Origin of the sequence: Novosphingobium umbonatum (assembly GCF_004005905.1) — a bacterium.
Classification (GTDB): Bacteria; Pseudomonadota; Alphaproteobacteria; order Sphingomonadales; family Sphingomonadaceae; genus Novosphingobium; species Novosphingobium umbonatum.
This window is the reverse complement of the sequence record NZ_SACO01000012.1, coordinates 57,672-114,762: the sequence shown is the minus strand read 5'-3', so window position 1 is coordinate 114,762 and position 57,091 is coordinate 57,672. Positions and strand designations below refer to the sequence as shown.

The following is a 57,091-nucleotide window of genomic DNA, read 5'->3' as shown; positions in this document are numbered from 1 at the left end:
CATTACATTATGGAACTGGGCGCCGAGGTGGAAGTGGTGCGCAATGACGCGCTGACGCCTGCGCAGGCGCTGGACAGCGGCGCTGCCGGCTTCCTGCTCAGCCCCGGCCCCTGCACACCCAACGAGGCGGGCATCAGCCTTGATCTGGTGGGCGCAGCGGCCGATGCCGAACGCCCACTGCTGGGCGTATGCCTTGGTCACCAATCGATCGGCCAATATTTCGGCGGCAGCGTGGTGCGCGGCGGCTTGATGCATGGCAAGACCAGCCCTGTCACCCATGACAATAGCGGCGTTTTCCAAGGCATCCCCTCGCCATTTACCGCCACGCGCTATCACTCGCTGATCGTGACCGATATTCCCGATTGCCTGATCGTCAACGCGCGCAGCGATGACGGCCATGTGATGGGTTTCCGCCATGCCACCAAGCCGATCCATGGGGTGCAATTCCACCCCGAAAGCATCGCCACGCAATATGGCCATGCCATGATTGCCAATTTCCTGAAGACTTGCGGCATCGAAACCACTTTGCCCGCCCATGCGACGCAATTGGCATGAACAGCCTGCCGCAAGTCGGGCCCCAGCCCTTTGCGCAGGATGAGGCCGAAGCGATCTTTGCCGCCATTCTCGACCGTAAGGTTGACGATGAGGCGATTGCGCAATTTCTGGTCGCACTGTCCGACCGTGGCGAAACGGCCAGCGAGATAGCGGGGGCTGCCATGGCCATGCGGGCGCGGATGATCCCTGTGTCCGCACCAGATAATGCGATTGACGTGTGCGGCACGGGCGGAGACGGGCATCACACGCTCAATGTCTCCACCGCCGTCAGTCTGGTGGTGGCCGCTTGCGGCGTGCCGGTGGCCAAGCATGGCAATCGCGCCGCCTCGTCCAAATCGGGCGCGGCCGATACGCTGGAGGCTTTAGGGCTGGATCTGGCCAAGGCGGGCGAACGCGCCGAGGAAACGCTGCAAGACATCGGCATCGCTTTCCTGTTTGCGCAGGCCCATCACCCGTGCCTCAAACATATTGCCCCCATCCGCAAAGCCTTGGGCCGCCGCACCATCTTCAACCTGATGGGGCCGCTGGCCAATCCGGCGGGGGTGCAAAGGCAATTGGTGGGTATCGCCCGCCCCGCCTATGTGCCCATCTATGCCGAAGCTTTGCGCCGTCTGGGCACGGCGCGCAGCTTTGTGGTTTCAGGAGATGAAGGTTTGGACGAGCTGAGCCTTGCGGGCGGCAATGAATGGGCCGATGTGCGCGAGGATGCCGTGGCGATGAAGCGGGTTGGCCCGCAGGATGCCGGTCTGCCGGTGACGCCGGTGGATGCCATCAAGGGCGGTGATGCGGCCTATAATGCCCGCGCCCTGCAAGACCTGCTGATGGGCGAACATGGCCCCTATCGCGATGCGGTGCTTTTTAACGCCGCTGGCGCGCTGATGGTGGCGGGCGAAGTGGACAATTGGCACGACGGCGTGGAAGAAGCCGCCGAAGCGCTGGACAAGGGGCTGGCCAAGGCCTTGCTCGACTGCTGGATTAAGGCAACCATATGACCGACAAGCTGACCGAAATTTGCAACACCAAGCGCGGTGAAGTGGCGCAGCGCAAGGCGCTGACCTCGCTGGCCGACTTGCAGGCCCGCGCCGCGCAGCAAAGCGCGCCCCGTGGTTTCGAGGCCGCCTTGCGCGCCCGCGCCGCCACGGGCTTTGCCCTGATCGCCGAAATCAAGAAGGCCTCGCCATCCAAGGGCCTGATCCGCCCTGATTTCGATCCGCCCGCCCATGCCCGCGCCTATCAGGCGGGCGGAGCGGCCTGCCTGTCGATCCTGACCGATGCACCCTATTTTCAGGGGCATGAGGATTACCTGATCGCCGCCCGCGCAGCCTGTGATCTGCCGGTGCTGCGCAAGGATTTCATGGTCGACCCGTGGCAGGTGCATGAGGCCCGCGCGATTGGCGCGGACGCCATCCTGATTATCGTGGCGGCTCTGTCCGACGCGCAGATGCAGGAGATCGAGCAAGCCGCCATCGAGCATGGCATGTCGGTGCTGGTTGAGGTCCATGACGAGGAAGAGATGGCACGCGCCCATGCGCTGCAATCGCGGTTGATCGGGGTGAACAACCGCGACCTCAAAACCTTCAAGACCGATATTGCCAACACCGAGCGTCTGGCCAAGCTGGCGCCGGAGGGCACATTATTGGTGGCCGAAAGCGGCATCAACACCCATGCCGACCTGCTCCGCCTTGCCCCCTGCGCACGCACTTTTCTGGTGGGGGAAAGCCTGATGCGGCAGGCCGATGTCACCGCCGCAACCAAGGCTCTGCTCGAAGGTTAAGCCCACAATTCCGGATGGCGCAGCATCAAGGCCTGCGCCAGCGCCAGAGTTTTCACATCCTGCACCTCGCCCTGCTCCACCATCTGGCGCAGGGCGTCGAGCGGGACTTCATGCACGGTAATATGCTCCTGCTCGGCGGCCAGACCGCCGCCTTCGGCAATGCGGTCCGACGCGCTATAGGGGGAAAGGTAGAGCGTCACCCTTTCGGTTGAAACCGCCGGAATTTTCCAGACACGCCCGACGAATTCCAGCGCGCCTAGCTGAATCCCGCCTTCCTCCATCGCCTCGGCACGGATGCGCTCTTCCGGCCCTGCTCCATCGGCCACGCCCGCGATGGCTTCCAGAACCGGCGCCTCGCCCGCATTCATCACCGCCGAGCGAGGCTGGCTGACCAACATCGCTACCCGCCGCGCCGGATCATAGGCCAGCACCGCCGCGCCCTCATCCTGCATCAACAGGTGCCTTTCGGCCAATTGGCCATCGGGCATTTCCACCCGCAAGCGGTAAAAGGGAAACCAGCCATCATAAACCAATTCGCGCCCGACGATGCGGGCCGAGGCGCCATCCATATGAAGTCCCTTTTGCCAATGGTTTAGCCAATGCTTCGGGAATAGTCGTTGCGCAAGCGCTCCGCTTTGGCAAGAAGGAAGAATGACCGAATTGACCCATCTAGACGAGAATGGCGCCGCCCGCATGGTGGATGTTGGCGCCAAAGCGGACACCTCCCGCGTGGCCATTGCCTCTGGCCGGATCCGCATGGGGGCCGCGGCCCTATTGGCCATCCGCGATGGCGCGGTGCCCAAGGGCGATGTCATCGCCACGGCCCGCATTGCCGGCATTATGGCCGCCAAGAAAACCTCGGAACTCATACCCCTATGCCATCCCCTGCCCCTGCATAGCGTGAGCGTGGACTTTGCCTTCGAGGAAGACGGGCTGCGCGCCACCGCCATGGCCAGCCTGACCGGCAAAACCGGCGTGGAAATGGAAGCGCTAACCGCCGTCTCGCTGGCCTTGCTGACTATTTACGATATGGCCAAGGCGATCGACAAAGGCATGGTGATCGAAAATATCCGCCTGATCGAAAAGCGCGGCGGCAAATCGGGCATCTGGAAGGCCGAGCTATGAGCAAATTGCTCGATCTGGCCGAGGCACAGGCGCGTTTGCTGGCCATGGCAGTGCCTTTGCCCGTCGAACAGGTGCCGATCGAGGCCGCGATGGGGCGCTATCTGGCGCAAGACCTGCCCGCCCTGCGCCAGCAACCGGCGGTCGATCTATCCGCCATGGATGGCTATGCCTTGAGCGGAGAGGACACCTCTGGCCCGTGGCGGTTGCGCGGCGAAAGCGCGGCAGGCCATCCCTATCAAGGCGTGGTGCAAAAGGGCGAGGCTTGCCGCATCTCGACCGGCGCGGTTTTGCCAGAGGGCGCGGACTGGGTGTTGTTACAGGAGGACACGCGGCGCGAGGGCGACAGGCTACACCTGACCGGCACTCTGCCCCATCCCCTGCCCCGCCATATCCGCCGCGCGGGTTTCGACTTTGCCCAAGGCCAAACCTTGCTGCGCGCAGGGCAACGCATCACCCCTGCCTCGCTGGCGCTGGCGATCAGCGGCGGCCATGCCAGCCTGCCCATGCGGCAACGCCCACGCATCGCCATTCTGGACAGCGGCGACGAATTGGCCCCCATCGGCGCCCCCACCGCAGCCCATCAAATCCCCGCCAGCAATGGCGCCATGCTGGCCGCGCAGTTGCAACCCGAAGCGGGGCGCATCGACCGGCTAGGCCCCGTCTCCGACCGGATGGACGCTTTGCTGGCCGCGCTGGATGCTGCAAGCGAGGCCGACGTGATCATCACCAGCGGCGGCGCTTCTGTGGGCGACCATGACCTGATCCGCCCCGCACTGGAGCAATGGGGCGCCGATCTGGCGTTCTGGCGCGTGGCCTTGCGTCCGGGCAAGCCCTTGATGGTGGCGCAAAAGGGGCGGCAAATCATCATTGGCCTGCCCGGCAATCCGGTATCCAGCCATGTCACCGCCTTCCTGTTTGTTCTCCCCCTGCTGCGCGCCTTGCAAGGCGCGGAACATCCCCTGCCCAAGCCCTTTTATGCCCCCGTTGCCAGTTCTCTGCCAGCGGGCGGCGAGCGCTGCGAGTTCCTGCGCGGGGCATGGGATGGGGCCGTTATCCAACCCAATCCTATGCGCGATTCCAGTGCCTTGGCCGCTTTGGCCAGCGCCAATTGCCTGATCGAACGCCCGATTGGCGCAGATGCGGTGCAGGCGGGGGGGCTGGTACGGGCCTATTTGCTCTAAAATGGCGGTGTTGCTTGACGGGTGCGGAATTGTTGCGTAATTGTTCCACATACGTTCACGCATGCCCCACGGGAGATTTCCCTATGCTCACCCGCAAGCAACATGAATTGCTGCGCTTCATTCAGGCCAGTCTGGAAACATCGGGCGTATCGCCCAGTTTCGAGGAAATGAAGGAAGCGCTGGATCTGAAGTCGAAATCGGGCGTGCATCGTTTGATCTCCGCATTGGAGGAACGCGGTTTCATCCGCCGCCTGCCCAACCGCGCCCGCGCGCTGGAAGTCTTGCGCCAGCCTGAAGATGTTACCCCGCCCGCCCCTGCGGCCAAGGCCCCGCGCAAAGTGCTGGAGCCCGCTCCTGTTGCGCCTGCGCCAGCCAATGATGTGGTGGAAATCCCCATGCATGGTCGGATTGCCGCAGGTGTCCCGATCGAGGCATTGGAAGGTCATTCCATGTTGCCCGTGCCCGCCGCCCTGCTGGGCGCTGGCGAACATTATGCGCTGGAAGTTTCGGGCGATTCCATGGTGGAAGCGGGTATTTTCGATGGCGATCTGGCGCTGATCCGCAAGACCGACATGGCCCGCGATGGCGAGATCATCGTCGCGCTGGTGCGTGGCGAGGAAGCGACGCTGAAATATCTGCGCCGTGAAAAGGGTATGATCAGGCTCGATCCGGCCAATGCCGCCTATGACCCGCAATTCTATCAGGCCAGCGAAGTGCAGGTGCAGGGTAAACTGGCGGGTTTGCTGCGCCGCTATCACTGATGGTTAGGGGATCGCGCCACTATCGGCTTGGCATGATCCCCGCACCACGCCACCCTTCCCCACGCCAAGTGGGCCTGCGCCACCATGGGTGTTGGCCCTGCTGCCCCCCCACCGCCTGCAATCGCCCATGGGCCAGATCCAGCGCCAAACCACCGCTGCGATAAAGCATCGCCTCATCGGCCCGTAGCAGGCGGGGTTGGCAAACGCCATCGATCCGCCCCTGCGCCACCACTACATCCGCCGCCGCGCAGGCCGCCTGCATGGCCGCGCCATCGCCCATGGCCTTGCCACGCGCCAGCAGCAGCCAATATATCCGCCCATCCCGCCGCACGCCCACGCGGCAAAAGGCATTATTGCACTGCGCCCCCGGCCAAGCCGCCAGCGGCACCACTACCCCCGGCGCCATCGGATCCAGCCCCAGATTTTCCGCCATGGCCGAGGTTGCAAAGTCCACGCGGTCTTGCTGGGGAGGGCGATAGCGCAGCATCACCAATTGCCGCCCACCTTGCTCCACCACACCAACGTCCCGCCCATCCGCGCTGATCAACACATCGGGCGGCGTGACAAAGGCCAAGGACAATATCGCCCCCATAGGCGGCACCAGCCCCAACAACCGCACCCGACCATGCCACAGCGCCAGCCACAAGAGGCCACCTATGCAAGCCGCATAGGCCACCCCACTCATAGCGGGCAGCATCGACACCGCCCCCGCCTGCCTCGCAACGAACCGTGCCAAGGCCAGCAAAGCGTCCAGACTCTGTCCGCACAACCACCATGCAGGCGCGCCCCAACCAAAGGCGTCCAGCAACAAGGCCAGCGCGATCAAGGGCATGGTCACCACCGTCGTCAACGGGATCGCCACCAGATTGGCCAGCGCACCATAGAGGCCCGCGCGGTGGAAATGGAACAGGCTGGCCGGCATCAGCGCCAGTTCGATCACCACGCCGGTCAACAACAACATCACCCCCTGCCGCAGCCAGCGCTGCCAGACAGGCTCCTCCCGCGCGGTCAAGAAAGCCCTGACCGGCCCCGCCTCATGCAGCGCGATAATCGCCAGCACAGAACCGAAACTCATCTGAAAACTGGGGCCTACCACCGCTTCGGGCCAGAGCAGCATCACCGCCACCGCCGCCACCGCCAGCAAGCGCATGGACAAAGGCTGCCGCCCCAGCGCCACGGCGGCCAGCACCAGCAAAGCGGCGATACAGGAACGCATCGCCGGCACTTCCGCGCCGGTCAACGCGGTATAGAATACCGCCGCCGCCCCGCCGCAACCACTCGCCAACAGGGGCAAGCGCAACCGCAGCACCAGCCAAGGCCACAGACCCAGCAGTCGCATCGCCAGCCAATAGGTCCCGCCCACCACCGCGCTGACATGCAGGCCCGATACCGAAAGCAAATGCGTCAGCCCCGAATCGCGCATCGCATCCTCATCCGCAGGCGCAATCCCGCCCCTGTCCCCGCTGGCAAAGGCGGCAGCCATCCCCCCCGCCGAGCCGCCCACCGATGCCCGCACATGATCGGCCAAAGCATGCCGCAACGCCGCCAAACCCTTCACGGCGGGCGCAGGCTGCTCTACTTCCAAAGGTCCATAGGCGCTGCCGCTGGCCGCAATGCCGCCGAACCAAGCGGCCCGCGCCGCATCATAGCCCCCCGGCACCAAAGGCGGCGAAGGCGGCATCAGGCGCAGCTTTGCCCGCAAAACAGCCCCCTCGACGGCACCGGAGGCATCAAATCCTGCCTTGACGCTGACCCGCACCTTGATCGCAGGCTCACCCTCGGCAGGACGGATCAACAGCAAAAAGCGCAAACGCTCTTGCGCGGGCTGCGCCTGCCGCTCCAGCACAAGCCCACGAAACTGGCCGGTCAAGGGCTGGGAAATGGGCCGCGTTCCGGCCAATTCACTCTTGGCCCAAGGCAGGGCACACCCCAGCGCCAACATCAGCCCCATCGAGATAAAGGCCTGCCGCAAATAGGGAAAGCGCCCTTCTCGTGCCATGGTCCAGCTGGACAGCGCCGCGACAGCCAAGGCTCCGCCAATCCACATCCACCAATACAGGCGCAAAGGCAGCGCAAACCAAGCCGTTACACCAGTGGCCAAACCCACCGCCAACCATGGCGCACGGTCAAATCCGGCATTTCCAAGAAATTGCTCTAAGACGAAAGCAAATCTTGCCAAGCGCTCGCCGCTGCGCCAAGGGCCATGTTGCATCGCAGCGCCCCCACCATAAGCAGAAGCACGGGGTTCGCACTCGCGATATATTTGTTTGGTCGCGTCAAATGGGCCCATGAGCCCATAGGACAGAAAGGATTCTGGGATGGCAAGTGCGGGTTTGGCAGGCGGATCGGCGGACGGCAAAAAAGTCGTCACACGCTTCGCGCCCTCTCCCACCGGCTATCTGCATATTGGCGGCGCGCGCACCGCGCTGTTCAATTGGCTCTATGCCCGTGCCAATGGCGGCACCTATCTGCTGCGCATCGAGGATACCGACCGCGCCCGTTCCACCGATGCGGCAATTGACGCTATTTTCGATGGTTTGCGCTGGCTTGGTCTGGACGGCGATGAAGCCGCCACCTTCCAGTTCGAACGTTCCCCGCGACATGCCGAGGTGGCCAACAAGCTGCTCGAAGCGGGCCATGCCTATCGCTGCTATCTGACTCAAGCCGAACTGACCGCCATGCGCGAGGCAGCGCAGGCCGAAAAGCGCCCCTTCCGCATCCAGTCGCCTTGGCGCGATGCCACGCCGGACCAGTTCCCTACCGACCTGCCCTATGTGATTCGCATCAAGGCGCCCACCAGCGGCGAGACCGTGATCGACGACTTGGTGCAGGGCAGCATCACCGTGCAGAACACCGAGTTGGATGATTTTATCATCCTGCGTTCGGACGGCACGCCGACTTATATGCTAGCCGTGGTGGTGGACGATCACGATATGGGCGTTACCCATGTGATCCGCGGCGATGACCATATTAACAACGCCTTCCGCCAATTGGTGATCATCCGCGCGATGAATGCCATCGAAGGTGGCTGGCCCGATCCGGCCTATGGCCATATCCCATTGATCCATGGGGCCGATGGCGCCAAATTGTCCAAGCGCCACGGTGCCTTGGGCGTGGACGCCTATCGCGACGAAATGGGTCTGCTGCCCGAGGCGGTCCTCAATTATCTGATGCGTCTGGGCTGGGGCCATGGCGACGAGGAGATTATCTCCATCGCGCAAGCCATTGAATGGTTTGACGTGAAGGACGTGAACAAGGGCGCATCGCGCTTTGACTTTGCCAAGCTGTCCAACCTCAACGGTCACTACATCCGCGAGAGCGATGATGCCCGTCTGGCCGCGCTGGTGGCCCCGCGCATCACCGATCTGAACGTGGACAGCGACCTTTTGACCCGCGCCATGCCCTTCCTGAAGGTGCGGGCAAAGGACCTCAACGAATTGGCCGCTGGCGCACGCTTCCTTTTCGTACAGCGCCCGCTGGTGCTGGAGGAAAAGGCCGCCGCCCTGCTGTCGGACGAGGCGCGCGAATTACTCTATCGCGTTTGCGAAACGTTATCAAAAGAAACAGACTGGACAAGTGAAGCGTTGGAGGCCACGCTGAAAAGCATGGCTGGCGAATTGGGATTGGGCCTTGGCAAACTGGCCCAGCCCCTGCGCGCGGCATTGACCGGACAAACGACCAGCCCCGGCATTTTCGACGTTCTGGTTTTGCTTGGGCGCGAGGAAAGTCTCGCACGCATCAGCGCTCAAGCCAAAGCAGCATAATAATTTAACAAGGAGGTATTGCGGTGGGTGATACGGCTAAAATCAACATCGGCGGGAAGGATATTGAATCCCCCGTTCTGAAGGGCACCATCGGGCCGGATGTGATCGACATCCGCAAGCTCTATGGTCAAACGGGTGCATTCACCTATGACCCCGGCTTCACCTCGACGGCTTCGTGCGAAAGCGCGATCACCTATATCGACGGTGACGAAGGCGTGCTGCTGCATCGCGGCTATCCCATCGGCCAGCTGGCCGAACAGTCTTCCTTCATGGAAGTGTGCTACCTGCTGCTGAACGGCGAGCTGCCCAATGCCGACGAACTGACCAAGTTCGAAAGCACGATCACGCGCCACACGATGGTGCATGAACAGCTGGCCAGCTTCTTCAACGGCTTCCGCCGTGACGCACACCCGATGGCGGTGATGACCGGCGTGGTCGGCGCCCTGTCGGCTTTCTATCACGACAGCACCGACATTTCGGACCCCGTGCAGCGCCGTATTTCGGCCCACCGCCTGATCGCCAAGATCCCCACGATCGCGGCCATGGCTTACAAATATTCGGTGGGTCAGCCCTTTGTCTATCCCGACAACAAGCTGTCCTATGCCGGTAACTTCCTGAAGATGACCTTTGGCGTTCCCGCCGAAGAATATCAGGTGATCCCCGCCGTTGAAAAGGCGATGGACCGCATCTTCATCCTGCACGCCGACCACGAGCAGAACGCTTCGACCTCGACCGTGCGTCTGGCCGGTTCTTCGGGCGCCAACCCGTTTGCCTGTATCGCTGCCGGCATCGCCTGTCTGTGGGGCCCTGCCCATGGCGGCGCGAACGAAGCTTGCCTCAATATGCTGCGCGAAATCGGCACGCCCGACAAGATCCCGCACTATATCGAACGCGCCAAGGACAAGAACGATCCGTTCCGTCTGATGGGCTTCGGCCACCGCGTGTACAAGAACTATGACCCGCGCGCGACCGTGATGCAGCAGACCCTGCGCGAAGTGTTCGAAGCGCTGAACGTGCAGGATCCGCTGTTCGAAACCGCGATCCGTCTGGAAGAACTGGCTTTGTCCGATCCTTACTTCAAGGAAAAGAAGCTGTTCCCCAACGTGGACTTCTATTCGGGCATCATCCTGTCGGCGATTGGCTTCCCGACCACGATGTTCACCGTGCTTTTCGCTCTGGCCCGCACCGTGGGCTGGGTGGCGCAGTGGAACGAAATGATCAGCGATCCAGGCCAGAAGATCGGTCGCCCCCGTCAGCTCTACACCGGTCCGGTGCAGCGCGACTACGTGCCGGTCGACAAGCGCTAAGAACACCAGAGGCAAGGACGCCTTCGCGGGCGTCCGAACCTTTGGCGGCGCTTTGCCCAACAAAAACGCGGCGAGAGTTTAGCCTCTTGCCGCGTTTTTGTTTATCCGACGATTTTTTGAAACCTTACCCGCCCTTGGGCAGATCCAGCGTGAAGCGGGTGCCATGGCCAAGGCGGCTTTCCACCGTCAATTCGCCGCCCATGGCGCGGGCCAGACGGCGCGAAATATAGAGGCCCAGCCCTGATCCACCATCGCCGCTACGGCCCAGACGTTCAAACTTGTTGAACACGCGGCTTGCCTCCTCGGCGCTCAACCCCGCGCCCTGATCCACCACTGCAATGCGGGCTCGATCCGCGCAGGAGGTGAGTTGCAAAGACACTGTCGAGTTTTCAGGCGTATAGCGGATGGCATTGCCGATCAGGTTGAGCAGCACCTGCAACACGCGGCGGAATTCGCCAATCGCAGGCAAATGCTCCTGCACATCGGGCAATTGCAGAGTGATGCCCTTTTCGCGCGCCCTCACCCCCAGAATACCTGCGGCCCGCCGCGCCAGATCGGCCAGATCGATCCGGTCCGCCGCCGGAGCAAAGCCCTCCGCCTCGATCACTTCCATGTCGGACAGATCATCGATCAGCGCCAGCAAATGCTGCCCCGCCGCGGCAATATCGCCCGCATAATCGGCATATTCCTCGGGCAAAGGCCCCACACGCCGCGTGCGGATCGTTTCGGCATTGGCAATGATGCGCGCAATAGGCAGCCGCAGGATGGGCGCCAGTTCACGCCCAATCAGCGCCGAACGCGCCTTGTCCCCCTTGGGCGGCCCGACGGTCTGATCGGCCTGATCCTCCGGCACTAGGTCAGACCCGCTCATCGGCACCTCGCTGGTCAAAAACAGTTCAAAGCCAAGGGTCTCCCCCTCCAGCCCCAGCTGTGGCAGCACACTGGCCCGCCATGGCCTCTGCGACCCCTTGATGATAACCTCTGCCCCATCCAGCAAGCGCCAATGCAACGGTTTCTGACTGCTTAGCGCGCCCAGCTCGACAAAATCGGTCCATGGCCGACCAATCCCCGCCTGCATCGCCTTGGCCACGGGCATCAGATCACTGGCCTCGCATTCCACGGTCAAGACATTCTGGCCAGCATCCAGCCTGGCGGTCAATTCGGCCAGAGCGCGGTCAATCTCCGCCTTGCGCCGCCCTGTCAGATCGCTGGGCTCGGGAGGCAAAGGTGTGGCGTGCCAATTGCGCAGGATAATCCGGCAGCCGCCATCCAGCGGGCTGACCTCGATCCATGCGCGGATCACTTCCACCCCGTCCTGAGCGGTGATCGGGCGGGCCAGTTTCAGCCCATAGCCCCGCGATTTGGCCACCAATTCGCGCAATTCGGGAATGGCAATCGCGCCGGGCAGCTTGCCCCCGCAGCGCGCCTGCAAAGTGGCCAGCGGTTCGTCGGCGCTGATCAGCCGGTCCTCGCTGTCGCTGCGCGCCTCGATCTGGATGCGGTCATACACGCTCACGCCCCGCCTCCGGCGCGATCCGCCTGCGTCAGAACATGCGCTGCGCCTTCAACAGTGATTCGGTCCAAAGCCGATGGCACCCGCGCCGCCCCTTCCATATGCCCATGGAGCGCCATCAGAGTCTCATGCACCGACTCAACCCGCGCCCCCGCTGCCCGCAAGGTTAGCGCAAGGCGCGTTTGCTGTCCTTCTTGCAGCAGCAAAACCGCCGGATCGCGGCGCTTATCCGCACAAGCTTGCGCCAAAGCGGTGATAAATACTGCCACACCGGCATGACCCAGCGCCAAACCGGCCACCGCACCCTGCCCCATGCCCGCGACGGCCTGTTGCAACAGCCCCTGCCGCGTGCCTGCTTCGTCATAGGCCGCGCGCAAATCGGCCTCGGCGCGCATGGCGCCGGCCTGAAGCGCACGATCCCCCTCGGTCAGCACATGCAAAGCCACCAGCACGCCATGCAGCAATTCGGGCGGCAATTCGGCCAAGGGCAATTGCATCCGCCGCTGCATCTGGGCGAAACGGGCCTGCGCGGCCAGCAAGCGCATGGCGCGGGCCGAAACCTCGCCATCGCTTGACCCGATCAGGGCCTGAATCAAAGGCGTCAGAACCGGATCCAACCCCGTCCTTGCGGCAAGCCTTTCGGTCACTTGCCATTCCAGCGCCACCGCATGCAGATGCGCAATCAAACCGGGCACTTCGGGCAGGATCGAGGTCAGCAATTGCGCGCCCTGCACCACCGGCGCACCGGCATGGTCCAAAGCCTCGGCCAATTGGCGGCCCAGATCGGCCAGCATCGCGCGCAAACGCGCCATCACATCGTCGGAAAACAACGCCTGATGACGATAGCTAAGCAGATGGCGCAAGACCGGCTCTACCGCATCCACCACCGCATCGCCCCGTGCAATCTGCAGGCGCAAACCCGATTCACTAGGATCGGTGGGCAAAGGCTCGGGCGGGCTCATCTCTTGAATATAGCTGACAAATGGTTAACGCGGCGTTAGCTGATTTTGGCGAGAAAGCGTAAACACTCCCGCCAGCAACAACGCCATAGCCGACAGGCATACCGCCAACGGCAACAAGCCAAACAATTCCGCCACGGCCAAAGCCAGCGCCCATAGCGCCCGATCCTCCAGCAGGGCCGCCCAACGAATATCGGGCAATCGCGGCACCAGACGCAACAGGCCCAGCAGCATCAAAGGCGCGAAAGCGGCTTGCAACAGGCCTTGCGATGGGCTGGCCAAGCCTGCAGTCAACAGCAGCAACAAAGCCCCATCCATAATGCCGGCATAGATCAGCACAGGCGCGGTACGCGGCCGCGGCAACAACAGGCAGCGCCGCTCGAACCGGCCCATCACACAGGCGCTGGAAAAGCCCAACCAAGCCAGCGCCGCAAGGCACAGGCCCAGCCCACCATGGCCAAACCACCCCGCCAACACGCCCAAAGCGGCAAACACACCGCCCGCAATTGCCACCGCCGTGCCCCCCGATCCGGCATGCATCAGGGCAGGACCAAAGCTGCGTACACAGCGCATGGCCAAGGCCTGCGTCGGCGTGGGTGATGCCTCGGCAATATGCTGGGCGATCCATGGCGCCTCTATCGCATGGGCATCATTTTCGGACCGCAACAGGTTCCACCGCGCCGTGCCCGCCACATCCTCAGGCAGGACACGCATCGGCACGCCCGCCTGCAGGGCCAAGCGTTGCAAAGTAGAGAAAATGTCGATGTCGCTGGGCCATTCTTCCAACTTGGCCACCAGACGGCCGGGGAAACGGATCGCACCGGCGGCGGCATGGCTGGCATCCAGACGCTCGAAACCAGCCTCGATCGCGCCCTCTGCCGGTTGGGCCAAAACGCCCGCGCTGCCCAGCAAGTCGATCGCGAGATCAGGCCAGGCCAACACGCCATCGGCCAAGGCAATCACCTCGTCCTGCGCCGTCACCAGAGAAAGCAGCGAATGCAGGCTGGAGGCCAGATGGAAAATCGCGCCGCCCGTTTCGGCGGCATGATGCAGGGCAATCACTTCGGGATCGGACTGGCGCGCGAAACACACCACCCTTTCGCAACCCAGCGCCAGAGCCAGCGCCAATTGATGCCGCGCCAACACATGCCCGCCCACGCGCAACAATCCGCGTGGCAGGCCAACAGCCTCACCAGCGGCATTTTCCAGCAGGAACAGCAAGGCTACGCGCAAAATATCTCCGACCGCCCACTATGCAGGCCTAATCCCCCAAGAGCGCCAGAGTGTAATGGAGAGGGCCACAACTGCCAAGCACCGATAGCGCCAGGATACCGGTTTCACGAAGCTATACGGTGTCAGTTGTCCGAAAGATTGTCCAGATAGGCCTGCAACTTGCGCAAGATCACCGGATCGCCGGGCGCGCTGGCCAACACTTCATCGGCCAATACCATCAAGGGCCATACCTGAAAACTGGCCGCCAGCCCCTTCACCCGCATGGCCGCCACGTGCCAATTGCCATCGCAACGCGAACGCCGCAGCAGGTCGATCTGACGGGCCAGACTGTCGCAAAACGCCATGCGCAACTCGGCCAGCAGCGCCGGATCATCACCCGCCGCCGCCGCCAGAGTCGAGTCCAGAGCGCTTGCTTCATAAACCATGCACAGAGGATTACGCCGCTGGGGTTAAGACCTTATTTCCTTAACGCCGCAATGTGGTAAGCATTTATGCATGATCAGTGGTTTTCGCAGCAGCAACTCCGATAATGTCCAAGAGTCCTCGCTTAGCAGCGACTCGGGATTAGGGGAGAACACCGGTTCGGGTGACGGTGCGTATGACAGCGCGCCCTATCAGGATGCCGGTTTTAGCGAAGCGGTTCCGGTTGTGGTGGAAGAAGAAGACCCCGCCGAGGCCTTGGCTCCTACCCTGCGTGAACGTCTGACGGCAGCGGCGGCGATTGCGGTGGTGCTGGGCTGGACAGGTTTGGTGGTGGCCGCCCATGCGCCACAAATGCAGGCCAATGTCCCCCTAGCGCAATGGTCGCAATGGGCGCTGGAATGGGCGGTGCCTTCGCTGCTGGTGCTTTGCGTCTATTTGATCGCCACGCAAACAAGCCGCCGCGCGGCCAGCCATTTTGTCGCCGCCAGCCAATTGCTGCGGCAGGAGGCCGAACAGCTTGAGGCGCGTCTGCACACCGTGAACCGCGAGCTTAGCCTTGCCCGCGAGTTTCTCTCCTCGCAAAGCCGTGATCTGGATGCGCTGGGGCGACTGGCGGTGGAGCGGATCAGCGCCCATGGTGACCATCTGGCCGCTTTGGTGCGCGACAATGCCGAGCAAGTGGAAAGCATCGGCAGCGTCAGCCAAGTGGCCGTGGGCAATATGGAGCAATTGCGCGACCAATTGCCGGTAATTGCCGCCGCGACCAAGGATGTGACCAGCAATATCGCCCATGTCGGCCGCGTGGCGCAAACGCTGACGCAGGAACTGGCGCGCGAGGTCGACCGGATGGGCGAACATGCGCAAGCCACCGACAGCAAGGTGTCCAGCCTGCGCGATGATAGCGACACGGCGCTGGGCCTGCTGGAAATGCGGATGTTGCAACTGGAATCGACCATCCGTGCGCAATTTGACGCGCTGGACCAACGTTCGACCGGCTTTGCGCTGGATCTGGAACGGCATCATGCCGAAAGCCTGCAACAGATGCGCGACCGCGCCGCGCGTCTGGCCGAGGAGATTTCCGCCAACCGCCGCCAATTGGACCAGCAAGAGGCCGAGGCGATCACCTCGCTGCGCGCCCGCGTATCGGCCTTGCGCGACGAAGGGGCGACGATTGCCCGTTCCATGCGCGAAGTGGAAAACAGCGCGCTGGACGATTGGCGCAAGGCGATGAGCACGCTGGACGAGGAACTGAACCGTTTCGACGGTCTGGTCGGTGCGCGCCAGATGAAAGTGATCGAACGCGCCCAGCAATTGGGCGCCCTGTCCGAACAGACCAGTGTGCGTCTGGCACAGGCCGAGGCGCGGATCGAGGCAATCTCTATTGCCGACCACGTCACCTCCGCCAGCATGGAACAGCGCCTGACCTCGCTGGAGCGCCGCCTGTCGGAAACCGGTCAGACTTTGGAGCAATTGACCGAGGCCAGCGTGCGTCTGCTGGAACTGATCCAGTCCACCGCCCAGCACAGCCGCGACCAATTGCCCCCTGCCCTTGCCGAAAGCGAGGCGCGTCTGGTGGCTTTCTCGGAAAATATCCATCGCCTGCGCGAGGAAATCGAAGGCGCCGCGACCAGCGGCGAGGCTTTGGCTGCGCGCGTAGGAGCGGCGCAGGGCGCCTTGCTGACCACCAGCACCGACATCGACACGTTGCAGGCTAGTGTAGCGACCCGCATCGCCTCGCATGGCGAAGGGCTGGCCATGTTGCGCCATGCCCTCTCCGCGCTGGACAGCGATTGCGGGCGTCTGGCCGAACATGCGCAGGGTGAATTGAAGGAAGCGATCACGTCGCTGGCCACAGCTCTGCGCGCCTCGGTCGATACGATAGAAAGCGAGGGCGCGGCCCGCGTGGCGCAAATGGCCGAACGTCTGGCCGAGGAAAGCTGCGCCGCTGTGGAGCGCCAGATGCGCGCGCGTGTCGAAGAAATTGCGGTACAATTGGAGCAGGCCACCACCAAGGCCAGCGGTCTGGGCGCAGAAGCCGCCCGTGCGCTGCGTCAGGAGATTGCCGAGGTGGACGCGATGGCCGCCCATCTGGAACGCCGCGTGGCCGATGCGCGTGACCATGCTCAGGACAAGGCGGACAATGACTTTGCCCGCCGCATGGCCGTCATTGCCGATACGCTGCAATCCGAAGCGGTGGATATTGCCAAGGTGCTGGACAGCGATGTGGCCGACACGTCATGGGCGGCCTATTTGCGCGGGGATCGGGGTATTTTCACCCGCCGCGCGGTCAAGCTGCTGGATGCCACCGAAGCCAAGCAAATCCTGCAACTCTATGAAAATGACAGCCATTTTCAGGCCCATGTCAACCGCTATATCCATGATTTCGAAGCGATGCTGCGGATCATTCTGGCCACGCGCGACGGCCACGCCGTTTCGGTAACGCTGCTGTCCTCGGATATGGGCAAGCTCTATGTTGCCTTGGCGCAAGCGATCGAAAGGCTGCGCGGGTAACAAGAAAGGGAGAGGCTGTGGCGGCCTCTCCCTCTTTTATTGGCTTTCCGCCAAGGAGGCCGGAAGCTGGAACGGGGCGATATCTTCGATCGACACCCAATCCTCGACATAATTGGCATAGAATAGCGCAAAGGCCACCGCCGAAAGCAGCGTGGCACGCAGGGCGACCTTGGCGGGCCGGAAATTGACAGGGGCGCTGTTGGCCTGCCCCTGCACCAATTCCTCACCCGCCTCGTCCGGTGTGCGCAGGCCAAAAGGCAGCACCAGAAACGCCGAGATCACCCAGAACAACAGATAGATCGCGACGATCGAGGCTGGTTTCACGCCTCCAACCCTTCCACCATCAGCATCACCTTGACCTGCGGCTTCTTGCCGCACCAGCGCACCGCGGCACGGCGCGCGGCGAGACGGGCGGCCTCGCTCAAGGCATCAGCATCGCGGCGGTCAGCCCCTTTCAGCTTGCCCAGCGCGGTCAGCACATCAGCCTCGGCCTCAGCGACAAAGGCATCGTAATCCTCAACCAGAGGCAGGCCGAGACCCGCCACTTGCGCCTTGTAATCCTGCGAACGAGCGCGGCCAGAGACCGCCACCATGACCGCCCCCTGCCACGCCATACGGCGGCGCATGACAATCGCATCACCATCGGCGGGCGCGATAATATCGCCATCCAGCACAAGCCGGCCATTGGTCACTTCGGCAAATTTGCCCGGCTTACCCGGTGCCAGACGCACCAGATCGCCATTCTTCTGCACAACTTGGGCTGGGATGCCGAATTCCTTGCCCACCCGCGCCTGTTCGCGCATGTGGCGCATCTCGCCATGCACCGGCATCAGAATTTGCGGGCGCAGCCAGCCATAAAGCGCTTCGAGTTCCGGACGGCCCGGATGGCCCGACACGTGAATACCGGCCTGACGGTCGGTGACCACGGTGATGCCATCGGCGGCCAGTTGATTCTGGATGCGGCCAATGGGGATTTCATTGCCGGGGATCTGGCGACTGGAAAACAGCACCACATCGCCCTTTTCCAGCTTGATCGGATGGTTGCCATCGGCAATCCGCGCCAGAGCCGCACGAGGCTCGCCCTGCCCGCCGGTGGCCACGATCAGCACCTCACCACGCGGCAGGCCCATTGCAGTTTCCGGATCGATCAAATCGGGCAGACCACCCAGATAGCCGCAACCTTCCGCCGCCGTAATAATCCGGTCTAGCGAGCGGCCCGACACGCAAAGCCTGCGCCCCGTCGCCTTGGCCACTTCGCCCAGAGTATGCAAACGCGCCACGTTGGAAGCAAAGGTGGTGACCACCACCCTCTTGCCCTTATGCCGTTCCACTTCGGCCTGCATCGCGCGGGCCACAGCCCCTTCGCTGCCCGAAGGCTTGGAATTGAACACATTGGTACTGTCGCACACCAGTGCCAACACGCCTTCATCGCCAATCTGCGTCAATTCTTCCGGACTGGCGGGCGTGCCAATCAAAGGCTCGTCATCCAGCTTCCAATCGCCGGTGTGGAACACGCGGCCATAGGGCGTCTCGATCACCAGCGCATTGCCTTCGGCGATCGAATGGGCCAGCGGCACATAGCGCATGCTGAACGGGCCGAGGTCGAAATTGTCGAAATGGTCGATGACGTTGAGCGTCACCTCCTGATCGATCCCAGCCTCTTGCAATTTGGCCGCGACCAATTTCGCCGTGAAGGGCGTGGCATAAAGCGGCACGCCCAGATCAGCGGCGAAATAGGGAACCGCGCCAATGTGATCCTCATGGGCATGGGTCAACACGATACCCAACAGGTCATCGCGGCGGTCCTCGATAAAGGACAGATCCGCGAACACCAATTCCGTACCCGGATATTCGGTGCCGCTGAAAGTCATGCCCAGATCGACCATCAACCACTTGCCATGCGCGCCATAGAGATTGACATTCATGCCAATCTCGCCCGAACCGCCCAAAGCGCAGAACAGCAGTTCCTCGCCCGGAGTGAAGGGATCTTTCTTTTTAACTTCGCGCGCTATGGTCATTCTCCTAAAATCTTCATCGGTGCTCGGCCCGTTCGGCCAAAATGGCAAGACCGTTGAGCGTCAAATCAGGGTCGATCGCGTCGAACAGACCTTCTTGCCGGTTGAATAGAATAGCCAGACCTCCGGTGGCGACCACGGTCGCGGGACGCCCGATCTGGGCCCGCATACGCGTGATCAAACCTTCGATCATCGCCACATAGCCCCAATAGATGCCAATCAACATCTGGTCTTCGGTGTTGGTGCCGATAACGCTCTTGGTGGCCGGTTCGGCAATGGCAATGCGTGGCAATTTGGCGGTATTACCCACCAAGGCATCCAACGAGAGATTGAGGCCCGGCGCAATGATCCCGCCCTTATAGGCGCCGCGCCCATCAATATGGTCGATGGTGGTGGCGGTGCCGAAATCCACGATGATCAGATCTCCGGCGAAAATCTCATGCGCGCCAATGGCATTAACCGCGCGATCTGCGCCAAGGCTCTTGGGCGAATCCACATCAACATCAATGCCGTAATCGGCCTTGCCAACGCCAGCCACCAGCAATTCGACATTGAAATATTTGTTGGCCAACACCGTCAGATTATGCAGCGCACGCGGCACCACGGTGGAGCAAATGATCCGCTCGATCGCGCTTCGCTCGACACCCTCGATTGCCAACAATTGCATCAGCCATACGGCATATTCATCCGCCGTCCGACGCGGATCGGTGGCGATGCGCCAACGCGCCAGCCCCTTGCGCCCATCATAGAGCGCAAAAACAACATTGGTGTTCCCGACATCAACGGCCAGCAACATGCAGCGCCTCTCCTCAAATAACCGGCGTTACAGCAATTGCACATCGCCCGCGTGCACTATGTGCAGCCGCCCGTCGGGCAAAGCAAGCTGCAAGGCCCCGCTTTCATCCAAACCCGCGAAATGACCAGTGATTGTGCCGCTTACCCCCTTGACCGACATTGCGGTTCCCAAGGGGTAAGCCACCGCCAGCCACCTCTGCAACATGGCGGCGAGCCCATAATCGCGCCACAAACCCAATTCGCTGGCAAAGCTGGCAGCCAGACGCGAAGCAAACTCCTCCACATCAGGCACAGGGCCGAAGCGCGAGAGGGCAACGGTCGCGCGATCCGGCAAGTCTGGGGCCTGCGTCAGGTTAACACCCACGCCAATCACCAAAGCCTCACCGGCGCGTTCGAGCAAAATACCCGCCAGCTTCGCATCGCCCACCATCACGTCATTGGGCCATTTGAGCTGGGCCTGATGGGGCAAGGGCAAAATGTCAGCCACAACGCGTTGAACGGCCAGCCCAACGACCAAGGCCAAAGATGCCAAGGGTGGATCTTCTGCGCGAGGGAAATGCACGGTTGAGCCCATGAAATTGCCCGCTCCGTCATTCCAAACCCGCCCCAACCGACCACGGCCAGCGGTCTGGCGCAGGGCTACCAACCATGAACCAGCAAAAACCGGCTCCCCCGCCGCCAATCTGGAAACCAGATCGGCATTGGTGGAGCCGGTTATATCAATGCACTCAATCAAAACACCGACAACTTGAAGCTATCAGGCGCCATGAAAAAGAGCGGCAGCCGCCGAATGGGCCAGACCACCCAACCAACCGGTGAGCAGATAGCCCAAGGGCGAGATGAACAGTGCCGAAGCATAAAGCACCAAACCATGTACCGGATCGAGCGAACCAGCGACCTTGTCGGCGGGTTCGTCGAAATACATGACCTTGATCACCTTCAGATAATAGAAGGCGCCAATCACCGAGGCGGCAATACCGACAGTGGCCAAAGGCACCAGGCCAGCAGCCACAGCAGCCTGGAACACTACAAATTTGCCCCAGAAACCGAACAGCGGCGGGATACCGGCAAGGCTGAACATCACCATGGCCAGCACAAAAGCCAGACCGGGCTTGGTCCGCGACAGACCAGCCAGATCGCTGATGCTTTCGACCGACTGACCTTCGGCATCGCGCAGTTGCAGGATCACGGCAAAACCACCCAGCGACATCACGATATAAATGGCCAGATAAACCAGCACTGCCGAAGCGCCACCAGCGGTTGCCGCAGCAAGACCGATCAGCATGAAGCCAACGTTGTTGATCGACGAGTAAGCCAGCAGCCGCTTGATATTACCCTGACCGATTGCACCCAGCGCGCCAACGATGATCGACGCCAGCGCAAGGAAGGCAATGATCTGCTGCCAAGCGGCCATCTGGGCGCCAAAGGCCACCAGAGCCACGCGCATGGTCAGCGCCAGAGCGGCTACCTTGGGGGCCGTGGCGAAGAAGGTAGTCACCGGGGTCGGCGCGCCTTCATACACGTCGGGAGTCCACATGTGGAACGGAACCGCGCTGATTTTGAACGCCAGACCGGCCAGAATGAACACCAGACCGAACAGCGCGCCCGTGCTCATCGTGCCCTGCAGAGCATGGCTGATACCGGCGAAATTGGTCGTGCCAGCAAAGCCATAGGTCAAGCTGATACCGAAGAGCAGAATGCCAGAGGCCAGCGAACCCAGCACGAAATATTTCAGACCGGCTTCAGGCGAACGGTCATCGGTCTTGAGCATGGCCGCCAGCACATAGGCCGCCAGCGAGTTCATTTCGAGACCGATATAGAGCGTCAGCATGTCGGTAGCCGACACCATGATGCCCATACCCAGCGCGGCGAACAGGCCGAGGATCGGATATTCAGCGCGGAACTGGCCAAAGCGTTCAAAGAAGCCGGGAGCCAGCGCCAGCGACACCCCCGCCGCGCCATAGACCAGCAGCTTGGCAAAAGATGCAAAGCTGTCAGCGGCAAATTGACCAAAGAAGGCGCTGGTTTCAGCACCCATGGCACCATGGGTGAGAGCAGGCGCCACCAGCACTGCCGCCACCGCCAGCGCCGCAACGCTGAGCCAGGTGATGGCGCGTGCTGCCTTGTCACCGGCCCAACCGGCGATCAACAGCAGCACAAGGCCGGTGACACTGAGGAATTCCTCTGCCGCCACCAGGCGAAGGGAAACGGCCCAGTTCATTACTTCTCACTCCCTTCGGCGTGCTCGGCGCCTTCATGATGTTCAGCATGCTCAGCCGGAGCGGGATGACCCGCAGTCACCTGAGCATCGCCCTGCGGCTTGGCCGAGGCCAGACGCGCATCGAGATAGACGATATCATTGCGGATCGGCGCGATGAAGCTCTCGGGATAGATACCCATCCACAAGGTGGCGATCACCAAAGGCGCCAGCAACGCGAATTCACGGGCCGACAGATCGGGCATGGCCGCAGCGTCTGCGTTCTTCTGCTCACCAAACACCACGCGGCGATAGAGGTAGAGCATATAGGCAGCGCCCAGAATGATACCCGTACCCGACACCAGCGCCACCCAGCTCGAAGCCTGATAGATGCCGCCCAGCGCAAGGAATTCGCCGACGAAATTGGCCGTGGCGGGCAGGCCCACCGAAGCCATGGTGAAGAACATGAAGAACAGCGCATAACGCGGCATATTGATCGCCAGACCACCGTAACGGGTGATCTCACGCGTGTGCAGGCGGTCGTAAATCACGCCAACGCAAAGGAACAGCGCACCCGACACCAGACCGTGGGCCAGCATCACCACCACCGAGCCTTCAAGACCCTGACGGTTGAAAGCGAAGAGACCGATGGTCACGATCGCCATATGCGCCACCGACGAATAAGCGATCAGCTTCTTCATGTCGGTCTGAACCATAGCAACCAGCGAGGTATAGACCACTGCCACCATCGACAGACCCCACACCAGAGGTGCGAAATAGGCGCTGGCTTCGGGGAACATCGGCAGGCTGAAGCGGATGAAGCCATAGCCACCCATTTTCAGCAACACACCGGCCAGAATAACCGAACCGGCAGTCGGAGCCTGCACGTGTGCATCGGGCAACCAGGTATGCACCGGCCACATCGGCATCTTCACCGCAAAGGAAGCAAAGAAGGCCAGCCACAGCAGGTTCTGCACGCCACGCGGGAAATTATAGGCCATCAGCGTCGGGATATCGGCTGTGCCAGTTTCATTCACCATCCACAGCATCGCGATCAGCATCAGAACAGAGCCAAGCAGCGTGTAGAGGAAGAACTTGTAGCTGGCGTAAATACGCTCTGCGCCGCCCCAGATACCGATGATCAGATACATCGGGATCAGGCCCGCTTCGAACAGGATGTAGAACAGGAACAGATCCTGCGCCGAGAACACCCCGATCATCAGCGTTTCCATGAAAAGGAAGGCCGCCATATATTCGGGCACGCGCTTTTCGATCGCTTCCCAGCTGGCGCCGATGCAGATCGGCATCAGGAAAGTGGAAAGCACGACCAGCGTCAGCGCGATGCCGTCAATGCCAAGCGCCCAGCTGAAACCGCTGAACAATTGCGCGTGCTCGACGAACTGCCACTGCGGCCCGCCAATCTGGAAATTCTTCCAGAGCACAATGCCAAGCACCAAGTCGACCAGAGTGGCCGCCAGCGCCAGCATTCGGGCTGTGCTGGCCGAAACCGCGAGACAGCCCATGGCTGCCACCGCCGGCACGGCCAGCATCAGCGAAAGGATGGGAAAATCGGTCATTGCCATAAAACCTTATCGCTGCCCAAGCCCTTATCGAGTGAGAACCCAGCTCACCGCCGCGACCAGACCTGCCAGCATCCACAGCGCGTAGCTGGTGAGCAGACCGGACTGAATACGGCGTGCAAGGCCGGTGCCCTGCACCACCACCCAGGCCGCACCATTGGGGCCAAAGCGGTCGATGATACCAATATCGCCCTGCTTCCAGAACAGACGGCCCAGCGCAAAGGAAGGACGCACGAACAGGAAGTTATAGAGCTCGTCGAAGAACCACTTGTTGTACACGAAGGTGTGCAAGGGCTTGATCACGCGGACGAAAGCCGCGGGGAAGCCGGGGTTCAGAATGTAAGCATAGATAGCGCCGAGGAAGCCGGTGACCATTACGCCAAACGGCGCCCACTTCACCCACATCGGCACGCCATGCATCGCGTGGATCAGATGTTCGCTGAAGATCAAGCTACCCTTCCAGAATTCACCCTCACCTTCGGAAACGAAGGCATGGTTGAACACGAAACCGGCGGCCACCGCGCCAATGCTGAGAATGATCAGCGGCAGCAGCATAACCAGCGGGCTTTCATGCGGGTGATAGCCAGCGGTGCCGTCATCATGCCCGTGACCATGGTGACGGTCATGCGCGTGATCGTGGCCATGGCCGTGATCGTCATGCACGGCATGCTGGATATGCTCCGACTGCGACCACCGAGCCTTGCCGAAGAAGGTCAGGAACACCAGACGCCACGAGTAGAACGAGGTCAGCAGAGCAGCCGTGATGCCAGCGAAGAAGGCAAAATGGCCAACGCCGGTGCCCGAACCATAAGCAGCTTCAAGGATCGAGTCCTTCGAATAGAAGCCGGCGAAGCCGATCACGTCCACGATACCCACGCCAGTGATCGCCAGCGTACCGGCCATCATAGCATAGAAAGTCAGCGGGATCTTCTTACGCAACGCGCCATAATAGCGCATGTCCTGCTCGTGATGCATCGCATGGATCACCGAACCGGCGCCCAGGAACAGCAGAGCCTTGAAGAAAGCGTGCGTGAACAGGTGGAACATGGCCGCGCCAAACGCACCTGAACCGGCAGCAAAGAACATATAGCCCAGCTGCGAACAGGTCGAGTAAGCGATAACGCGCTTGATGTCCCACTGCGTGGTGCCGATGGTCGCTGCAAAGAAGCAGGTGCAAGCGCCGACGATGGTCACAAATTCCATCGCTGCGGGGCTGGCGGCGAACAAGGGCGACAAGCGGCACGTCATGAACACGCCCGCGGTCACCATGGTGGCGGCGTGGATCAGCGCCGACACCGGGGTCGGGCCTTCCATCGCGTCAGGAAGCCAGGTGTGCAGACCGAGCTGCGCCGACTTACCCATCGCGCCGATGAACAGCAGGATGGCCAGAACCGTCAGCGTATCAAAGCGATAGCCGAGGAAACCGATCGTGCTGCCGGCATGGTTGCCAACATCCGCCAGAATGGCGGGGATCGAAACCGTGCCAAACACCAGATAGACGCCGAAGATGCCCAGCATGAAGCCCAAGTCACCCACGCGGTTGACCACGAAAGCCTTGATGGCAGCTGCCCCAGCGGACGGCTTGCGGAACCAGAAGCCGATCAGCAGGTAGGAGGCCAGACCCACGCCTTCCCAGCCGAAGAACATCTGCACGAGGTTGTTGGCCGTAACCAGCATCAACATCGCAAAGGTGAACAACGACAGGTAAGCGAAGAAGCGCGGCTGATCGGGTTCCTCGCTCATATAGCCCCAGCTATAAAGGTGAACCAGAGCCGACACGCTGGTGATCACCACCAGCATAACAGCCGTCAGCGTATCGACGCGCAGTTCCCAGTCAAAGCTGAGATTGCCCGACTGCACCCACTTGAGCACAGGGACGACAGCCGCCTCGGCATTGCCGCCAAGGAAGCTGATGAAGATCGGCCACGACAGCGCGCAGGAAATGAACAGCGCGCCGGTGGTCAGCACCTTGGCGGGAATGGCGCCAAGGCTTTTGTTACCAAGACCGGCGATCACCGAAGCGATCAGCGGCAGGAAGACAATGAACAGGATGGATTGCACGAGGCTTACCCCTTCATCCGGTTGACGTCGTCCACCGCGATCGAACCACGTGCGCGGAAGTAGATGACGAGGATGGCCAGGCCCACCGCTGCTTCACCGGCGGCCACAGTCAACACGAACATCGCGAAGATCTGACCGACCAGGTCATGCAGGAAGGCGCTGAAGGCCACGAAATTGATGTTCACCGAGAGCAGAATGAGCTCGATAGCCATCAAGATGACGATGATATTCTTCCGGTTGAGGAAGATACCCAGAACGCCAAGCACGAAAAGAATCGAGCTGACGACGATATAATGTTCGATGCCGATCATCAGCGCCCCCTTTACAGCGACACGCCCTTGCCCACTTCGGGCTGGGTGTTGACGGTGGCTTCCTCAGGCCGACGGGCGACCTGCTTCGAAATATTCTGCGGCTTGATCCCGCCACGTTCGCGATGCGTCAGCACAATGGCACCGATCATGGCAACCAACAGCACCACACCGGCAGCTTCGAACAGGAAGAGATAGCGGCTGTAGAGTACAGCGCCGATCGCTTCGATGTTGGGAGCACCAGCCAGCGGCGCGGCGTTGCCATCAGCAACGCCCAGATGCAGCACACCGGCCGAATTCGCGCCAAGGCCCAGCACCAGTTCTGCCAGCAGGATCAGAGCGATGCTCAGACCCAGCGGGAAGTTCTTGACCAGCCCCGCCCGCAAAGTGGCGAAGTCGATGTCGAGCATCATCACCACAAAGAGGAACAGCACGGCGACCGCGCCGACATAAACGATGACCAGCAACATGGCGATGAATTCGGCGCCAATCAGGATCATCAGACCCGCCGCATTAAAGAAGGCGAGGATGAGCCAAAGGACCGAATGCACCGGGTTGCGGGCCAGAATGACCAGCAAACCCGACGCCACCACCAGCGCGGCGAAGAGATAAAAGGCGAGCAGTTGAATCATGATTTCCGTCCCCTGCTGCCTGCCTTAGCGGTAGGGCGCGTCGGCTTCAAGGTTCGCGGCGATAGCACGCTCCCACTTGTCCCCGTTCGCCAACAGTTTAGCCTTGTCATAGAGCAGTTCTTCGCGCGTTTCGGTCGCATATTCGAAGTTCGGCCCTTCAACGACGGCGTCGACCGGGCATGCTTCCTGGCAAAAACCGCAGAAGATGCACTTGGTCATGTCGATGTCATAGCGCGTGGTGCGGCGCGAACCATCGTCACGAGGTTCAGCCTCGATCGTGATAGCCTGCGCCGGACAAATCGCCTCGCACAATTTGCACGCAATGCAACGCTCTTCCCCGTTGGGATAGCGGCGCAGCGCATGTTCCCCGCGGAATCGCGGGCTGAGCGGGTTCTTCTCGTAGGGATAGTTAACCGTCGCCTTTTCCTTGAAGAAATACTTCAGGGTCAAGGCGTGGGCCTTCACAAATTCCCAGAGAGTAAAGCTCTTGATGAGATGCGCGACACTCATGCGCCATACCTCGTAAGCATAAGATAGCCACTGACCATAAAGACGAACAGCAGCGACATGGGAAGGAACACTTTCCAGCCCAGACGCATCAACTGGTCATAGCGGTAACGGGGCACCGTTGCCTTGACCCAGCTGAACACGAAGAAGAAGAAGGCGGTCTTGAGCAGGAACCAGATGATGCCGGGCACGACATAAAGCGGCGCCCAATCCAGCGGCGGCAAGTAACCACCCCAGAACAGCGTCGCATTCAGCGCACACATCAGCAACACATTGCCATATTCACCCAGCCAGAACAGGGCGAAGCTCATCGACGAATATTCGGTCTGATAACCAGCAACCAGTTCCGATTCCGCTTCGGTCAAGTCGAAAGGCGCACGCTGCGTTTCGGCCAGACCGGAAATCAGGAACAACACCCACATCGGGAACAGCAGCGGGTTGAAACCAAAGCCGTTCAAAATGCCGAACACATGCCCCTTCTGCGCCTCGACAATCGTGCCGAGGTTGAACGAGTCCGCCCAGAGCACAACGCAGAGCAGAATGAAGCCGATCGAGACTTCATAACTGATCATCTGTGCCGATGCGCGCATCGCCGAGAAGAAGGGATATTTCGAGTTCGAAGCCCAACCGGCCATGATCGTGCCGTAAACGCCCAGCGACGAAATCGCCAGAACATAGAGGAGGCCCACATTGATGTCGGCCAGAATGGCGCCCGAGTTGAAAGGCACCACCGCCCAGGCCAGCAAGGTCACCGTGAAGGTAACGATGGGGCCGATCAGGAAGATGCCCTTGTTCGCGGCGGTGGGAACGATGGTTTCCTGCAGGAACACCTTCAAACCGTCGGCGAAGGACTGCAACAGACCCAGCGGGCCCACCACGTTGGGACCACGACGCAGCGCCATGGCGGCCCAGATCTTGCGGTCGACATAAATGACCATCGCCACGCTGAGCATCAGCGGCAGCGCGATCAGCAGAATGCCTGCAATAGTAGCGATCAGCCAGGCCGCCTCGAAAGGCAGGCCCAGCGACTGGAAGAAGGCGGTCATTCCGCAGCCTCCGCGAGTTTTTCACCATGCAACAGCTCGGCCGAGCAACGCGCAAGCGTGTCGCTGGAACGGGCGATCGGGTTGGTGAGATAGAAGTCCTTGATCGGATAGGTGATCTGGCCGGAGGCCGAACCGGTAACACCGGCGGGCAGCGCGCCATAATCGACCAGACCTTCCTGCGCGAAAGCAGGAACCTGAGCAAACAGCGCAGCGCGCAATTCGTCAAAGCTGTCGAAACCGACGTTCACGCCCAGCACTTCGGCCAGAGCACGCAAGATCGCCCAATCCTCACGGGCATCACCCGGAGCAAAGACGGCCTTTTCCGCAAACTGCACGCGGCCTTCGGTGTTGACGTAAATGCCGGCCTTTTCGGTGAAGGCCGAAGCAGGCAGGATCACGTCCGCAGCATGCGCACCCTTGTCGCCATGGTGGCCGACATAAACGATCATGCTGTCGGCGAACTTGGTGTAATCCACCTCGTCAGCGCCCAACGAGAGCAGCATCTTGGGCTTGGCAGCGGCCAGATCGGCGATACCGCCAGCCTGAGCATAGCCCAGCATCAGACCGCCCATACGCGAAGCCGCCATGTGCAGAACGTTGAAGCCATTCCACCCCGAACCGTCTTCCAAGGTGCGCACCAGACCCAGCTGATCGCTCACGCCCAAAGCCGCTTCCAGAGCGCCCTTGGCCAGAGCCGCACCGCCAAGGATCAGCGCCGGACGGGTTGCGCCCTGCAGAGCTGACCAAACATGGGCGGGAAGCTGGTTCAAAACCGCAGCATCTTCGCCAAGGAATTCGACCGGATAGGTCGCATCCCAGACGGGGCCAATCGCAAACACCTTGGCGCCGCGCTTCACCGCCTTACGCAGACGGGCGTTCAGCACAGCAGCTTCCCAACGGATGTGGCTGCCCACGATCAGGATGGCATCAGCGCTTTCAATACCGGCAAAGGTGGAATTGAAGTTCACGGCGGCCAGATTGGTCGCGGTATAAGCCAGACCGGTCTGACGGCCTTCCAGCAGCGAGGAGCCAAGGCCAGCCAGCAATTGCTTGGCGGCAAACATGGTTTCCACATCGACCAGATCACCGGCAACCGCCGCCACCGACGAACCCGGCGCGATCTTGGCCACAGCGGCCAAAGCCTCGTCCCAGCTCACAGCCTTCAGCTTGCCATCCAGACGGATGAAGGGCCGGTCAAGGCGACGCTTGGCCAGACCATCGACCATGTAGCGGCCCTTGTCGCTCAGCCATTCCTCGTTCACGTCATCATTGATGCGCGGCAGGATACGCAGAACTTCGCGGCCACGGGCATCCACGCGGATGTTCGACCCCACAGCGTCCGACACGTCGATCGACAACGTCTTCTTCAGCTCCCAAGGGCGAGCCTCGAAAGCATAGGGACGCGAGGTCAAGGCGCCAACCGGACACAGGTCGATCACATTGGCCGACAATTCGTGGGTCGCAGCCTTTTCCAGATAGGTGCTGATCTGCATGTTTTCGCCGCGATACAGCGCGCCGATTTCGTCCACGCCAGCGATTTCCTCGCTGAAACGCACGCAACGGGTGCACTGAATACAACGCGTCATCACCGTCTTGATCAACGGACCCATATATTTCTCGGTCACCGCGCGCTTATGCTCGTGGTAACGCGAAGTGCCGCGGCCATAGGCCACGCTCTGGTCCTGCAGGTCGCATTCGCCACCCTGATCGCAGATGGGGCAATCGAGCGGGTGGTTGATGAGGAGGAACTCCATCACCCCTTCCCGAGCCTTCTTCACCATCTCGCTATCGGTGCGGATTTCCTGACCTTCAGCCGCCGGAAGCGCACAGGAAGCCTGCGGCTTGGGCGGTCCGGGCTTCACTTCCACCAGACACATGCGGCAATTGCCCGCAATGCTCAGGCGTTCATGATAACAGAAGCGCGGAATTTCCTTCCCCGCCAGTTCGCAGGCTTGCAGAACGGTGGCGCCCTGCGGCACCTCGATCTCAACGCCGTCTACCTTGACCTTAGGCATTACTCAGCGGCCTCCTGCAACGCACCGCGCTCTGCGATACGACGCTCAATCTCGGGGCGGAAGTGGCGGATCAGGCCCTGAATAGGCCAGGCCGCCGCATCGCCCAGCGCGCAGATGGTGTGGCCTTCGACCTGCTTGGTCACGTTGAAGAGCATATCGATCTCTTCCACGCTGGCATCACCTTCGCGCAGACGTTCCATCACGCGCCACATCCAGCCCGTGCCTTCGCGGCAAGGGGTGCACTGACCGCAGCTCTCGTGCTTGTAGAAATACGAAAGGCGGCTGATGGCGCGCACGATGTCAGTGGACTTGTCCATCACGATCACGGCTGCGGTGCCAAGGCCCGAACCCAGAGCGCGCAGACCGTCAAAGTCCATTGGCGCGTCCCAGATCTGCTCGGCAGGCACCAGCGGCACCGACGAACCGCCGGGGATAACGGCCAGCAGATTGTCCTTGCCACCACGGATACCGCCGCAATGCTTCTCGATCAGCTCGCTGAACGGGATCGACATCTCTTCCTCGACCACGCAGGGCTTGTTCACATGGCCCGAGATCTGGAACAGCTTGGTGCCCTTGTTGTTCTCGCGCCCAAAGGAGGAGAACCAACCCGCGCCACGACGCAAGATGGTGGGGGCCACCGCGATCGATTCCACATTGTTCACCGTGGTGGGGCAGCCATACAGACCAGCGCCAGCAGGGAACGGAGGCTTCAGACGGGGCTGGCCCTTCTTGCCTTCGATGGATTCGATCATCGCGGTTTCTTCGCCGCAGATGTAGGCGCCCGCGCCGCGATGGACGAAGACGTCGAAATCATAGCCCGAACCGCTGGCATTCTTGCCCACCAGACCGGCGTCATAAGCCTCGGCCACAGCGGCAAACAGCGTTTCGGCTTCACGGATATATTCACCGCGAATGTAGATGTAGGCCGCGCGGGCCCCCATCGCAAAACCAGCCACCAGCGCGCCTTCGATCAGCTTATGCGGATCGTGGCGGATGATTTCGCGGTCCTTGCACGAGCCGGGCTCGGATTCGTCGGCGTTGATAACCAGAAAGCTGGGACGGCCATCGCGGCTTTCCTTGGGCATGAAGCTCCACTTCATGCCAGTGGGGAAGCCGGCGCCACCGCGCCCGCGCAGACCGGAATCCTTGATTTCCTGAATGATCGCGTCGCGACCGCGTTCCAGCAGCGCCTTGGTATTGTCCCAATCGCCACGCGCACGCGCCGCTGCCAGGTTCCACGGCTGGAAACCGTAGACATTGGTAAAGATGCGATCCTTGTCCTGAAGGGCCATGACTTACCACTCCCCCCGATAATCGTGATTTTCCGAAACCATTGCGGTCAGGTTCGACAAAGCTCCGGCCGGTTCCACCGTGTGGCGGCCCGGTTCCTGCGTGCCGGTCTTGGGGCTTTCGCCGCGAGCCAGCGCATCCAGAACAGCGTCCAGACGCTCGGCGGTCAGATCCTCGTAATTGTCATCGTTGATCTGGACCATAGGAGCCGAGGCGCAATTGCCCATGCATTCCACTTCGGTGAAGGTCCAAAGACCATCTTCCGAAACGCCGCCGGTGGGCATCTTGCGCTTCTTGCAAGCCGCGATCAGATCATCCGAACCGCGCAGCATGCAAGGCGTGGTGCCGCAAACCTGCACGTGGAACTTACCCACCGGCACGAGATTATACATCGTGTAGAAGGTAGCCACTTCGATCACGCGAATGATCGGCATGTCAAGATAGGCAGCCACATATTCCATCACGGGAATGGGCAGCCAGCCCTGCGTTTGCGTTTCCGCGCCGACCTGACGCTGGGCCAGATCGAGCAAAGGCATCACAGCCGAGCGCTGACGCCCTTCGGGATAGCGCGCGACAATGACCTTTGCCTTTTCGGCATTTTCCACCGTCCACGCGAAAGCGCCCCAGCGGGCGCGCAATTCCGGCGTGTCCGGATAAAGGTGACGATCAGCCATTAGCGGATGAACTCCACACGGGCGCACTTGTCGCCCTCGAAAGAATAAACGGCGATGACTTCAAACGGCTCGACCAGTTCCGAACCATCCGTTGCCGGACCGCGCGTGACATATTCGCGGAACAGAACATAATTGCCGATCGCCTGCTTCTCGCGGATTTCGGCATGGTTCTGCGGCCATTTGGCAAAGGCTGCGGCCAGACCCGTGCGGGTGCCTTCCTTGCCTTCGCGTACCACAGCACCGCGATAGCCCGCTTCGCAGGCATCATCGGTCATGTAGGACACGTAAAGGTCGGCATCCTGCGCGTTATAGGCCGCGATCATCGCCTCGGCAGTAGCTAGATGGCTCACCGGTCGCACTCCCCGAACACGATATCCATCGCGCCCAGAATGGCGGTGATGTCAGGCAGCATATGGCCACGGGTCATGAAGTCGATCGCCTGCAGATGGCTGAAAGCCGTCGGGCGGATCTTGCAACGATAAGGCTTGTTCGAACCGTCCGAGACCAGATAGACACCGAACTCGCCCTTGGGGCTTTCGGTGGCCACATAGACTTCGCCGGCGGGAACGTGGAAACCTTCGGTGTAGAGCTTGAAATGGTGGATCAAGCTTTCCATCGACTGCTTCATCTCGCCACGCTTGGGCGGAGCAACCTTGCGGTCCAGCGCCATCACGGGGCCCTGCGGCATGTCCTTGATGCACTGCTTCATGATGCGCATCGACTGGCGCACTTCTTCCACACGGCACATCATACGGTCATAGCAGTCGCCGCTCGTGCCCACGGGAACATCAAAGTCCACGCGGTCATAAACGTCGTAAGGCTGGCTCTTGCGGATGTCCCAGGCAATACCCGAACCGCGCAGCATCGGGCCGGAGAAGCCCCAGGCCAAAGCGTCTTCCTTGGTCACAATGCCGATATCGACATTGCGCTGTTTAAAGATGCGGTTGTCGGCAAACAGGGATATCGCGTCTTCGTACAATTCGGGCATGCGCTTATCCAGCCAGGCCGAAATGTCGTCGATCAACTTCTGCGGCACATCCTGATGCACGCCACCCGGACGGAAATAGGCCGAGTGCATACGGGCGCCCGAAGCGCGCTCGAAGAAGTTGAGGCAATCCTCGCGGATTTCGAACATCCACAGCATCGGGGTCATGGCGCCAACGTCCATCACGGCCGAGCCGATGTTCATCATGTGGTTGCAGATGCGGGTCAGTTCCGCAAACAGCACGCGCAGATATTGCGCACGAAGCGGCACTTCCACATTCAGCAGCTTTTCCACCGCCAGAACGTAGGAATGCTCCATGCCGAGCGGCGAACAATAGTCCAACCGGTCGAAATAGGGCAAAGCCTGCAGATAGGTCTTGTGCTCGATCAGCTTTTCGGTGCCGCGGTGCAGCAGGCCGATATGCGGATCCAGACGGGTCACAATTTCACCGTCCAGCTCGGTCACCATGCGCAACACGCCGTGGGCGGCGGGGTGCTGGGGGCCGAAGTTGATGGTGTAATTGGTGATGATTTCATCGCCAGTGGTCGGCGATTCCTCAAGAACGAGTCCGTTCACTTGGAAGCTCCTTCCGCCTTCTCGTCGCCGGGCAGGACATAATCAGACCCTTCCCACGGCGAGGTGAAATCGAACTGGCGCAGATCCTGCGCCAAACGCACCGGCTCATAAACCACGCGCTGTTCCTCAGTGGAATAGCGCAGTTCCTGATAGCCCGTGAGCGGGAAGTCCTTACGGAACGGATGACCTTCGAAACCATAGTCGGTCAGGATGCGGCGCAGGTCGGTATTGCCGGCGAAAATAACGCCATACATATCGAACACTTCGCGCTCCAGCCAACCGGCCACGGGCCACAGACCGGTGACGGTCGGCACGGGCTTGGCTTCGTCGGTCGAGGTCTTGACCAGCAGACGATGGTTTTTCGTCAGCGAGAGCAGCATATAGACCACCTCGAACCGCTCATCGCGATCGGGATAGTCGGCGCCCGCCATCTCCATCAATTGCTGATATTCATGCTCATCGCGCAGGATGCGCAAGGCATCGACCACGCTATCGCGCGCCACGGTGAGGATCACCTCGCCACGCGCCTCGACAGCAGAGACCAGCTTGTCACCCAAAGCGGCGGTCAGCGTATCAATGACGCCTTCGTTCGACGACCAAGTCGGGGCGGAATGCAAAATAGCCATGATGCCTCCCCTTAACGCTCGATCGTGCCGACGCGGCGGATCTTACGCTGCAACTGCATGATACCATACAGCAGCGCCTCGGCGGTCGGAGGACAGCCGGGCACGTAAATATCCACGGGCACGATGCGATCGCAACCGCGCACCACCGAATAGGAATAGTGGTAATAACCACCGCCATTGGCGCAGGAACCCATCGAAATCACCCATTTGGGGTTCGACATCTGGTCATAGACCTTGCGCAGCGCGGGGGCCATCTTGTTGCACAGCGTACCGGCAACAATCATCACGTCCGACTGGCGCGGGGAAGCGCGCGGAGCAGCACCGAAGCGCTCCATGTCATAACGCGGCATGTTGACGTGGATCATTTCCACAGCGCAGCAAGCCAGACCAAAGGTCATCCACCACAGCGAACCGGTACGCGCCCAATGAAAGAGCTCTTCCGTCGAGGTGACGAGAAAGCCCTTGTCGGACACTTCGGCCGAGAGGTCATTGAAGAACGCCTGATCCGGTGGGACCAGGCGACCATTTGCGGCCATGATAGGCTCAAGAGAGGTATTGTTGCTCATTCCCAGTCCAGAGCTCCCTTTTTCCAGGCATAGGCGTAACCGATGATCAGTTCCGCAAGGAACACAATCATGGTGAGCCAACCCGCCCAGCCGGTTTCCTTCAGGCTGACAGCCCAAGGGAACAGGAAGGCGGCTTCCAGATCGAAAATGATGAACAGGATCGCCACCAGATAGAAACGCACGTCAAACTGACTGCGCGGATCTTCAAAGGCGGGGAAACCGCATTCATATTCCGACAATTTGTCCGTTTCCGGCTTGTAAGAGCCGGTCAGACGCGAAACCAAGATGGGCAGGAAAACAAATGCCGACGAGAGCCCAAGGGCAACGCCCAGGAAAATCAGGATCGGCAGATATTGCGCCAGTGTATGCGAAAGGTCGACCAAGAGCTGACTCGCAGTGTTAAGTTGATCTTTTCCGGCCCTAGTCCGGCTTTCGCCCATGCGCAAGTGCCCGTTGGCCCCAATCTGTGCAGGAGCGAAGGCGCAAGGGCATTATCTTTGCGAACGCCTCGCAATAGCATGGATTGCAAGGAATTTTAGCAAGTGTTTCGACGCAGATTGCGTTTAGTGCATTGCAACACTATCTCTTAAATCGAGGTTGGGGCCGGCAGGTGTGCCCCAACATTTGGGAGCCTAAAAATGGCGCAAATTTCTGCCAATGATCCAATTGTTATCCTCTCTTATGCCCGTACCCCGATGGGCGCGATGCAGGGCGCATTGTCCGATGTGCCCGCCACCGAACTTGGCGCAACGGCTGTAAAGGCCGCTGTCGAGCGTGCTGGCGTAAACGGCGAAGATATTGAGCGGGCTTACATTGGCTGCGTGCTTCCCGCAGGTCTGGGTCAGGCTCCCGCGCGTCAGGCGGTGATCAAGGCCGGTCTGCCCAAGTCGGTGCAGGCCACCACGGTGAACAAGGTTTGCGGCTCGGGCATGCAGACGGTGATCATGGCTTCGGAAGCTCTGGCCGCCGGCAGCCTTGATTTCATCATCGCGGGCGGCATGGAAAGCATGACCAACGCACCCTATCTGCTCAAGAAGCACCGCTCGGGCGCGCGTATCGGTCATGACACCGCCTATGACCATATGTTCCTCGACGGTCTGGAAGACGCCTATGAAGGCGCAGCCATGGGCAGCTTCGCGCAGGTTACCGCCAATGATTATGGCCTGACCCGCGAGGAAATGGACGCCTATTCGATCGAATCCCTGACCCGCGCGCAGGCTGCGGTGAAGGAAGGCCGTTTCGCGGACGAAATCGTGCCGGTGGTCATCAAGACCCGCGCGGGCGAAACCATTGTCGATACCGACGAATCGCCTGCCAAGGGCCGTCCCGACAAGATCCCTACCCTGCGCCCTGCCTTTGCCAAGGATGGCACGATCACGGCGGCTTCCTCCTCCTCGATCTCGGATGGCGCCGCCGCCATGGTGCTCAGCCGCCAGAGCGTGGCCGAGGCCAAGGGTTTGAAGCCTGTCGCCGTGGTCAAGGCTGTCGCCGCCCATGCCCATGATCCCAAGCTGTTCACCACCGCTCCGGTGGGCGCCATTCAAAAGGCGCTGGATCAGGCTGGCTGGACCGTGGCCGATGTCGACCTGTTTGAAGTGAACGAAGCCTTTGCCTGCGTGGCCATGTTCGCCATGCGCGATCTGGGCCTTGACCATGCCAAGGTCAACGTCAATGGCGGCGGCACCGCGCTGGGCCACCCGATCGGCGCTTCGGGCGCGCGCATTCTGGTGACGCTGATCGCGGCGCTCAAGGCTCGCGGGCTGAAGAAGGGCGTGGCCGCGCTCTGCATCGGCGGCGGCGAAGGCACGGCGGTGGCGGTTGAACTCGTCTAACCTCTGCCCTGTTTGTTAAAGGAAACGCCCCGTCAGCCATGGCGGGGCGTTTTCGTATCAGCGACTGAAACGTTTGGGATCAAAGGGCGTAGGATCAACCTCCCCCGCCTCCATCCCCAGCAACAGCCGCGCCGCCATATGGGCGGCAGCCGGCGCGGTCTGGATGCCAAAACCGCCCTGCCCCGCGCACCAGAAGAAGTCCGGCACATGTGCGTCCCAGCCATAGGCGGGCACCCGATCCGGCGCGAAACTGCGCAGCCCTGCCCAGCTATGCTCGACACGCTCGACCTGCCAGTCCACCACCTGTTCAAACCGGTCGATGGCGATGGCCACATCCAGTTCCTCTGGCGCTGCATCGCAAGGCGGCACGGCGCGCTCGTCATGCGGGGTCAGCCATAGGCGGCCCGCCTCGGGCTTGAAGTAAAACGTGCCTGACACATCCATCACCAACGGCAGATCAGCCTGTGCCTGCGGCGTCACGCGGATCTGGGCCATGGTGCGCAACAGGGGCTGAATACCCAAAGGCTGCGCCCCTGCGGCCACGGCCACCTGATCGGCCCAAGCCCCCGCCGCATTGACCAGCACCCCGCAACGCAACTCGCGCCCATCGCGCAGGGTCAAAGCCCAAACACCGCACTCACGCCGCGCCGCCGCCAATTCGGCGCGACAGACCAATTCCACCCCGCCCTTGCGCGCCTGCGCCAGATAATGCTGGTGCAGCCCCGCCACATCAATATCGCGGCACGAAGCCTCCCAAGCGCCTGCCACCCATTGCGGATCAAGCCCCGGAACCAGCGCCGCCATCGCACCGCGATCCAGCGGTTCCAGCGCCACACCGCAAGCGGCAAATTCGGCGACAAAGGACTCTAAAGCCGCCACCTCACCTTCCCGCGCCAGATGCAGCCCGCCCCGCTGCCGCAAAAAGCCAAGCCGTTCCAGCTCCGGCCCCGATGCGCTGGTCAAAGGCTGGACCACCGGCCCGCCATAGGTTTCCTGCCAGAAAGCCGCGCTGCGTCCCGTGGCGTGGTAGCCTGCACGGTCCTCCGCCTCCAGCATCACCACGCTGCCCGTGCCCAAACGCGAAAGTTCCGCCGCCAGCGAAGCGCCCGCCATGCCTGCGCCGATAATCGCAATATCGTAATGCTCTTTCATCGCGCGCGACCCAAGCCTTATCCGTCAGCGCGGTCAAGACCATCGCGCGGGCAAAAACCGAATCGGGCGCGAAACTATCACAAAGACATCCCGCCCAATCAGCTACGCGAATATACAGAAGTGATCGGAAAGGCCCTTTCGCGCCATTTTACGGCAATTGGGGGCATCCAAGCCAAAACTTGGTTACTTTTTGCTAATCCCTTGTCGCTAACAATGGCCCTCAGACGGAACATGAGGGTTTCCATGCAAGGTGTATCATTGGTTTACGGATTGCTCGGCGCTTTGGCGCTGGCGCTGCTCGTGGCCGCCTATACCGACATTCGCCGCCGCCAGATCGACAATGCGCTCAATCTGGCCATTGCCGCAGCGGCGCCTGCCTTCTGGTGGGCAAGCCGTTGGGGTTGGGGCGATATTGCATGGCAACTGGGTCTGGCGCTGGCCGCGCTGGTGGTGCTGGCCGGGCTGTTTGCCATCGGCGCCATGGGTGGCGGCGATGTCAAGCTGCTGGTCGCGCTGGCCCTGTGGACCCCGCCCCTGCCCTTTGCCCAGCTGCTGCTGGTGATGGCGGTGGCGGGCGGCATCCTGACGCTGGGCATGGGGGCATGGCATGTGGCCAAACGCCGCCGCGACAGGCTGGCCATACCCTATGGCATTGCCATTGCGGGCGCAGGCCTGTGGGTAATTTGGGCCTACCAGATCCCTCTGGCAGCCCATGCAGCCACCTCTTGAACCTATCTTAACCAATTAACCGGATAATTCCGGCCCATATACCAAGCGCGGACTCTGTCGAAAGTAAACGCGCAAAACCGCAAGGGGGCTGTTAAAGCCATGGAACGTAAGAAGCTGATGCTGTTGTTGGGGGCGACGGTTATGGCCGTGGCGACGGCGATGGCCGCCCGCAGCATGCTGAGCAACAATGGCGCCGCCCCTGCGGTTCAGGCCGCCTTGCCGGTTGCGCCCCGTGGACCGCGCGTGTTGGTGGCCCAGCGCGCTCTTGGCCCCGGCACGATCATCACCGCCGATGCAGTCACTTTTCAGGACTGGCCGCAGAACATGGTGGGCAACGCCTATCTGGTCGATGGCGCGGTGGATATGAACAAGCTGATCGGCACCGTGGTGCGTTATCCGATCACCGCTGGCCAGCCCTTGACGCAAGGTGCGCTGGTGGCACCGGGCGATCGCGGCTTTCTGGCGGCGGCACTGGGCGCAGGGATGCGCGCCGTCACCATCACCGTTTCGGAAAAGAGCGGCGTGGCCGGTTTCATCTTCCCCGGCGACCGCGTGGACGTGATGCTCACCCAGTCGATCAAGGGGTTGAGCGATGCCCAATCGCTCAACGTCACCGAAACCGTGCTGCGCAATCTGCGCGTGCTGGCCACGGACCAGTCGACCGAGAATGAAACCGCCAATGGCAAGACTTTGGTGCGCACCTTCCACACGGTCACTTTGGAAGTAACCCCCAAGATCGCCGAGAAGATCGAAGTGGCCCAAGCGGTCGGTGCGCTCAGCCTGACTTTGCGCCCCTTGGCCGATGGCGCCAATGATCTGGACCGCGCGGTGGCGCAGGGCGCCGTCAAACTGCCCGCAGGCGCAGACCGCAAGGACGAGGAACGCGCTCTGGCCTTTGCCATGACCCGCCCGCAGGACACCGGCAGCAGCCTGACCACCGGCGGCGACATCTCGCGCTTCCAAAGCCGCAGCCTGCCCACGGCTGCTCCGGCGCAGGGTCTGGCCCATGCCGGTGGCGGTATGGCACCAGCCGCGACAGCTCCCGCCCGCCCGCGTGGCGATGCTTTCGGCGTGCGCGTCACGCGTGGCAAGGAAACCCAGACCGTATCCTTCTCCGGCGCTTCGACCCAAGCTAGCGGCGCCCCTGCCAACCTCGGTTTTGATCAGGGGAGCCACTAATGACCCGCTGCCTTTCCACCCTTCTGGCTGTTTCCTCGCTGGCCATGGCTGCCCAGGCCCTTGCGGCCGCTCCTGCCAAGCACAAGCCCGCCGCCCGTATGCCGCTTGTGACCAAGAGCATGGCCAGCAAGGCCCCCGCCAACCAGCCGGTTTTCAATCCCGCGACCAGCGCGGTGGCGATCACCCGCCCCAGCGGCGAAGTGCTGCTCTCGATCGGGCGTGGTCAGCTGATCACCCTGCCCTCGGCCATGAAGGATGTGTTCATCGCCGATGACAAGGTCGCCGATGTGCAGGTCAAGTCCAAGAGCCAGCTCTATATCTTTGGCCGCAGCGCGGGCGAAACCACGCTTTATGCCAGCAATGCCACCGGCCAGATCATCTGGTCCGCCACTTTGCGCGTGGCCAGCAATATTGACAGCGTGGACCAGATGCTGCGCGTGGCCATGCCGGACGCCCGCATCACCGTTTCCACCGTCAGCGCGGGCACAGTGCTGCTGACCGGCATGGTGGGCGCACCCGAGGACGCCGCCGAGGCGCAGCGTCTGGTGCAGGCCTATCTGGGCAAGGACAGCAATGTCATCACCCGCCTGAAAACCGCCACCCCCTTGCAGGTCAATCTGCAGGTCCGCATCGCCGAAGTCAGCCGTTCGATGACCAAGGTGCTGGGCACCAATCTGACGGCCGTTTCCAGCAACAGCGGTGGCGTGCTGTTTGGCGTGGCGCGCGGCAATAATCAGGGCACGATCACCAATCCGCAAGGCGTTGTGCTGAGCGATGCCGCCACCGGCACGATTACCAAGGCCCCCACCATTTACAACATGGCGGGCAATCTGGCCAATTCCACGGCCATCGGCATTGGAGCCAAGGTACTGGGCATGACCCTGCTTGGCTCGTTGGATGCCGGTGAACAGATGGGGCTGGTCACCACGCTGGCGCAACCCAACCTGACCGCTCTGTCGGGTGAAACGGGCGAGTTTCTGGCGGGCGGCGAATTCCCCATCCCCATTTCCTCGGGCCTTGGCACTGTATCGGTGGAATATAAGCGCTATGGCGTCAGCCTGAGCTACACCCCCACCGTGCTGGCCGACGGCCGCATCTCCCTGCGCGTTCGCCCCGAAGTGTCGGAATTGTCCAGCGACGGCGCGGTCACGCTCAACGGTTACACGATCCCGGCGCTCACCACCCGCCGCGCCGAAACCTCGGTGGAACTGGGTTCGGGCCAGAGCCTGATGATCGGCGGATTGCTGTCGAATAAGGCCAATAACACGATCCAGAAAATGCCGGGCGTGGGCGATATTCCCATGCTGGGCAGCCTGTTCAAATCCACCAATTTCCAGCGTGGCGAAACCGAGCTGGTGATCGTGATCACCCCCTATCTGGTCAAGCCGGTCAATGATGGCGAGATCAAGCTGCCCACCGACGGTTTCCAGAACCCCGACGATATCCAGCGCATCTGGGGCAATCAGGTCAGCGATGGCGTGACCGGCGGCAGCCGCGCGCTGCCCAGCGTCGCACCGGAAAAGGTCGAGCCCAAAGCCGCTCCGGTGAAGGTCGGCCTGTCCGATCCGAAATCTGCCCCCAATGCAGCCGCCCCCGGCTTCAGCCTGAATTGAGCGAGACCAGCATGGCCCACCGCAAATCCTCCCTTCTCGTTCTGGCCCTCCCGCTGATGCTGGCTGCCTGTGGCGGCCTGCCCACCAACCGAGCCTTGACCAGCGTCCACCAGCCGGTCGTGACGCATAATGCCTATGCGCTGGATCTGACCACGGGCCCAGGCGGCCTTTCCGCTGGCGAGGCCAAGCGTCTGGATGGCTGGTTCGAGGCGATGAACCTGCGTTATGGCGACCGTATTGCCGTGGATGATCCCTTGCACAGCGAAGCCGTGCTGGCCGCTGTGGCCGATGTGGCCGCGAGGCGCGGTATTGCCATCAACCGCCAGCCCGCCGTCCACGAAGGCTTTGTGCAGGCAGGCAGCGCCCGCGTGGTGCTGACCCGCGCCGCCGCCAGCGTGCCCGGCTGCCCGGACTGGAACGCCAATGCCGAGTTTAACCCCCACAATGCCACCAGCACCAATTTCGGCTGCGCGGTGAATGGCAATCTGGCCGCGATGGTCGCCGATCCGGAACATCTGGTTTCGGGCGCACGCGGCAAGGGCCAGACCGTGGTGATGACCAGCAACAAGGCGATCGACGCCTATCGCGCGGCCAAGCCCACCGGCGAAGGTGGCACGCTGACCCGCAAGGTCTCGACGCAAAGCGGAGGCAATTAAGCGATGAACGCTCCATGGCGCCCCGGCCGCAACCCCGACCGCGACAGTTTTGCCGCCTATGTCAACGACGATGCCACCATCGATGTGCTGCGCCCCCTGGCCGCAGACTTTGGCTGGGCACCGGAAAAATGCCTGAAGGGGGGCTTACGCACCGCGATCCAGTCGCTGGCCGTCACCTCCAGCCCCACCATCCTGGTGGTGGACCTGTCCGAATGCCACGATCCGCTGGGCGATATCGCCTCGCTGGCCGAAGTATGTGAACCGGGCACGGTCGTGATCGCCATTGGTACCATCAATGATGTGCGTCTCTACCGCGAATTGCTGGCCAGCGGTATCCATGATTATCTGTTGAAGCCGCTCTCGGCCTCGATGATGCGCGATTCGCTGTTGCAGGCGCAGGCCGTGCTGGCCGCGCCGCGCGACGGCGAACGCAGCCATCCGCATCTGTCCACCGCGATCATCGGCACGCGCGGCGGGTCGGGTGCTTCCACGCTGGCCACCTCGCTGGCATGGATCTTTGCCCATGATCACCAGCACCCCACCGCCTTGCTCGATCTGGACATCCATTTCGGCACCGGCGCATTGGCGCTTGATCTGGAACCGGGGCGCGGGCTGGCTGATGCTATCGAGAACCCCGCCCGTATCGACAGCCTGTTCATCGAACGCGCGATGATCCGTGCGGAGGACAATCTCTCGCTGCTATCGGCCGAGGCGCCGATCAATCAACCGCTGATCACCGATGGCTCGGCCTTTCTGCGCCTGCAGGAAGAGTTCCGTGACGCCTTCGAGATGACGGTGATTGATCTTCCACGCAATGTCTTGATCAACTTTCCTCATGTGTTGAGTGAAGTGAATGTGGTCATTCTGGCCACCGAATTGACACTGGCGGGGGCACGCGACACGATCCGCATCCTGTCTTGGCTCAAAGCCAACGCCCCCCATGCCCATGTGATGGTGGTGGCCAACAAGGTTCTGGCAGGCACCAATGAAATCAGCCGCGCCGATTTCGAAGCCTCGATCGAACGCAAACTGCTGCACGCCCTGCCCTATGACGCCAAGGGTGCGGTCCATGCCTCCAAGCTGGGCCAGACCTTTGCGCAGGCCAATCCTACCAGCAAGGCGGGCACGGTGATGCGCGAAATGGCCCAATCGGTGCGCGCGCTGATCGAACAGGATGCCGCCCCCGACGGGATGCAGGGCACGCCTGCCAAGGCATCCTTGCTGGGCAAGATCGACTGGAAGGCTTTGCTGGGCCGCAAGGAAAAAGCGACCCAAACGGCGTGAACGGCGGATTACGGGTAAAAGGGCAATAAGCAGCCATGGACATATTCCAGCTTTTGCTGATCACCATTGGACTTGCCGCAGGGCTGGGTCTGGTGGTGCTGGCCATGGGCGGCGGTTCTCCCGACAAGGAAAGCGCGCGCCGCCTGCAAAGCCTGCGCCTGCGCCACACCGATGATGCCGGTGCCAAGGCCGAGGCCCAATTGCGCAAGGCCCTGTCCCAGCGCCGTGGCAACACCGCCGCTGCGCTGGCCGATGCCAACAGCCGCACCGCCGCCCTGATCCAGCGCCTGCATCGCAGCGGCAAGGGCTGGACCCTACAGCAATTTCTGCAGGGATGCGGCGGGGTTGCGCTGGTGGTGGCCTTGGTGGTTTGGCTCAAAAGCGGTTCGCTCCCGCTGGGTCTGGCGGTCGGTCTGGCCGCAGGGGCAGGCATTCCGCATCTGGCGCTGAACTATCTGATTTCCAAGCGCTCCGCCGATTTCAACGCCAAATTTGCCGATGCCATCGAACTGATCGTGCGTGGCCTGCGCTCTGGCCTGCCCGTGTCGGAAACCCTCTCGATCATCTCCACCGAAATCCCCGGCCCCGTGGGCGAGGAATTCAAGCTGGTGTCCGAACGCATCCGCATTGGCCGCACGATGGATGAAGCCTTGCAGGAAACGGCAGACCGTCTGGCGATCCCTGAATTCAACTTCTTCTGCATCAGCCTGGCCATCCAGCGCGAGACGGGCGGCAATCTGGCCGAAACTTTGGCCAATCTGTCGGACGTGCTGCGCAAGCGTAACCAGATGAAGTTGAAGATCCGCGCGATGAGCAGCGAATCCAAGGCCAGCGCCTATATCGTGGGCGCATTGCCCTTCATGGTGTTCTTCATGATCTACATGGTGAACCCGCTCTATCTGGCTGGTTTCTTTGTCGACACGCGCCTGATCATCACCGGCCTTGGCGGTCTGGTCTGGATGGGCATCGGCGTGTTCATCATGGCCAAGATGGTCAGTTTCGAAATCTGAACGGGGGAGAGGAACCCATGCAAACCACCCCCCTGATTTTCGGAATGCAGCCCACCACGCTGGGCACGTTGCTGGCGCTATTTGCGGGCGCGATGATGCTGGTGTCGATCTGGCTGGCGCTGGGCGTGCGCGATCCGATGACCAAGCGCGTGAAAGCGTTGAACGAGCGGCGCGAGGAATTGAAGGCGGGCATCGTTGCCCATACGCCCAAAAAGCGCACCTCGATCGTCCGCCGCAGCGAGACAACCGACACGATCCGCGCCATTCTCGACAAGTTGAAAGTGTTGCAGGACAGCCAATTGGCCGAAGCCCAGCAAAAGCTGGCGCAGGCGGGCATCCGCAACAAGGAATGGGCCGTGGCCATCATCTTTGGCCGCATGGTGGCGCCGATCATTCTGGGCGGCACGGCGGCCATCTTCATCTATGCTCTGAATGAATTCCCCGAATGGTCTGATTTCAAGAAATTTCTGGCCTTCGCCGCCATGGTGATCGGCGGCTATAAAGGCCCGGACATCTATGTGCAGAACATGGTGACCAAGCGCACCGATGCCATCCGCAAGGGCCTGCCCGATGCGCTGGACCTGTTGGTGATCTGCGCCGAGGCGGGCCTGACCGTGGACGCTGCCTTTCAACGCGTGGCGCGCGAACTCAACCGCGCCTATCCCGAATTGGGCGAGGAATTCTCGCTGACGGGTATCGAACTGTCCTTCCTGACCGAAAGGCGGCAGGCGTTCGAAAATCTGGCCTATCGCGTGGCGCTGGATTCGGTACGCGGGGTGACCACCACCATGATCCAGACCGAGCGCTACGGCACGCCTCTGGCCAGCGCCCTGCGCGTGCTGTCGGCTGAATTCCGCAACGAGCGTATGATGCGCGCCGAGGAAAAAGCCGCCCGCCTGCCCGCGATCATGACCGTGCCGCTGATCCTGTTCATCCTGCCGGTGCTGTTCATCGTCATTCTGGGTCCGGCATCCTGCTCGATCGCCGACGCTTTCAACAAATAATCAGCGCAACACCCGCCCCGCCACCGCGTCCAGCATCGCCATCATGCGGGAATCGCGCGCGGCGGGCGCGGTGGCCAGCGCTGTATCCAGCGTGGTGTCAATCGGGCTGGCCACGCGTTCAGACGGCAACAGCGCGGCAAAGGCCCGCACCGCTTCGCGCGCCAAGGCGGCATTGGCCTTCATGATCGCAAAGACCTCCGCCGCTTCGACGCCCGCCGCATCCTCGCGCCATGCGTCATAATCGGTAACCATCGCCAACATCGCATAGGGCAGCTCCGCCTCACGCGCCAAACGGACTTCGGGAAAGGCGGTCATGCCGATCACATCCGCGCCCCATTGGCGATAGAGGCGGCTTTCGGCGCGGGTGGAAAATTGCGGGCCTTCGATGGCGACATAGGTTCCGGTAGGATGCACCATCCCGCCTGCCTGCCGCGCGGCCTGTATCAACAGCTCCGCCAAGCGGGGGCAGACCGGATCGGCAAGGCTGACATGGGCCACCAATCCGGGGCCAAAGAAACTGCCCACGCGCCCCTGCGTGCGGTCGATCAATTGGTCTACCGCCACAAATTGCCCCGGCGCATAGGCCTCCTGCAAGGAACCGACAGCCGATAGCGAGAGCAGGTCCGTCACGCCGCAACGCTTTAACGCATCAATATTGGCGCGGAAATTGACCGCAGAAGGTGGCAAGGCATGACCCCGACCGTGGCGCGGCAGAAAGGAGAATTTGACGCCACCCAGCCAGCCCTGCGTCACCGGACCACTGGGCGCGCCGAACGGGCTTTCCACGGCAATCTCCTGCGCGTTGTCCAGCCCCAGCCCTTCGGCCAGCCCCGAACCACCGATCACGCCAATGTGCCAAGAACGAGCCATTTCCTTCATCTCCCGTGCATCCTTCATCGCGCAATCTGCGCAAACCTCTTGCCAATGCCGCAGGCCTTGGAGAATAATCAAATTCTAACAGGAGCTTATGACCGTGATGCAACTCATCGGCCAATATGACAGTCCCTTTGTCCGGCGCGTGGGCGTTGCCCTCATGCGCTATGGCATGGATTTTGACCATGTGCCTTTTTCGGTGATGGGCGATGGCGAGAAATTCGCCCAGTTCAACCCGCTCAAACGCGTACCAACGCTGGTGCTGGACAGCGGGGAAGTGCTGACCGAAAGCGGCGCGATCCTTGACTATCTGGACGAAACCCATGGTCGCAACCGCGCCTTGATCGCGCAGGATGGCCGCGCCCGCCGCGCCGCATTACAGCGAATCGCGCTGGCCACCGCCATTGCCGACAAGGCGGTCGCCTATTTCTACACCAAGCGGTTTGGCGGCGAAGTAGACCCATGGTTTGCCGCAAGATGCGAGGAACAGATTATCACCGGCCTGCACGCCTTGAACATCCACTGCGCGGATCGGCATGGCAATTGGTGGTTTGGCGCCGATCCGGGCCATGATGATATTGCGGTCGCCTGCGTGGCGCGCTTCCTGTCGGAAGCCTATGCGCCGCTGGTCCGATTATCGGATTATCCCGATCTGGAGGACCATTCCCGCCGCGCGGAAAACCTGTCGGAATTCATCCAGATCCAGCAGCCGTTTCTGGCGCCTGCCTAAGAGCCAAGGGCCGGAGAAGGAAGTCCCGCTCCGGCCCCGTCAACTTAATCGACGTAATGCGCCGTGGTCTTGGCGCGCACTTCCTCGGCGGTAACGCCGGGGGCCAGTTCGACCAGCTTGAACGGGCTGTCATGGTCGGGCCGCTGGAACACGGCCAGATCGGTGACGATCATATCCACCACATTGCGCCCCGTCAGCGGCAGGGTGCAGGCGGGGATGAATTTCGCGCTGCCATCCTTGGCATTATGCTCCATCACCACGATGATCTTTTTCACGCCCGCGACCAGATCCATCGCGCCGCCCATGCCCTTGATCATCTTGCCGGGGATCATCCAATTGGCAATGTCGCCATTTTCCGACACTTCCATCGCGCCCAGCACGGTCAGGTCAATATGCCCGCCACGGATCATGGCAAAGCTCTGCGCGCTGTCGAAATAGGCCGAATGGGGCAACTCGCTGATCGTCTGCTTGCCCGCATTAATCAGGTCCGCGTCAATCTCGTCGGCATAAGGGAAAGGGCCGATGCCCAGCATGCCGTTCTCGCTCTGCAGCGTCACGGTCAGGCCTTCGGGCACATGGTTGGCCACCAAAGTGGGAATGCCAATGCCAAGGTTCACATAAAAGCCGTCCTGCAGCTCGCGCGCGGCGCGGGCGGCCATCTGGTCACGAGTCCAAGCCATTATGCCTGCTCCCTTTCGCGTACAGTGCGGAATTCGATCTTCTTGTCATAAGGCGCGCCCAGCACGATACGCTGCACATAGACGCCGGGCAGATGGATCGCGTCGGGGTCCAACTGGCCCGCCTCGACGATTTCTTCCACTTCCACCACCGTCACCTTGCCGGCGGTGGCAGCAGGCACGTTGAAATTGCGCGCCGTCTTGCGGAACACCACATTGCCGGTCGTGTCGGCCTTCCAGCCCTTCACAATGGCCAGATCGGCGAAAATGCCCTGCTCCAGCACATATTCCTGACCGTCAAACACCTTGGTTTCCTTGCCCTCGGCCACCAGAGTGCCAACGCCCGTCTTGGTGTAAAAGCCCGGAATGCCCGCACCGCCCGCGCGCAGACGCTCGGCCAAAGTGCCCTGCGGGGTAAATTCCACCTCCAGTTCACCGGCCAGATACTGGCGCTCGAATTCCTTGTTTTCGCCCACATAGGACGAAATCATCTTCTTCACCTGCCGCGTGCGCAGCAGCTTGCCAATGCCTTCATTGTCGATACCGGCATTGTTGCTGGCAAAGGTCAGATCCTTCACGCCGCTGGCCTGAATCGCATCGATCAGCCTTTCGGGAATACCGCAAAGGCCAAAACCGCCGCTGGCGATCAACAGGCCATCCCGCAACAAACCTTCCAGCGCCGCTTCGGCACTGGGGTAAATCTTGCTCGCCATAAAACTCCCTCTCGCTGGGACTGTATTTGCGGCGCAACCTATCGCGGGAAATTCATGTGTTCTAGTGATAGTTTTTTTGGTTTATTGATAGGGGATGGTGATGAATTATGCCTCCGGCGGGCAAAGGGCGGGGGCCCTTTGCAATCCCATTAATGGAATGCGCTGAGATGGAATTGTCGCGCATGGTTGAAGCGCCGCAGGCTTTTAAAGCCGCTTCGCGGAAGGGCTAGGCAACCGCAGCTTTAATACCCAACCCCATATCGGGATTGCAAAGGGCCCCCGCCCTTTGCCCGCCGGAGGCAAACCATGAACCGCATCGCCCTCTACCACCTCGAAACCCTGCTCTGGATCGCGCGGCTTGGCACATTTGCGGCGGCGGCGGAAAGGCTGAACACCGCGCAGCCCACCATATCGGCGCGGGTGCGCGAACTGGAGGCGCAGATCGGCTACCCCTTGTTCCGGCGCGAAGGGCGGCGGATGCTGCTGACGGTGCGGGGGCGGCAATTGGTCAGCGATTGCGAACCTTTATGGGCCGCGCTGGAACGCACTTTGGCCGCCGATGGCCTGTCGGGGGCGCGGGGTATCGTGCGGATCGGCACGGGGGAGATAGCGGCGGCTTCCTGCCTGCCCGAATTTGTCGCGGCGGTGGAACGCGATTTGCCCGGTGTCACGCTGGACATTGGCATCAGCCTGACCGCGCAATTGCTACAGGACCTGCTGGGCGCGACCTGTGATCTGGTGCTACTGGCGGGGCCTGTGGCAAGTCCGGGCGTGCGCACCGCCTCGATTGGCGCTGTAGCGCTGGAATGGCTGGGCGCGCCTGCTACAGCCGCCGCCGTGGCGCAGGGCAGCCAACCGCCAGTATGGTCGCTGCCGCGCCACTCGCCTTTGCACCAATTGATGCTGGCCGCGATGGAGGAACGCCCCTCCCCGCCGCCCGCCATCCGCACCTGCAACAATGTCCGCACCTTGATCGATATTGTCGCCGCGGGCCAAGGGGTCGCCCTGCTGCCCGAAGCCATGACGCGGGAGGCCTTGGCCGCTGGCCGCCTCGCCCGCGTCTGGCCCAGCCCCAAGGGGCGGATCGAATTTCAGGCCGCCATCCGTGCAGAGGAAAGCGACCCTGTGGTGCTGGAACTCTTCCGCCGCGCCAGCCTGTTGCGCATGGACGGTTAAAGCGACCTCACCGTCACGCTGACCGAAGCCAACCCATTATCCACCGCCTCCGGCTTGTCGATCCGCACGCGAGCCCAACGCACCACGCCTGCCTCGCGGCCAAAGGACAGGCAGGCCACGGCCAATTGGCGCGCAAAACTCTCGATCAGATCGATATGTTCGCGCGCCAATTGCTCGGCCGCCGCGCCAATGGCGCGATAATCGACCGTATCCTCCAGCCTTTCCACCGCGCCGCAACCCAGACCCAGCTCGGTCCAGATCACCAGAGGTTGCCGCCGCCCGATCTCGCCATGGTTGACGCCGACGGCTGCCATCACCTCGAAACGGTCCAGCCGAACCACGGTTTCCTCCACCACATAGGCAGCAGAAACCGCAGGGCGCAGCGCAGCCAGCGCGTCCATCACGCTTAGGCCGGAAACACGACCGTGCGCGATCCGTTCAGGAACACGCGGTCTTCCAGATGGGCACGCACGGCGGTGGCCAGCACGCGGCGTTCGATATCGCGGCCCTTGCGCACCAGATCGTCGGGCTCGTCCGCATGGCTGATCAGGCCCACATCCTGCGCAATGATCGGGCCTTCATCCAGATCGGCGGTCACATAATGCGCGGTGGCGCCAATCATCTTCACCCCGCGATCATGGGCCTGATGATAGGGTTTGGCGCCCTTGAAACCGGGCAGGAAGGAGTGGTGGATATTGATGCAACGGCCCGACAGGAAAGCGGCCATGTCATCGCTCAAAATCTGCATATAGCGCGCCAGCACCACCAGATCGGCGCCAGTTTCGTTCACGATTTTCTTGATGCCCGCTTCCTGCTGCGACTTGGTGTCCTTTGTGATGGGCAGATGGTGGAAAGGCAGATCGCCGATCAGCGAGGTGGTCAGCACGCTTTTGGGATGGTTGGAGACAATGCCCACCACATCCATGTCCAACTCGCCAATGCGCCAGCGATAGAGCAAATCGCCCAGACAATGGTCGAACTTGCTGACCAGCAGCAGCACCTTCTGCCGCTCGTCCTTCACCCGCAGGCTCCAGTCCATGGCCAAAGGTCCGGCCAGCTCGGCGAAATGTTCACGCCATTGCTGCGCCGTATCGCCATCGGGCAGCGAAAACACCACGCGCATGAAGAAACGGTCGGTCAACCGGTCGTTGAACTGCTGCGCATCGGTAATATTGCCACCACGGCCCGCCAGATAGCTGGCCACGCGGGCCACCAGACCCGGTTGGTCGGCGCAGGACAGACTCAGCGTACAAACAGTGCTCACTTAGCGTTTCCTTTCTCTCTCCCAAGGCGGTGCTTATGACCGCTCTTTCCGCCGGTCAGCACGCATGGCGCGCCACCGGCACGCTATCTCTCAACCGTGACTGGCGCGATATTGCGCGATCCAGTTCACCGTTTTTTCCAAACCGCCAAAGGGATAAAAATGCAGGCGAACCGGTCCATGCCCCTCGCCCAGCCCCTTGGCAAGAGCATCGACCAGCTTGTCCGGCCCCGCACTGCCCAGCAGGGCGGTGATGGAGATGCCATATTTGGCCAGAACCGATGCCGAAGCCCCCACCCCGCAACGCGCGGCAAAGCGCATCAAAGTCTTGATCCCCGCAGGGCCGGGCACGCCGATCCGCACCGGCGCGGCAATGCCCCGATCCCGCAATTCGCCCAGCCATTCCAGCGCCGCATCGGGATCAAAACCGAATTGCGTCACTACCAGAGGCGCCATGCCGCGTGCGGTAATATCGGTGCATTTGCGGGCCAGCACGTCCCAGCACTGCTCCTTGGTCATATTGGGATGGCCTTCGGGATGGCCGCCCACGCCAATCGCCTTGATCCCCGCCTTTTCAAACAGGCCGGTAGCGATCAGGGCGCTGGAATCCTCATAAGGCCCCGCCGCCCTGTCCGGATCGCCCGCAATCACGAAACAGCGGCGAACACCGGCGCCTTCCACCACGGCGGCCAGATAATCGGCAAATTCAGCCTCGCTGGTGATCCGGCGGGCCGAGAAATGCGGCATGGGTTCAAAGCCCAGATCGCGCACCGCCTTGGCCGCGGCAATGCGCGCAGGCGCTTCCTCGCCCGGCAGGAAGGTGACGGCAATCGGCGTTTGCGGCGGGATATTCGGCGCGGCGGCGCGCAGACTGTCCACATCCTTGGCCGTGATTTCCAGCGAGAAGCCATCGGTAATCCCGTCTGGCGCCTTTTCCCAATTGGGGTGGATTTGCGATAATGCCACCATCGTCCTCATCCCTTTTTGCTGCGGTCCACCATCGAGCAGGGTCTGCATGGGGCCGTATTATTTTGTAAGCTACACATACTAATATGCCGAAGCAAGCCCATCGCGTGAATTTGGCTGCACCGTTGAAACCCCTCTAGCGCAGGTCGTATTTTTCGGATAGATGATTTTTTCACGAATGAGAATTTTTCCGAGGCCAGTACCAAAACAATGATGTCTGAAACCCTGCCTCTGCTGCTGGTGCCCGGCCTGATCTGCGATTCGCGGGTCTTTGCCGCGCAGGCCGCCGCCTTTCCGCAGGCCCAATGCCTTGGCGGTTGGGGCGCTTGCGACAGCCTGGCCGCCATGGCGCAGCGCCTGCTGGACAAGGCGCCGGAACGCTTTGCGCTGCTGGGTCATTCGATGGGCGCGCGGGTGGCATTGGAGGCCTATCGCATGGCGCCGGAGCGAATCGACAGGCTGGCGCTGGTCTCCACCGGCACGCATCCCGTGGCACAGGGCGAGGCAGAAAAGCGCTATGCTTTGCGCGATCTGGGGCGCGAACAAGGCATGGCCGCGCTAGTCGACCAATGGCTGCCGCCGATGATCGCGCCGGACAACCGTCCGGCGCTCTATGCGCCTTTGCACGCCATGGCGGCGGAGCAAGGCCTGCCTGCCTTCGAGGCCCAAATCACGGCGCTGTTAAGCCGCCCGACGCTGGAAAGCCTGCTCCCCACCATCACCTGCCCGCTGCTGTCCTGCACCGGCGCGCTGGACGCATGGAGCCCGCCCGCACAGGCGCAGGCGATTGCCGATGCCGCCCCCCGCGCCACGCTGGAGATTATCCCGGAGGCCGGCCATTTCCTTCCCATCGAGCGAGCCGAGGCCTTTAACGCCGCCATCGCCCGCTGGCTGAACATCCACCCCTGATCCCATATAAGAGGAGAGCCTGAGACCATGACCCAATCCCTGCAAGCTGTGCTGGATTCCAGCGGCGATATTGTCGAGCTGCTGCGCAATGCGCAGGTAGGCCCCAATGTCTATCCGGGCGTTCCGGCCGAATATTCCAACTGGCGCGTGGAACAGGCCGCATGGGCGAAAACCGCCGTGCTGTTCAACCAGTCCTATCACATGGTCGATCTGGAAGTGTCGGGCCCCGATGCTTTCGCCATGCTCAACTATCTGGGCATCAACAGCTTCAAGGGCTTTGTGCCCGATCGCGCCAAGCAATTCGTGCCCGTCACGCCCGAAGGCTATGTAATCGGCGACGTGATCCTGTTCTATCTGGCCGAAAACCTGTTCAATCTGGTAGGCCGAGCTCCCACGATCGAATGGATCGAATATCACGCCCAGACCGGCAAGTGGGACGTGAAGGTCGAGCGCGACGAGCGCTGGGCCATGCGCAATGATGGCAAGCGCAAGAATTACCGCTTCCAGTTGCAGGGCCCCAACGCCATGGCGGTATTGTCCAAGGCCTTGGGCTATGAAGCGCCCAACCTCAAATTCTTCCACATGACCACGCTGGAATTCGGCGGCGCCAAGGTGCGCGCGCTGCGTCACGGCATGGCGGGCCAGCCCGGCTATGAACTGTTCGGCCCTTGGGAAGATTATGCTGCCGTGCATGGCGCGCTGGTCGAGGCGGGCAAGGATTACGGCCTGACCCTGTGCGGTGGGCGCACCTATTCGTCCAACACGCTGGAATCGGGCTGGATCCCCTCGCCTTTGCCCGCGATCTACACCGGCGAATCCATGCGCGAATATCGCGAATGGCTCTCGGCCAATTCCTACGAGGCCAAATGCTCGATCGGCGGCTCTTATGTGCCGGAATCCATCGAGGGCTATTACCTGACCCCGTGGGATCTGGGCTATGGGCCGTTTGTGAAGTTCGACCATGACTTCATCGGTCGTGAGGCGCTGGAAGCCAAGGCCGCTGGCCCGCATCGCCGCAAGGTGACGCTGGCGCTGGATGGCGAAGATGTGATGCGCGTGCAATCCTCGGCCCTGTCCAAGGGCGAGCGCGCCAAGTTCATGGAATATCCCAGCGCGGTCTATGCCATGCATCCGTTTGATCAGGTATTGCAGGATGGCAAGCTGGTCGGCCTGTCGACATGGATCGGCTATACCGCCAATGAAGGCAAGTTCCTGACGCTGGCCATGGTGGATGAAAGCGTGGCCACGCCGGGTACCGAAGTGACGCTGCTGTGGGGCGAACCCAATGGCGGCACGCGCAAGCCCACCGTGGAGCCCCATGTGCAGACCGAAATCAAGGCGGTGGTAGCCCCTGTGCCCTATTCGGAAGTGGCGCGTGACGCCTATGCCGATAGCTGGCGTAACCGCCCCGCTGTTCTGGCCGAAGCCTAAGCAACACAAGGCGCGCAGGGGGTTTAACCGCCCCCTGCGCTGCCGAACCGATTAAGCCAGAAAATCCACGATCCCCTGCCCCAGTTCTTTCTGGGTCACGCTGCTCATATGGTTGCCGGGGATTTCGACATAGCGCGCATTGGGCAAAGCCTGCGCCAGACGCGGCGCGCTACCATTATCCTGATCGACATCGCCGCAGATCACCAAAGTCGGCATCGTGATATCGCCCAATTGTTCGGGCGGCGTATCATCCACGCTGCCCAGCAGATGACCGGCAGCGATCAGATCCACCTTCTGCGCTTTCATGAATTGCTGCGCCACATAGGCCGGATCACCATGCTTGATCGTGCCATAGCGGGCGATAGCATCCAGAAAGAAAGCGCTGCGCTTGGTCCAACCGGCCAGCCCTTCCAGCCCCATACCGGCCAGAATCAGGCGGCGCGGCTCCAGCCCCGCCAGCACGGCGCGGGTGGCCGTGCGCGAGCCCAGCGAGAAGCCGCCAAGGTCAAACCCGCCCGCCTCCAGCCCCAGATGGCGCGCCAGCATCAAGGCATCGGTCACCAGCACATCTTCGGGATAGGCGGTGGCGTCATGGGGCGCCTCGCTCATGCCATGGGCGCGCAGGTCGGGCATGATCACTTCAAACCCCGCCGCCGCCAGACGCGCGGCATGGCCATATTTCACCCAATTGATCGCGGCCGAGGAAAACAGCCCATGGATCAGCACCAAAGGCCGCCCGCTACCCATCCGGTGCAAAGCCAGTCGCGTCCCAGCCCAGCCACGGTAAAACTCGGTGGTCAGCTCTTCACTCATGCCTTGCTCCTTGATGCGCGCATAAAAAAGCGCCGCCAGAAGGGCCTTAACCCCGCCAGCGGCGCCTTTTCAAGCCTTACAGCCGTTCAAAAAGGCTCAGCCCTTCTTCAGATGGCGGCGGCCCAGCAGTTCGGCAATCTGCACCGCGTTCAGTGCAGCGCCCTTGCGCAGGTTGTCCGACACGCACCACAGCGACAGGCCGTTGTCGACCGTGCTGTCTTCACGCACGCGCGACACGAAGGTGGCGAAATCGCCAACGCATTCCACCGGCGTCGAGTAACCGCCGTTTTCGCGCTTGTCGATCAGCATCACGCCCGGGGCTTCGCGCAGGATGTCCTGAGCTTCGGCCGCGCTGATTTCTTCTTCAAACTCAATGTTCAGCGCTTCGGAGTGACCGATGAACACCGGCACGCGCACGCAGGTCGCGGTCAGCTTGATCTTGGGGTCGAGGATCTTCTTGGTCTCGGCCACCATCTTCCATTCTTCCTTGGTGTAACCATCATCAAGGAAAACGTCGATATGCGGGATCACGTTGAACGCGATCTGCTTGGTGAACTTCTTGGGCTCGACCGGATCGCCCACAAAGATCGCGCGGCTCTGTTCGAACAGCTCGTCCATGCCTTCCTTGCCCGCGCCGGAAACCGACTGGTAGGTGGCAACCACAACGCGCTTGATCTTCGCCTTGTCATGCAGCGGCTTCAGCGCCACCACCATCTGCGCGGTCGAGCAGTTGGGGTTGGCGATGATGTTGCGCGCCTTGTAACCGTCGATCGCGTCGGGGTTCACTTCGGGCACGATCAAAGGCACATCGGGGTCCATGCGGTAGAGCGAGCTGTTGTCGATCACCACGCAGCCCTGCGAAGCGGCCTTGGGGGCGTAAATCTTCGTCGGGCCCGAACCTGCGGCAAACAGGGCGATGTCCCAACCGGTGAAGTCGAAATGTTCAATGTTCTGAACCTTCAGCTTCTTGCCGGTTTCGCCAAAGTCGATCTCGGTGCCCTGCGAACGGGGCGAAGCCACCGCTGCCAGTTCGGCAATGGGGAATTCACGCTCGGCAAGGATGTTGAGCATTTCGCGGCCCACATTGCCCGTGGCGCCAACGACGACTACCCGATAACCCATTGTACTACTCCTGATGCCCTTCAAGGGCCCTGTTTCACGCGGCCTGAGACGCAAAGCCGCATTACACAACTGGCAGTTTAATTACGGCGGCGTCACTCCATGCCGTGCCAGGAAAGCGAAAATCGAGTTCCACAGATGGACGCTCACCTTGGGCCCGCCTACGCGATGTGTATGCCCCGGGTAAAGCATCATTTCAAAGGGCCGCGCATCATTCTGCATCTTTGCGATGAAGGCGGAGGAATTTTCGAACACCACATTGTCGTCCGACAGGCCATGTATTAGCAACAAGGGGTCGCGGATGGCCGCCGCCTTGTCGATGGCATTGGACGCCTGATAGGCCTGCGGAACCTGTCGCGGATCGCCCATATAGCGCTCGGTATAATGGGTGTCATACAATTCCCATTTGGTCACCGGAGCGCCCGAGATGCCCGCCGCATAGACGCCCGGATTGGCCTCCAACATCTTGAGCGTCATATAGCCGCCATAGGACCAGCCATAGGTGGCAATCTTGGCCGGATCGACAAAAGGCAGGGACTTGAGATAGTTAGCCCCCGCCAATTGGTCGGCCACTTCCACCGTGCCCATCGCGCGCCAGATCTGGCTTTCGTAATCCACCCCGCGATTGGCGCTGCCGCGATTGTCGATCTCGAAATAGATATAACCCTTGGCCACAATCGCCTGCGCCAAGGCGCCGGTCCAGCCCTTGTTGACCACTTGGCTATGCGGCCCGCCGTAATGTTCAAAGAACACAGGGTAGCGCTTGCCCGGCTCCATCACCGGGGTGATCATCTTCCAATGCAGATCACTGCCATCGTCAGCCTTGATCGTGCCAAAAGTCGGCGCGCGATGGCTGCCAAGGAAAGGCGCGTAGGGATGCGCGCCCTCGACCTTGTTTTCCTCCACCCAAGCCAGACGCTTGCCGCTGACATCGGCCAGATAGGTCTGGGCAGGCTGGTTCTGCCCGCTGCGGGTGACCACCAGA

Annotated in this window: 55 protein-coding genes and 1 pseudogene (2 of these 56 only partly in view); 21 read left to right on the top strand and 35 right to left on the bottom strand. The window is 61.6% G+C overall.

The annotated features are described in order from the left end of the window. The 3 genes in view from EOE18_RS14590 to trpC are tightly spaced (each overlapping or abutting the next) and all read left to right on the top strand, a layout consistent with a single transcriptional unit that may run on beyond the window. Positions 1-555: the 3' portion of an anthranilate synthase component II gene (locus tag EOE18_RS14590; protein WP_127710822.1), read on the top strand. Its footprint begins 57 nt before the window's first position; only the last 555 of its 612 coding nucleotides appear in the window; the start codon falls outside the window, past its left edge; its stop codon occupies positions 553-555. After that, positions 552-1,547 (top strand): anthranilate phosphoribosyltransferase, encoded by a 996-nt coding sequence (gene trpD, locus EOE18_RS14585; protein ID WP_127710820.1) that lies wholly within the window; start codon positions 552-554, stop codon positions 1,545-1,547. The genes EOE18_RS14590 and trpD overlap by 4 nt, the downstream gene beginning before the upstream one ends. After that, entirely contained in the window at positions 1,544-2,329 is a 786-nt protein-coding gene (trpC, locus tag EOE18_RS14580; protein ID WP_127710818.1) for an indole-3-glycerol phosphate synthase TrpC, read from the top strand. The genes trpD and trpC overlap by 4 nt, the downstream gene beginning before the upstream one ends. Here the strand turns inward: trpC and EOE18_RS14575 are convergent. Further along, the gene (locus EOE18_RS14575; RefSeq protein WP_181953059.1) at positions 2,326-2,898 is read right to left on the bottom strand and encodes an NUDIX hydrolase; all 573 of its coding nucleotides are present in this window, start codon (positions 2,896-2,898) and stop codon (positions 2,326-2,328) included. The genes trpC and EOE18_RS14575 overlap by 4 nt on opposite strands. Before the next feature lie 82 nt (positions 2,899-2,980). Here EOE18_RS14575 and moaC point away from each other — a divergent pair, with 82 nt between their 5' ends. From moaC to lexA, 3 genes are all read left to right on the top strand, one after another. After that, positions 2,981-3,454 (top strand): cyclic pyranopterin monophosphate synthase MoaC, encoded by a 474-nt coding sequence (gene moaC / locus EOE18_RS14570; RefSeq protein WP_127710816.1) that lies wholly within the window; start codon positions 2,981-2,983, stop codon positions 3,452-3,454. Beyond that, positions 3,451-4,635: a molybdopterin molybdotransferase MoeA gene (locus tag EOE18_RS14565; RefSeq protein WP_127710814.1), complete on the top strand. Its 1,185-nt coding sequence runs from the start codon at positions 3,451-3,453 to the stop codon at positions 4,633-4,635. The genes moaC and EOE18_RS14565 overlap by 4 nt, the downstream gene beginning before the upstream one ends. An 83-nt stretch (positions 4,636-4,718) precedes the next feature. Then, positions 4,719-5,396 carry a transcriptional repressor LexA gene (gene lexA, locus EOE18_RS14560; RefSeq protein WP_127710812.1) on the top strand — a complete coding sequence of 226 codons (678 nt, stop codon included), beginning with the start codon at positions 4,719-4,721 and terminating at the stop codon, positions 5,394-5,396. A gap of 19 nt (positions 5,397-5,415) precedes the next feature. Here lexA and EOE18_RS14555 read toward each other — a convergent pair whose 3' ends face one another. Continuing rightward, a complete protein-coding gene (locus tag EOE18_RS14555) occupies positions 5,416-7,503 on the bottom strand; it encodes a ComEC/Rec2 family competence protein (RefSeq protein WP_246027468.1) in 2,088 nt (695 codons plus the stop codon). Positions 7,504-7,714: 211 nt separating this feature from the next. Between EOE18_RS14555 and gltX the strand changes: the two genes are divergently transcribed. Together gltX and EOE18_RS14545 are read left to right on the top strand one after the other, a co-directional pair. Beyond that, complete coding sequence (gltX, locus tag EOE18_RS14550) at positions 7,715-9,160, top strand: glutamate--tRNA ligase (protein WP_127710808.1); 1,446 nt, start codon at positions 7,715-7,717, stop codon at positions 9,158-9,160. A 23-nt stretch (positions 9,161-9,183) separates the two neighbouring features. Continuing rightward, entirely contained in the window at positions 9,184-10,467 is a 1,284-nt protein-coding gene (locus EOE18_RS14545) for a citrate synthase (RefSeq protein WP_127710806.1), read from the top strand. A 124-nt stretch (positions 10,468-10,591) separates the two neighbouring features. On the opposite strand, the gene EOE18_RS14540 is transcribed toward EOE18_RS14545, so the two are convergent. The 4 genes from EOE18_RS14540 to EOE18_RS14525 all read right to left on the bottom strand — a co-directional run bounded on the left by EOE18_RS14540 (position 10,592) and on the right by EOE18_RS14525 (position 14,597). Beyond that, on the bottom strand, positions 10,592-11,983 hold the full coding sequence (locus tag EOE18_RS14540; RefSeq protein ID WP_127710804.1) for a sensor histidine kinase: 1,392 nt from the start codon (positions 11,981-11,983) through the stop codon (positions 10,592-10,594). Continuing rightward, positions 11,980-12,942: a hypothetical protein gene (locus tag EOE18_RS14535; RefSeq protein ID WP_127710802.1), complete on the bottom strand. Its 963-nt coding sequence runs from the start codon at positions 12,940-12,942 to the stop codon at positions 11,980-11,982. The genes EOE18_RS14540 and EOE18_RS14535 overlap by 4 nt, the downstream gene beginning before the upstream one ends. 24 nt (positions 12,943-12,966) lie before the next feature. Next, the gene (locus EOE18_RS14530) at positions 12,967-14,172 is read right to left on the bottom strand and encodes a hypothetical protein (protein ID WP_164852770.1); all 1,206 of its coding nucleotides are present in this window, start codon (positions 14,170-14,172) and stop codon (positions 12,967-12,969) included. A gap of 122 nt (positions 14,173-14,294) precedes the next feature. Further along, the gene (locus EOE18_RS14525; protein WP_127710798.1) at positions 14,295-14,597 is read right to left on the bottom strand and encodes an Hpt domain-containing protein; all 303 of its coding nucleotides are present in this window, start codon (positions 14,595-14,597) and stop codon (positions 14,295-14,297) included. Between the two features lie 70 nt (positions 14,598-14,667). Between EOE18_RS14525 and EOE18_RS14520 the strand changes: the two genes are divergently transcribed. Then, positions 14,668-17,106, top strand: a complete 2,439-nt coding sequence (locus EOE18_RS14520) for a coiled-coil domain-containing protein (protein WP_127710796.1) — start codon at positions 14,668-14,670, stop codon at positions 17,104-17,106. A 36-nt stretch (positions 17,107-17,142) separates the two neighbouring features. Here the strand turns inward: EOE18_RS14520 and EOE18_RS14515 are convergent, their stop codons facing one another. The 19 genes and pseudogenes from EOE18_RS14515 to EOE18_RS14425 form a co-directional block, all read right to left on the bottom strand. Further along, positions 17,143-17,430, bottom strand: a complete 288-nt coding sequence (locus EOE18_RS14515; RefSeq protein ID WP_127710794.1) for a DUF1467 family protein — start codon at positions 17,428-17,430, stop codon at positions 17,143-17,145. After that, complete coding sequence (locus tag EOE18_RS14510; protein WP_127710793.1) at positions 17,427-19,124, bottom strand: ribonuclease J; 1,698 nt, start codon at positions 19,122-19,124, stop codon at positions 17,427-17,429. Before EOE18_RS14510 ends, EOE18_RS14515 begins: the two co-directional genes overlap by 4 nt. Positions 19,125-19,137: 13 nt before the next feature. Further along, positions 19,138-19,917 (bottom strand): type III pantothenate kinase, encoded by a 780-nt coding sequence (locus tag EOE18_RS14505; RefSeq protein WP_127710791.1) that lies wholly within the window; start codon positions 19,915-19,917, stop codon positions 19,138-19,140. Positions 19,918-19,944: 27 nt separating this feature from the next. Further along, positions 19,945-20,652, bottom strand: a complete 708-nt coding sequence (locus tag EOE18_RS14500; protein ID WP_127710789.1) for a biotin--[acetyl-CoA-carboxylase] ligase — start codon at positions 20,650-20,652, stop codon at positions 19,945-19,947. 21 nt (positions 20,653-20,673) lie between these two features. Further along, on the bottom strand, positions 20,674-22,137 hold the full coding sequence (nuoN, locus tag EOE18_RS14495) for an NADH-quinone oxidoreductase subunit NuoN (protein WP_127710787.1): 1,464 nt from the start codon (positions 22,135-22,137) through the stop codon (positions 20,674-20,676). Then, entirely contained in the window at positions 22,137-23,690 is a 1,554-nt protein-coding gene (locus EOE18_RS14490) for an NADH-quinone oxidoreductase subunit M (RefSeq protein ID WP_127710785.1), read from the bottom strand. Before EOE18_RS14490 ends, nuoN begins: the two co-directional genes overlap by 1 nt. A gap of 30 nt (positions 23,691-23,720) precedes the next feature. Then, entirely contained in the window at positions 23,721-25,754 is a 2,034-nt protein-coding gene (gene nuoL / locus EOE18_RS14485) for an NADH-quinone oxidoreductase subunit L (RefSeq protein ID WP_127710783.1), read from the bottom strand. Positions 25,755-25,759: 5 nt separating this feature from the next. Further along, entirely contained in the window at positions 25,760-26,065 is a 306-nt protein-coding gene (gene nuoK, locus EOE18_RS14480) for an NADH-quinone oxidoreductase subunit NuoK (protein WP_127710781.1), read from the bottom strand. An 11-nt stretch (positions 26,066-26,076) separates the two neighbouring features. Next, positions 26,077-26,694: an NADH-quinone oxidoreductase subunit J gene (locus EOE18_RS14475; protein ID WP_127710779.1), complete on the bottom strand. Its 618-nt coding sequence runs from the start codon at positions 26,692-26,694 to the stop codon at positions 26,077-26,079. A 24-nt stretch (positions 26,695-26,718) separates the two neighbouring features. Next, complete coding sequence (nuoI, locus tag EOE18_RS14470; RefSeq protein ID WP_127710777.1) at positions 26,719-27,204, bottom strand: NADH-quinone oxidoreductase subunit NuoI; 486 nt, start codon at positions 27,202-27,204, stop codon at positions 26,719-26,721. Beyond that, positions 27,201-28,247 (bottom strand): NADH-quinone oxidoreductase subunit NuoH, encoded by a 1,047-nt coding sequence (gene nuoH / locus EOE18_RS14465; protein ID WP_127710775.1) that lies wholly within the window; start codon positions 28,245-28,247, stop codon positions 27,201-27,203. Before nuoH ends, nuoI begins: the two co-directional genes overlap by 4 nt. Then, positions 28,244-30,262, bottom strand: a complete 2,019-nt coding sequence (nuoG, locus tag EOE18_RS14460) for an NADH-quinone oxidoreductase subunit NuoG (protein WP_127710773.1) — start codon at positions 30,260-30,262, stop codon at positions 28,244-28,246. Before nuoG ends, nuoH begins: the two co-directional genes overlap by 4 nt. Next, positions 30,262-31,554, bottom strand: a complete 1,293-nt coding sequence (gene nuoF, locus EOE18_RS14455) for an NADH-quinone oxidoreductase subunit NuoF (protein WP_127710771.1) — start codon at positions 31,552-31,554, stop codon at positions 30,262-30,264. Before nuoF ends, nuoG begins: the two co-directional genes overlap by 1 nt. Before the next feature lie 3 nt (positions 31,555-31,557). Continuing rightward, positions 31,558-32,226, bottom strand: a complete 669-nt coding sequence (gene nuoE, locus EOE18_RS14450) for an NADH-quinone oxidoreductase subunit NuoE (protein WP_127710769.1) — start codon at positions 32,224-32,226, stop codon at positions 31,558-31,560. Then, positions 32,226-32,576: a nuclear transport factor 2 family protein gene (locus EOE18_RS14445; RefSeq protein WP_127710767.1), complete on the bottom strand. Its 351-nt coding sequence runs from the start codon at positions 32,574-32,576 to the stop codon at positions 32,226-32,228. The genes nuoE and EOE18_RS14445 overlap by 1 nt, the downstream gene beginning before the upstream one ends. Then, the gene (locus EOE18_RS14440) at positions 32,573-33,787 is read right to left on the bottom strand and encodes an NADH-quinone oxidoreductase subunit D (RefSeq protein ID WP_127710765.1); all 1,215 of its coding nucleotides are present in this window, start codon (positions 33,785-33,787) and stop codon (positions 32,573-32,575) included. Before EOE18_RS14440 ends, EOE18_RS14445 begins: the two co-directional genes overlap by 4 nt. A 14-nt stretch (positions 33,788-33,801) precedes the next feature. Then, positions 33,802-34,413: pseudogene (locus EOE18_RS14435) on the bottom strand (NADH-quinone oxidoreductase subunit C); the annotation flags it as partial. 11 nt (positions 34,414-34,424) lie between these two features. Then, on the bottom strand, positions 34,425-34,979 hold the full coding sequence (locus EOE18_RS14430; protein ID WP_127710761.1) for a NuoB/complex I 20 kDa subunit family protein: 555 nt from the start codon (positions 34,977-34,979) through the stop codon (positions 34,425-34,427). Beyond that, positions 34,976-35,362: an NADH-quinone oxidoreductase subunit A gene (locus EOE18_RS14425; protein WP_246027467.1), complete on the bottom strand. Its 387-nt coding sequence runs from the start codon at positions 35,360-35,362 to the stop codon at positions 34,976-34,978. Before EOE18_RS14425 ends, EOE18_RS14430 begins: the two co-directional genes overlap by 4 nt. Before the next feature lie 255 nt (positions 35,363-35,617). Between EOE18_RS14425 and EOE18_RS14420 the strand changes: the two genes are divergently transcribed. Next, positions 35,618-36,811, top strand: coding sequence for a thiolase family protein (locus EOE18_RS14420; protein ID WP_127710757.1), 1,194 nt, complete (start codon positions 35,618-35,620; stop codon positions 36,809-36,811). Between the two features lie 57 nt (positions 36,812-36,868). Here the strand turns inward: EOE18_RS14420 and EOE18_RS14415 are convergent, their stop codons facing one another. Beyond that, positions 36,869-37,963 carry an NAD(P)/FAD-dependent oxidoreductase gene (locus tag EOE18_RS14415; protein ID WP_127710755.1) on the bottom strand — a complete coding sequence of 365 codons (1,095 nt, stop codon included), beginning with the start codon at positions 37,961-37,963 and terminating at the stop codon, positions 36,869-36,871. Between the two features lie 243 nt (positions 37,964-38,206). On the opposite strand from EOE18_RS14415, the gene EOE18_RS14410 reads away from it, so the two are divergent. From EOE18_RS14410 to EOE18_RS14380, 7 genes are all read left to right on the top strand, one after another. Further along, positions 38,207-38,692, top strand: coding sequence for an A24 family peptidase (locus tag EOE18_RS14410; protein ID WP_246027466.1), 486 nt, complete (start codon positions 38,207-38,209; stop codon positions 38,690-38,692). A 99-nt stretch (positions 38,693-38,791) separates the two neighbouring features. Beyond that, positions 38,792-39,871, top strand: coding sequence for a Flp pilus assembly protein CpaB (gene cpaB / locus EOE18_RS14405; protein WP_127710751.1), 1,080 nt, complete (start codon positions 38,792-38,794; stop codon positions 39,869-39,871). Next, complete coding sequence (locus EOE18_RS14400; RefSeq protein ID WP_246027465.1) at positions 39,871-41,484, top strand: type II and III secretion system protein family protein; 1,614 nt, start codon at positions 39,871-39,873, stop codon at positions 41,482-41,484. The genes cpaB and EOE18_RS14400 overlap by 1 nt, the downstream gene beginning before the upstream one ends. Positions 41,485-41,495: 11 nt before the next feature. Continuing rightward, positions 41,496-42,140, top strand: coding sequence for a CpaD family pilus assembly protein (locus tag EOE18_RS14395; protein WP_127710749.1), 645 nt, complete (start codon positions 41,496-41,498; stop codon positions 42,138-42,140). 3 nt (positions 42,141-42,143) lie between these two features. Then, positions 42,144-43,424 carry a pilus assembly protein CpaE gene (locus tag EOE18_RS14390; protein WP_127710747.1) on the top strand — a complete coding sequence of 427 codons (1,281 nt, stop codon included), beginning with the start codon at positions 42,144-42,146 and terminating at the stop codon, positions 43,422-43,424. Positions 43,425-43,459: 35 nt separating this feature from the next. After that, complete coding sequence (locus EOE18_RS14385) at positions 43,460-44,434, top strand: type II secretion system F family protein (RefSeq protein WP_127710745.1); 975 nt, start codon at positions 43,460-43,462, stop codon at positions 44,432-44,434. A 17-nt stretch (positions 44,435-44,451) separates the two neighbouring features. Further along, complete coding sequence (locus EOE18_RS14380; RefSeq protein ID WP_127710743.1) at positions 44,452-45,438, top strand: type II secretion system F family protein; 987 nt, start codon at positions 44,452-44,454, stop codon at positions 45,436-45,438. On the opposite strand, the gene mtnP is transcribed toward EOE18_RS14380, so the two are convergent. Beyond that, a complete protein-coding gene (gene mtnP, locus EOE18_RS14375) occupies positions 45,439-46,308 on the bottom strand; it encodes an S-methyl-5'-thioadenosine phosphorylase (RefSeq protein ID WP_127710741.1) in 870 nt (289 codons plus the stop codon). A 106-nt stretch (positions 46,309-46,414) separates the two neighbouring features. Between mtnP and EOE18_RS14370 the strand changes: the two genes are divergently transcribed. Then, entirely contained in the window at positions 46,415-47,041 is a 627-nt protein-coding gene (locus EOE18_RS14370) for a glutathione S-transferase family protein (RefSeq protein ID WP_127710870.1), read from the top strand. A gap of 44 nt (positions 47,042-47,085) precedes the next feature. On the opposite strand, the gene EOE18_RS14365 is transcribed toward EOE18_RS14370, so the two are convergent. Next, the gene (locus EOE18_RS14365) at positions 47,086-47,721 is read right to left on the bottom strand and encodes a CoA transferase subunit B (protein ID WP_127710739.1); all 636 of its coding nucleotides are present in this window, start codon (positions 47,719-47,721) and stop codon (positions 47,086-47,088) included. After that, positions 47,721-48,431: a CoA transferase subunit A gene (locus EOE18_RS14360; protein ID WP_127710737.1), complete on the bottom strand. Its 711-nt coding sequence runs from the start codon at positions 48,429-48,431 to the stop codon at positions 47,721-47,723. Before EOE18_RS14360 ends, EOE18_RS14365 begins: the two co-directional genes overlap by 1 nt. Before the next feature lie 306 nt (positions 48,432-48,737). Here EOE18_RS14360 and EOE18_RS14355 point away from each other — a divergent pair, with 306 nt between their 5' ends. After that, on the top strand, positions 48,738-49,607 hold the full coding sequence (locus EOE18_RS14355) for a LysR family transcriptional regulator (RefSeq protein WP_127710735.1): 870 nt from the start codon (positions 48,738-48,740) through the stop codon (positions 49,605-49,607). Here EOE18_RS14355 and EOE18_RS14350 read toward each other — a convergent pair. From EOE18_RS14350 to EOE18_RS14340, 3 genes are all read right to left on the bottom strand, one after another. Further along, positions 49,604-50,008, bottom strand: a complete 405-nt coding sequence (locus tag EOE18_RS14350) for a dihydroneopterin aldolase (RefSeq protein ID WP_127710733.1) — start codon at positions 50,006-50,008, stop codon at positions 49,604-49,606. The genes EOE18_RS14355 and EOE18_RS14350 overlap by 4 nt on opposite strands. Before the next feature lie 5 nt (positions 50,009-50,013). Further along, entirely contained in the window at positions 50,014-50,871 is an 858-nt protein-coding gene (purU, locus tag EOE18_RS14345) for a formyltetrahydrofolate deformylase (RefSeq protein ID WP_127710731.1), read from the bottom strand. 90 nt (positions 50,872-50,961) lie between these two features. Then, positions 50,962-51,834 carry a methylenetetrahydrofolate reductase gene (locus EOE18_RS14340; protein WP_164852772.1) on the bottom strand — a complete coding sequence of 291 codons (873 nt, stop codon included), beginning with the start codon at positions 51,832-51,834 and terminating at the stop codon, positions 50,962-50,964. 210 nt (positions 51,835-52,044) lie between these two features. Here EOE18_RS14340 and EOE18_RS14335 point away from each other — a divergent pair, with 210 nt between their 5' ends. Next, positions 52,045-52,743, top strand: a complete 699-nt coding sequence (locus tag EOE18_RS14335; RefSeq protein ID WP_127710727.1) for an alpha/beta fold hydrolase — start codon at positions 52,045-52,047, stop codon at positions 52,741-52,743. Between the two features lie 27 nt (positions 52,744-52,770). Continuing rightward, complete coding sequence (desA, locus tag EOE18_RS14330; RefSeq protein WP_127710725.1) at positions 52,771-54,174, top strand: syringate O-demethylase; 1,404 nt, start codon at positions 52,771-52,773, stop codon at positions 54,172-54,174. A 51-nt stretch (positions 54,175-54,225) separates the two neighbouring features. Here desA and EOE18_RS14325 read toward each other — a convergent pair whose 3' ends face one another. The 3 genes from EOE18_RS14325 to EOE18_RS14315 form a co-directional block, all read right to left on the bottom strand. Next, positions 54,226-54,987, bottom strand: coding sequence for an alpha/beta fold hydrolase (locus tag EOE18_RS14325; protein WP_127710723.1), 762 nt, complete (start codon positions 54,985-54,987; stop codon positions 54,226-54,228). A 96-nt stretch (positions 54,988-55,083) separates the two neighbouring features. Continuing rightward, positions 55,084-56,109, bottom strand: a complete 1,026-nt coding sequence (locus tag EOE18_RS14320) for an aspartate-semialdehyde dehydrogenase (protein WP_127710721.1) — start codon at positions 56,107-56,109, stop codon at positions 55,084-55,086. Positions 56,110-56,190: 81 nt separating this feature from the next. Next, on the bottom strand, positions 56,191-57,091 hold the end of the coding sequence (locus EOE18_RS14315; RefSeq protein WP_127710719.1) for a S9 family peptidase. It continues 1,355 nt past the right edge of the window; only the last 901 of its 2,256 coding nucleotides appear in the window; its start codon lies off the right edge, out of view — the gene reads right to left on this strand; its stop codon occupies positions 56,191-56,193.

What these genes read in the sequence shown, in the direction of transcription:
- EOE18_RS14335 (WP_127710727.1), top strand. Translation starts at nt 52,045, where the DNA reads ATGATGTCTGAAACCCTGCCTCTGCTGCTGGTGCCCGGCCTGATCTGC.
- EOE18_RS14490 (WP_127710785.1), bottom strand. Translation starts at nt 23,690, where the DNA reads ATGACCGATTTTCCCATCCTTTCGCTGATGCTGGCCGTGCCGGCGGTG.
- nuoE (WP_127710769.1), bottom strand. Translation starts at nt 32,226, where the DNA reads ATGGCTGATCGTCACCTTTATCCGGACACGCCGGAATTGCGCGCCCGC.
- gltX (WP_127710808.1), top strand. Translation starts at nt 7,715, where the DNA reads ATGGCAAGTGCGGGTTTGGCAGGCGGATCGGCGGACGGCAAAAAAGTC.
- EOE18_RS14420 (WP_127710757.1), top strand. Translation starts at nt 35,618, where the DNA reads ATGGCGCAAATTTCTGCCAATGATCCAATTGTTATCCTCTCTTATGCC.
- EOE18_RS14505 (WP_127710791.1), bottom strand. Translation starts at nt 19,917, where the DNA reads ATGTTGCTGGCCGTTGATGTCGGGAACACCAATGTTGTTTTTGCGCTC.
- moaC (WP_127710816.1), top strand. Translation starts at nt 2,981, where the DNA reads ATGACCGAATTGACCCATCTAGACGAGAATGGCGCCGCCCGCATGGTG.
- nuoH (WP_127710775.1), bottom strand. Translation starts at nt 28,247, where the DNA reads ATGACCGCCTTCTTCCAGTCGCTGGGCCTGCCTTTCGAGGCGGCCTGG.
- EOE18_RS14415 (WP_127710755.1), bottom strand. Translation starts at nt 37,963, where the DNA reads ATGAAAGAGCATTACGATATTGCGATTATCGGCGCAGGCATGGCGGGC.
- nuoG (WP_127710773.1), bottom strand. Translation starts at nt 30,262, where the DNA reads ATGCCTAAGGTCAAGGTAGACGGCGTTGAGATCGAGGTGCCGCAGGGC.
- EOE18_RS14430 (WP_127710761.1), bottom strand. Translation starts at nt 34,979, where the DNA reads ATGAGCAACAATACCTCTCTTGAGCCTATCATGGCCGCAAATGGTCGC.
- EOE18_RS14380 (WP_127710743.1), top strand. Translation starts at nt 44,452, where the DNA reads ATGCAAACCACCCCCCTGATTTTCGGAATGCAGCCCACCACGCTGGGC.
- EOE18_RS14385 (WP_127710745.1), top strand. Translation starts at nt 43,460, where the DNA reads ATGGACATATTCCAGCTTTTGCTGATCACCATTGGACTTGCCGCAGGG.
- nuoI (WP_127710777.1), bottom strand. Translation starts at nt 27,204, where the DNA reads ATGAGTGTCGCGCATCTCATCAAGAGCTTTACTCTCTGGGAATTTGTG.
- trpC (WP_127710818.1), top strand. Translation starts at nt 1,544, where the DNA reads ATGACCGACAAGCTGACCGAAATTTGCAACACCAAGCGCGGTGAAGTG.
- nuoF (WP_127710771.1), bottom strand. Translation starts at nt 31,554, where the DNA reads ATGGCCCTTCAGGACAAGGATCGCATCTTTACCAATGTCTACGGTTTC.
- EOE18_RS14350 (WP_127710733.1), bottom strand. Translation starts at nt 50,008, where the DNA reads ATGGACGCGCTGGCTGCGCTGCGCCCTGCGGTTTCTGCTGCCTATGTG.
- EOE18_RS14395 (WP_127710749.1), top strand. Translation starts at nt 41,496, where the DNA reads ATGGCCCACCGCAAATCCTCCCTTCTCGTTCTGGCCCTCCCGCTGATG.
- EOE18_RS14510 (WP_127710793.1), bottom strand. Translation starts at nt 19,124, where the DNA reads ATGACCATAGCGCGCGAAGTTAAAAAGAAAGATCCCTTCACTCCGGGC.
- EOE18_RS14390 (WP_127710747.1), top strand. Translation starts at nt 42,144, where the DNA reads ATGAACGCTCCATGGCGCCCCGGCCGCAACCCCGACCGCGACAGTTTT.
- EOE18_RS14400 (WP_246027465.1), top strand. Translation starts at nt 39,871, where the DNA reads ATGACCCGCTGCCTTTCCACCCTTCTGGCTGTTTCCTCGCTGGCCATG.
- EOE18_RS14575 (WP_181953059.1), bottom strand. Translation starts at nt 2,898, where the DNA reads ATGGATGGCGCCTCGGCCCGCATCGTCGGGCGCGAATTGGTTTATGAT.
- nuoN (WP_127710787.1), bottom strand. Translation starts at nt 22,137, where the DNA reads ATGAACTGGGCCGTTTCCCTTCGCCTGGTGGCGGCAGAGGAATTCCTC.
- EOE18_RS14410 (WP_246027466.1), top strand. Translation starts at nt 38,207, where the DNA reads ATGCAAGGTGTATCATTGGTTTACGGATTGCTCGGCGCTTTGGCGCTG.
- EOE18_RS14520 (WP_127710796.1), top strand. Translation starts at nt 14,668, where the DNA reads ATGATCAGTGGTTTTCGCAGCAGCAACTCCGATAATGTCCAAGAGTCC.
- EOE18_RS14325 (WP_127710723.1), bottom strand. Translation starts at nt 54,987, where the DNA reads ATGAGTGAAGAGCTGACCACCGAGTTTTACCGTGGCTGGGCTGGGACG.
- cpaB (WP_127710751.1), top strand. Translation starts at nt 38,792, where the DNA reads ATGGAACGTAAGAAGCTGATGCTGTTGTTGGGGGCGACGGTTATGGCC.
- EOE18_RS14525 (WP_127710798.1), bottom strand. Translation starts at nt 14,597, where the DNA reads ATGGTTTATGAAGCAAGCGCTCTGGACTCGACTCTGGCGGCGGCGGCG.
- EOE18_RS14360 (WP_127710737.1), bottom strand. Translation starts at nt 48,431, where the DNA reads ATGGCGAGCAAGATTTACCCCAGTGCCGAAGCGGCGCTGGAAGGTTTG.
- trpD (WP_127710820.1), top strand. Translation starts at nt 552, where the DNA reads ATGAACAGCCTGCCGCAAGTCGGGCCCCAGCCCTTTGCGCAGGATGAG.
- EOE18_RS14355 (WP_127710735.1), top strand. Translation starts at nt 48,738, where the DNA reads ATGAACCGCATCGCCCTCTACCACCTCGAAACCCTGCTCTGGATCGCG.
- EOE18_RS14475 (WP_127710779.1), bottom strand. Translation starts at nt 26,694, where the DNA reads ATGATTCAACTGCTCGCCTTTTATCTCTTCGCCGCGCTGGTGGTGGCG.
- mtnP (WP_127710741.1), bottom strand. Translation starts at nt 46,308, where the DNA reads ATGGCTCGTTCTTGGCACATTGGCGTGATCGGTGGTTCGGGGCTGGCC.
- nuoK (WP_127710781.1), bottom strand. Translation starts at nt 26,065, where the DNA reads ATGATCGGCATCGAACATTATATCGTCGTCAGCTCGATTCTTTTCGTG.
- EOE18_RS14565 (WP_127710814.1), top strand. Translation starts at nt 3,451, where the DNA reads ATGAGCAAATTGCTCGATCTGGCCGAGGCACAGGCGCGTTTGCTGGCC.
- EOE18_RS14320 (WP_127710721.1), bottom strand. Translation starts at nt 56,109, where the DNA reads ATGGGTTATCGGGTAGTCGTCGTTGGCGCCACGGGCAATGTGGGCCGC.
- EOE18_RS14535 (WP_127710802.1), bottom strand. Translation starts at nt 12,942, where the DNA reads ATGAGCCCGCCCGAGCCTTTGCCCACCGATCCTAGTGAATCGGGTTTG.
- EOE18_RS14365 (WP_127710739.1), bottom strand. Translation starts at nt 47,721, where the DNA reads ATGGCTTGGACTCGTGACCAGATGGCCGCCCGCGCCGCGCGCGAGCTG.
- desA (WP_127710725.1), top strand. Translation starts at nt 52,771, where the DNA reads ATGACCCAATCCCTGCAAGCTGTGCTGGATTCCAGCGGCGATATTGTC.
- lexA (WP_127710812.1), top strand. Translation starts at nt 4,719, where the DNA reads ATGCTCACCCGCAAGCAACATGAATTGCTGCGCTTCATTCAGGCCAGT.
- EOE18_RS14370 (WP_127710870.1), top strand. Translation starts at nt 46,415, where the DNA reads ATGCAACTCATCGGCCAATATGACAGTCCCTTTGTCCGGCGCGTGGGC.